The sequence below is a fragment of the uncultured Tateyamaria sp. genome (genome assembly GCF_947497045.1).
In the GTDB taxonomy this organism is placed as follows: Bacteria; Pseudomonadota; Alphaproteobacteria; order Rhodobacterales; family Rhodobacteraceae; genus Tateyamaria.
The window spans coordinates 1-56,171 of record NZ_CANMEU010000001.1; the positions used below are offsets into that span (position 1 = coordinate 1).

61 protein-coding genes and 1 tRNA gene (1 of these 62 running past the window's edge) are annotated in these 56,171 nt (G+C 57.8%); 16 read left to right on the plus strand and 46 right to left on the minus strand.

Annotated elements, in window-relative coordinates; genetic code table 11:
• The coding region (locus tag Q0859_RS00005; protein WP_299146760.1) for a hypothetical protein at nt 1-240 on the plus strand (240 nt) is incomplete at its 5' end.
• Here Q0859_RS00005 and Q0859_RS00010 read toward each other — a convergent pair.
• From Q0859_RS00010 to Q0859_RS00035, 6 genes are all read right to left on the minus strand, one after another.
• The gene (locus Q0859_RS00010; RefSeq protein ID WP_299146761.1) at nt 241-798 is read right to left on the minus strand and encodes a hypothetical protein; all 558 of its coding nucleotides are present in this window, start codon (nt 796-798) and stop codon (nt 241-243) included. It abuts the gene before it with no gap.
• Nucleotides 799-1,137: 339 nt separating this feature from the next.
• Nucleotides 1,138-1,518, minus strand: a complete 381-nt coding sequence (locus Q0859_RS00015) for a hypothetical protein (protein ID WP_299146762.1) — start codon at nt 1,516-1,518, stop codon at nt 1,138-1,140.
• Entirely contained in the window at nt 1,515-2,063 is a 549-nt protein-coding gene (locus tag Q0859_RS00020) for a hypothetical protein (protein ID WP_299146763.1), read from the minus strand. Before Q0859_RS00020 ends, Q0859_RS00015 begins: the two co-directional genes overlap by 4 nt.
• A 31-nt stretch (nt 2,064-2,094) precedes the next feature.
• Nucleotides 2,095-3,117 carry a site-specific tyrosine recombinase XerC gene (xerC, locus tag Q0859_RS00025; protein ID WP_299147502.1) on the minus strand — a complete coding sequence of 341 codons (1,023 nt, stop codon included), beginning with the start codon at nt 3,115-3,117 and terminating at the stop codon, nt 2,095-2,097.
• Complete coding sequence (locus Q0859_RS00030) at nt 3,117-3,386, minus strand: hypothetical protein (RefSeq protein ID WP_299146764.1); 270 nt, start codon at nt 3,384-3,386, stop codon at nt 3,117-3,119. The genes xerC and Q0859_RS00030 overlap by 1 nt, the downstream gene beginning before the upstream one ends.
• A complete protein-coding gene (locus Q0859_RS00035; RefSeq protein ID WP_299146765.1) occupies nt 3,387-6,164 on the minus strand; it encodes a CHC2 zinc finger domain-containing protein in 2,778 nt (925 codons plus the stop codon).
• Between the two features lie 97 nt (nt 6,165-6,261).
• Here Q0859_RS00035 and Q0859_RS00040 point away from each other — a divergent pair, with 97 nt between their 5' ends.
• On the plus strand, nt 6,262-6,642 hold the full coding sequence (locus tag Q0859_RS00040; RefSeq protein WP_299146767.1) for a helix-turn-helix transcriptional regulator: 381 nt from the start codon (nt 6,262-6,264) through the stop codon (nt 6,640-6,642).
• Between the two features lie 7 nt (nt 6,643-6,649).
• Here Q0859_RS00040 and Q0859_RS00045 read toward each other — a convergent pair whose 3' ends face one another.
• The 4 genes from Q0859_RS00045 to Q0859_RS00060 form a co-directional block, all read right to left on the minus strand.
• Nucleotides 6,650-7,063 carry a hypothetical protein gene (locus tag Q0859_RS00045; protein ID WP_299146779.1) on the minus strand — a complete coding sequence of 138 codons (414 nt, stop codon included), beginning with the start codon at nt 7,061-7,063 and terminating at the stop codon, nt 6,650-6,652.
• A complete protein-coding gene (locus Q0859_RS00050) occupies nt 7,060-7,317 on the minus strand; it encodes a conotoxin (RefSeq protein WP_299146780.1) in 258 nt (85 codons plus the stop codon). Before Q0859_RS00050 ends, Q0859_RS00045 begins: the two co-directional genes overlap by 4 nt.
• Nucleotides 7,318-7,440: 123 nt before the next feature.
• Entirely contained in the window at nt 7,441-8,016 is a 576-nt protein-coding gene (locus Q0859_RS00055) for a site-specific integrase (protein WP_299146781.1), read from the minus strand.
• A gap of 655 nt (nt 8,017-8,671) precedes the next feature.
• Nucleotides 8,672-9,163: a hypothetical protein gene (locus Q0859_RS00060; RefSeq protein ID WP_299146782.1), complete on the minus strand. Its 492-nt coding sequence runs from the start codon at nt 9,161-9,163 to the stop codon at nt 8,672-8,674.
• A 138-nt stretch (nt 9,164-9,301) separates the two neighbouring features.
• On the opposite strand from Q0859_RS00060, the gene Q0859_RS00065 reads away from it, so the two are divergent.
• The gene (locus Q0859_RS00065) at nt 9,302-9,664 is read left to right on the plus strand and encodes a hypothetical protein (RefSeq protein WP_299146783.1); all 363 of its coding nucleotides are present in this window, start codon (nt 9,302-9,304) and stop codon (nt 9,662-9,664) included.
• Here the strand turns inward: Q0859_RS00065 and Q0859_RS00070 are convergent.
• The 10 genes from Q0859_RS00070 to Q0859_RS00115 all read right to left on the minus strand — a co-directional run bounded on the left by Q0859_RS00070 (nt 9,639) and on the right by Q0859_RS00115 (nt 24,735).
• Nucleotides 9,639-9,857 (minus strand): hypothetical protein, encoded by a 219-nt coding sequence (locus Q0859_RS00070; protein ID WP_299146784.1) that lies wholly within the window; start codon nt 9,855-9,857, stop codon nt 9,639-9,641. The genes Q0859_RS00065 and Q0859_RS00070 overlap by 26 nt on opposite strands.
• A 2-nt stretch (nt 9,858-9,859) precedes the next feature.
• Nucleotides 9,860-16,405 (minus strand): filamentous hemagglutinin N-terminal domain-containing protein, encoded by a 6,546-nt coding sequence (locus Q0859_RS00075; RefSeq protein ID WP_299146785.1) that lies wholly within the window; start codon nt 16,403-16,405, stop codon nt 9,860-9,862.
• Nucleotides 16,406-16,524: 119 nt separating this feature from the next.
• Entirely contained in the window at nt 16,525-18,216 is a 1,692-nt protein-coding gene (locus Q0859_RS00080; RefSeq protein ID WP_299146786.1) for a ShlB/FhaC/HecB family hemolysin secretion/activation protein, read from the minus strand.
• A complete protein-coding gene (locus tag Q0859_RS00085) occupies nt 18,213-18,740 on the minus strand; it encodes an invasion associated locus B family protein (protein ID WP_299146787.1) in 528 nt (175 codons plus the stop codon). Before Q0859_RS00085 ends, Q0859_RS00080 begins: the two co-directional genes overlap by 4 nt.
• Nucleotides 18,740-19,549: a tetratricopeptide repeat protein gene (locus Q0859_RS00090; RefSeq protein ID WP_299146788.1), complete on the minus strand. Its 810-nt coding sequence runs from the start codon at nt 19,547-19,549 to the stop codon at nt 18,740-18,742. The genes Q0859_RS00085 and Q0859_RS00090 overlap by 1 nt, the downstream gene beginning before the upstream one ends.
• A gap of 392 nt (nt 19,550-19,941) precedes the next feature.
• A complete protein-coding gene (locus tag Q0859_RS00095; RefSeq protein ID WP_299146789.1) occupies nt 19,942-20,871 on the minus strand; it encodes a DUF6538 domain-containing protein in 930 nt (309 codons plus the stop codon).
• 140 nt (nt 20,872-21,011) lie between these two features.
• Nucleotides 21,012-21,088, minus strand: a tRNA-Arg gene (locus Q0859_RS00100).
• A gap of 69 nt (nt 21,089-21,157) precedes the next feature.
• Nucleotides 21,158-22,540 (minus strand): HAMP domain-containing sensor histidine kinase, encoded by a 1,383-nt coding sequence (locus tag Q0859_RS00105; RefSeq protein WP_299146790.1) that lies wholly within the window; start codon nt 22,538-22,540, stop codon nt 21,158-21,160.
• Nucleotides 22,541-22,552: 12 nt separating this feature from the next.
• A complete protein-coding gene (locus Q0859_RS00110) occupies nt 22,553-23,971 on the minus strand; it encodes an FAD-dependent oxidoreductase (RefSeq protein ID WP_299146791.1) in 1,419 nt (472 codons plus the stop codon).
• A 5-nt stretch (nt 23,972-23,976) separates the two neighbouring features.
• Nucleotides 23,977-24,735, minus strand: coding sequence for a TVP38/TMEM64 family protein (locus Q0859_RS00115; protein ID WP_299146792.1), 759 nt, complete (start codon nt 24,733-24,735; stop codon nt 23,977-23,979).
• Nucleotides 24,736-25,030: 295 nt separating this feature from the next.
• On the opposite strand from Q0859_RS00115, the gene rpmH reads away from it, so the two are divergent.
• Genes rpmH through yidD form a run of 3 tightly spaced genes read left to right on the plus strand, consistent with a single transcriptional unit; the run spans nt 25,031 to nt 25,825 of the window.
• Nucleotides 25,031-25,165, plus strand: coding sequence for a 50S ribosomal protein L34 (gene rpmH, locus Q0859_RS00120; protein ID WP_005980833.1), 135 nt, complete (start codon nt 25,031-25,033; stop codon nt 25,163-25,165).
• Nucleotides 25,166-25,190: 25 nt separating this feature from the next.
• Entirely contained in the window at nt 25,191-25,586 is a 396-nt protein-coding gene (gene rnpA / locus Q0859_RS00125) for a ribonuclease P protein component (protein ID WP_299146793.1), read from the plus strand.
• Nucleotides 25,583-25,825, plus strand: coding sequence for a membrane protein insertion efficiency factor YidD (gene yidD, locus Q0859_RS00130; protein WP_299146795.1), 243 nt, complete (start codon nt 25,583-25,585; stop codon nt 25,823-25,825). The genes rnpA and yidD overlap by 4 nt, the downstream gene beginning before the upstream one ends.
• Here yidD and Q0859_RS00135 read toward each other — a convergent pair whose 3' ends face one another.
• Nucleotides 25,826-26,347, minus strand: coding sequence for a DUF3833 domain-containing protein (locus tag Q0859_RS00135; protein WP_299146796.1), 522 nt, complete (start codon nt 26,345-26,347; stop codon nt 25,826-25,828).
• Nucleotides 26,348-26,454: 107 nt separating this feature from the next.
• On the opposite strand from Q0859_RS00135, the gene ttcA reads away from it, so the two are divergent.
• The 8 genes from ttcA to Q0859_RS00175 all read left to right on the plus strand — a co-directional run bounded on the left by ttcA (nt 26,455) and on the right by Q0859_RS00175 (nt 34,736).
• Entirely contained in the window at nt 26,455-27,342 is an 888-nt protein-coding gene (ttcA, locus tag Q0859_RS00140; protein WP_299146797.1) for a tRNA 2-thiocytidine(32) synthetase TtcA, read from the plus strand.
• A gap of 75 nt (nt 27,343-27,417) precedes the next feature.
• Complete coding sequence (locus tag Q0859_RS00145) at nt 27,418-28,965, plus strand: EAL domain-containing protein (protein WP_299146798.1); 1,548 nt, start codon at nt 27,418-27,420, stop codon at nt 28,963-28,965.
• A 164-nt stretch (nt 28,966-29,129) separates the two neighbouring features.
• A complete protein-coding gene (gene yidC, locus Q0859_RS00150) occupies nt 29,130-30,944 on the plus strand; it encodes a membrane protein insertase YidC (RefSeq protein ID WP_299146799.1) in 1,815 nt (604 codons plus the stop codon).
• Complete coding sequence (locus Q0859_RS00155; RefSeq protein ID WP_299146800.1) at nt 30,944-31,681, plus strand: MOSC N-terminal beta barrel domain-containing protein; 738 nt, start codon at nt 30,944-30,946, stop codon at nt 31,679-31,681. The genes yidC and Q0859_RS00155 overlap by 1 nt, the downstream gene beginning before the upstream one ends.
• Nucleotides 31,678-32,331, plus strand: a complete 654-nt coding sequence (yihA, locus tag Q0859_RS00160) for a ribosome biogenesis GTP-binding protein YihA/YsxC (RefSeq protein WP_299146801.1) — start codon at nt 31,678-31,680, stop codon at nt 32,329-32,331. The genes Q0859_RS00155 and yihA overlap by 4 nt, the downstream gene beginning before the upstream one ends.
• Nucleotides 32,332-32,407: 76 nt before the next feature.
• Nucleotides 32,408-33,271 (plus strand): acetylglutamate kinase, encoded by an 864-nt coding sequence (gene argB, locus Q0859_RS00165; protein ID WP_299146802.1) that lies wholly within the window; start codon nt 32,408-32,410, stop codon nt 33,269-33,271.
• A 59-nt stretch (nt 33,272-33,330) separates the two neighbouring features.
• Nucleotides 33,331-34,125 (plus strand): sterol desaturase family protein, encoded by a 795-nt coding sequence (locus Q0859_RS00170; RefSeq protein ID WP_299146803.1) that lies wholly within the window; start codon nt 33,331-33,333, stop codon nt 34,123-34,125.
• Nucleotides 34,125-34,736 (plus strand): ferredoxin, encoded by a 612-nt coding sequence (locus tag Q0859_RS00175; RefSeq protein WP_299146804.1) that lies wholly within the window; start codon nt 34,125-34,127, stop codon nt 34,734-34,736. Before Q0859_RS00170 ends, Q0859_RS00175 begins: the two co-directional genes overlap by 1 nt.
• On the opposite strand, the gene Q0859_RS00180 is transcribed toward Q0859_RS00175, so the two are convergent.
• The 18 genes from Q0859_RS00180 to rplO all read right to left on the minus strand — a co-directional run bounded on the left by Q0859_RS00180 (nt 34,737) and on the right by rplO (nt 51,262).
• A complete protein-coding gene (locus Q0859_RS00180; protein ID WP_299146805.1) occupies nt 34,737-35,519 on the minus strand; it encodes an FkbM family methyltransferase in 783 nt (260 codons plus the stop codon). It abuts the gene before it with no gap.
• 159 nt (nt 35,520-35,678) lie between these two features.
• Nucleotides 35,679-36,446: an amino acid ABC transporter ATP-binding protein gene (locus tag Q0859_RS00185; protein ID WP_299146807.1), complete on the minus strand. Its 768-nt coding sequence runs from the start codon at nt 36,444-36,446 to the stop codon at nt 35,679-35,681.
• Nucleotides 36,447-36,461: 15 nt separating this feature from the next.
• Complete coding sequence (locus tag Q0859_RS00190) at nt 36,462-37,760, minus strand: amino acid ABC transporter permease (RefSeq protein ID WP_299146808.1); 1,299 nt, start codon at nt 37,758-37,760, stop codon at nt 36,462-36,464.
• Between the two features lies 1 nt (nt 37,761).
• The gene (locus Q0859_RS00195) at nt 37,762-38,973 is read right to left on the minus strand and encodes an ABC transporter permease subunit (protein WP_299146810.1); all 1,212 of its coding nucleotides are present in this window, start codon (nt 38,971-38,973) and stop codon (nt 37,762-37,764) included.
• Nucleotides 38,974-39,138: 165 nt separating this feature from the next.
• Entirely contained in the window at nt 39,139-40,158 is a 1,020-nt protein-coding gene (locus tag Q0859_RS00200; RefSeq protein WP_299146812.1) for an amino acid ABC transporter substrate-binding protein, read from the minus strand.
• 207 nt (nt 40,159-40,365) lie between these two features.
• Entirely contained in the window at nt 40,366-41,079 is a 714-nt protein-coding gene (locus Q0859_RS00205) for an ATP12 family protein (RefSeq protein WP_299146813.1), read from the minus strand.
• Nucleotides 41,076-41,735: an HAD-IA family hydrolase gene (locus Q0859_RS00210; RefSeq protein ID WP_299146814.1), complete on the minus strand. Its 660-nt coding sequence runs from the start codon at nt 41,733-41,735 to the stop codon at nt 41,076-41,078. Before Q0859_RS00210 ends, Q0859_RS00205 begins: the two co-directional genes overlap by 4 nt.
• Entirely contained in the window at nt 41,735-42,772 is a 1,038-nt protein-coding gene (locus tag Q0859_RS00215) for an RluA family pseudouridine synthase (RefSeq protein WP_299146816.1), read from the minus strand. The genes Q0859_RS00210 and Q0859_RS00215 overlap by 1 nt, the downstream gene beginning before the upstream one ends.
• Nucleotides 42,769-43,149 carry a fluoride efflux transporter CrcB gene (gene crcB / locus Q0859_RS00220; protein WP_299146817.1) on the minus strand — a complete coding sequence of 127 codons (381 nt, stop codon included), beginning with the start codon at nt 43,147-43,149 and terminating at the stop codon, nt 42,769-42,771. Before crcB ends, Q0859_RS00215 begins: the two co-directional genes overlap by 4 nt.
• 31 nt (nt 43,150-43,180) lie before the next feature.
• Entirely contained in the window at nt 43,181-44,485 is a 1,305-nt protein-coding gene (locus Q0859_RS00225; RefSeq protein WP_299146818.1) for a replication-associated recombination protein A, read from the minus strand.
• Nucleotides 44,486-45,850, minus strand: a complete 1,365-nt coding sequence (locus Q0859_RS00230) for a trypsin-like peptidase domain-containing protein (RefSeq protein WP_299146820.1) — start codon at nt 45,848-45,850, stop codon at nt 44,486-44,488.
• 110 nt (nt 45,851-45,960) lie between these two features.
• The gene (gene rplQ, locus Q0859_RS00235) at nt 45,961-46,380 is read right to left on the minus strand and encodes a 50S ribosomal protein L17 (protein ID WP_299146821.1); all 420 of its coding nucleotides are present in this window, start codon (nt 46,378-46,380) and stop codon (nt 45,961-45,963) included.
• 155 nt (nt 46,381-46,535) lie between these two features.
• Nucleotides 46,536-47,552, minus strand: coding sequence for a DNA-directed RNA polymerase subunit alpha (locus tag Q0859_RS00240; RefSeq protein WP_299146823.1), 1,017 nt, complete (start codon nt 47,550-47,552; stop codon nt 46,536-46,538).
• Nucleotides 47,553-47,669: 117 nt separating this feature from the next.
• Entirely contained in the window at nt 47,670-48,062 is a 393-nt protein-coding gene (gene rpsK, locus Q0859_RS00245) for a 30S ribosomal protein S11 (protein ID WP_299146824.1), read from the minus strand.
• A 12-nt stretch (nt 48,063-48,074) separates the two neighbouring features.
• Nucleotides 48,075-48,443, minus strand: a complete 369-nt coding sequence (gene rpsM, locus Q0859_RS00250) for a 30S ribosomal protein S13 (RefSeq protein ID WP_299146825.1) — start codon at nt 48,441-48,443, stop codon at nt 48,075-48,077.
• A 197-nt stretch (nt 48,444-48,640) separates the two neighbouring features.
• Complete coding sequence (locus Q0859_RS00255; protein ID WP_299146826.1) at nt 48,641-49,288, minus strand: adenylate kinase; 648 nt, start codon at nt 49,286-49,288, stop codon at nt 48,641-48,643.
• Nucleotides 49,289-49,311: 23 nt separating this feature from the next.
• On the minus strand, nt 49,312-50,676 hold the full coding sequence (secY, locus tag Q0859_RS00260) for a preprotein translocase subunit SecY (protein ID WP_299146827.1): 1,365 nt from the start codon (nt 50,674-50,676) through the stop codon (nt 49,312-49,314).
• Nucleotides 50,677-50,791: 115 nt separating this feature from the next.
• On the minus strand, nt 50,792-51,262 hold the full coding sequence (gene rplO / locus Q0859_RS00265) for a 50S ribosomal protein L15 (RefSeq protein ID WP_299146828.1): 471 nt from the start codon (nt 51,260-51,262) through the stop codon (nt 50,792-50,794).
• Between the two features lie 364 nt (nt 51,263-51,626).
• Between rplO and Q0859_RS00270 the strand changes: the two genes are divergently transcribed.
• On the plus strand, nt 51,627-52,337 hold the full coding sequence (locus Q0859_RS00270; protein WP_299146829.1) for a hypothetical protein: 711 nt from the start codon (nt 51,627-51,629) through the stop codon (nt 52,335-52,337).
• On the opposite strand, the gene Q0859_RS00275 is transcribed toward Q0859_RS00270, so the two are convergent.
• Nucleotides 52,276-52,926, minus strand: coding sequence for a 2-hydroxychromene-2-carboxylate isomerase (locus Q0859_RS00275; RefSeq protein WP_299146830.1), 651 nt, complete (start codon nt 52,924-52,926; stop codon nt 52,276-52,278). The genes Q0859_RS00270 and Q0859_RS00275 overlap by 62 nt on opposite strands.
• Before the next feature lie 180 nt (nt 52,927-53,106).
• Here Q0859_RS00275 and Q0859_RS00280 point away from each other — a divergent pair, with 180 nt between their 5' ends.
• Nucleotides 53,107-53,754, plus strand: a complete 648-nt coding sequence (locus tag Q0859_RS00280; RefSeq protein WP_299146831.1) for a hypothetical protein — start codon at nt 53,107-53,109, stop codon at nt 53,752-53,754.
• A 60-nt stretch (nt 53,755-53,814) separates the two neighbouring features.
• Here Q0859_RS00280 and rpmD read toward each other — a convergent pair whose 3' ends face one another.
• The 6 genes from rpmD to rpsN all read right to left on the minus strand — a co-directional run.
• Nucleotides 53,815-54,003: a 50S ribosomal protein L30 gene (gene rpmD, locus Q0859_RS00285; RefSeq protein WP_299146832.1), complete on the minus strand. Its 189-nt coding sequence runs from the start codon at nt 54,001-54,003 to the stop codon at nt 53,815-53,817.
• Nucleotides 54,004-54,008: 5 nt separating this feature from the next.
• Nucleotides 54,009-54,587 (minus strand): 30S ribosomal protein S5, encoded by a 579-nt coding sequence (gene rpsE, locus Q0859_RS00290; RefSeq protein WP_299146833.1) that lies wholly within the window; start codon nt 54,585-54,587, stop codon nt 54,009-54,011.
• 157 nt (nt 54,588-54,744) lie between these two features.
• Nucleotides 54,745-55,104: a 50S ribosomal protein L18 gene (rplR, locus tag Q0859_RS00295; protein WP_299146834.1), complete on the minus strand. Its 360-nt coding sequence runs from the start codon at nt 55,102-55,104 to the stop codon at nt 54,745-54,747.
• 11 nt (nt 55,105-55,115) lie between these two features.
• Nucleotides 55,116-55,649 (minus strand): 50S ribosomal protein L6, encoded by a 534-nt coding sequence (gene rplF / locus Q0859_RS00300; RefSeq protein WP_299147503.1) that lies wholly within the window; start codon nt 55,647-55,649, stop codon nt 55,116-55,118.
• Between the two features lie 10 nt (nt 55,650-55,659).
• Nucleotides 55,660-56,052 carry a 30S ribosomal protein S8 gene (gene rpsH / locus Q0859_RS00305; protein ID WP_108838842.1) on the minus strand — a complete coding sequence of 131 codons (393 nt, stop codon included), beginning with the start codon at nt 56,050-56,052 and terminating at the stop codon, nt 55,660-55,662.
• 13 nt (nt 56,053-56,065) lie between these two features.
• On the minus strand, nt 56,066-56,171 hold the 3' portion of the coding sequence (rpsN, locus tag Q0859_RS00310; protein ID WP_299146835.1) for a 30S ribosomal protein S14. It continues 200 nt past the right edge of the window; the window shows 106 of its 306 coding nt (coding positions 201-306); the start codon falls outside the window, past its right edge; it ends in the stop codon at nt 56,066-56,068.

The following is a 56,171-nucleotide window of genomic DNA, read 5'->3' on the forward strand; positions in this document are numbered from 1 at the left end:
GGCAAACCACCATCCTACTACTCCAGCATGATCGCCCGTAATCGCAAACCATCACGCCACGTCCTGCAAACGCTGCTGAACGTAACAAAGACGATACTCGCCACGTTCATCGGCAATCCGCATTTTGGCAAGCCTTACGCGGTGAACCTTAACCACGCTTACGAAGAGCTAGAAGGTATCGTTGAACAGATCAGCGTGCAGCTGGATATCGGGTGCGTTGTGGAGAATTTGGAGCGGTGATTAGGTTTCACCGCTTTCGGCCATCTTCTCTGCGCGCTCGATATAATCTGGTGTCACGTAGTTCACAAAGTCCAGCCTATCTCCCGCTGCAAAGCTAGATCGATATGACCGCAGTTTCGACACATCGCCAAGTATAACCAATGCAGCTAAATGCCAAATTGGTCGTGCACCCGGTGCATTTGTTGGCAAACCAGCATGTTCCAGCAATGCAGCAGGCAAATCCTGTTTCTTAGCCCAATCGATGGCTTCATCGGATAAACGAACAACGTGCTCGATCTGAACCTCTGGCACTTTGAACTTAATGCCCTTCCAAGCCCTTACCAGTGGTGTGTAACCTGTACCTCTGCCCCGTATCTTTGCGCAAACATCGCTAAATTTATCAGTTGAGAGAGTTGGAGAAGCTGCAAGTTGTTGTTCTCCACGTATGCGCCGAATGTCAGGTATAATTCTGACCTGACGGTCCGGCAGATCAAAAACTGCGTATTTATCGCCGACTTCGTCCGTTGCGATTCTCCAGCCGATTTGCTCCAGCTCTTTACAAGCGTCTTTCATATTCATTACCCCGCACCCGGAAATGTTTGAATTTCGATAGGAATTCCATTTGGATAACCTTGTTCACGCAAGGGAACACCTGGCTCTAAGCCAAAATCATCAGCAACTTGTCCACGCGGAATGGCGTCACCACTGTTGATCTATGGGTAAATTTCAGTTTGACGAATGCTAAGATCGGAATTTCCTGTTTTGATCTCAATAATGCGAACCTGGCCATCCGGCGTTTCATAGATGATATCGGACCGACAGCGTCCAGTCCCACAAGAACTACCGAATGAAACTTCTCTTTCTGAAACCCTAAATCCTTGTAAGTCCCCATTTTATGCATTGTAAAAAGGCTCGGAATTAATAGTCTCCGCCTTCCAAACTTCGAATAAAGTCGCTCCAAAAACCCAAAATATTGATGCTTCCGTCTAAGTCAATTGGATCGCAAGAAAAGAACAAAACCCCACTATCGCTGTTTTTGAAGCCAAAATATGTTCCCCCACCATCACTGGCAAACAGCTTGTTTTCTTTGCTAAACATGTCGCTGCTAATGGAACCATACTCGTCGATTTCACTTGCCGTCCAAAGTTGGATATAACTTTCTCCTATTTCGCCTTCTGCGGCTTCATACTTTCGGTAGAACGCGTTCAATTCGAAAGTTTCCCCAAATTCCGGCCATAAATCCTCACCCTCAACAATCGAAGATCGAGCAATTTTATTTGGTAGCATTTCAATTGTCATTCAAGTGAACCCTTAAGCTTTGCCCACCATGGTGAAACCACTTTTCGATGATAGTCCGCAGACAGAACATACTTGTTTGCTGGATCAGTAGGAGACCCGCCATATTTCACAGGCACGATCTCATGCACCTCATAACCATTTGGGATGTTATTTTCTCTTCTGTACTTTCTGTTTGCAGCGTTTTTTGCCTTAAGCGCAGCTGCGTACTCATCGCCTTCAATCAATCTAAAGGTCGTGTTTTTAGGCGGCTGTGGAATTGCTTCACCTTTAGGATAGCCCTTCCAATCAGATACACTAAAAGTCCCATTTGGAAATTTCTTAACTGCTGTATTTGTAGCATTACAACACTCGGACGCGTGTTTTTGGAAGAAGCCAAAACTTTCCAATGAAGCCAATTGGTTAGCTTCTGGATTTTGCCCAACGTACTGTTGAGTGCTGCCAAAATCGCCCAAAGCGTGTTTTTCGGATACGGACGCAAATGCGCCAACGCACATGGCGATGAGCAGCAAAAACGACGTCAGCAATGTTTTAAGTTGGGCCTTCATTTGTCTTTGATACGGCAAAGTCTGCGGTTTTTCAAAGACTTGTGTGATCACCATCATCGATTAGATCACCGTCCTCCTGCCCATGCAGTTTTGCGGGATGTGTCAACGTATGCACGGCCTTCAGCTTTTGGATGCTCACATGTGTGTAAATCTGCGTCGTGTTCATTGATGCATGACCAAGCAGCTGCTGAATGAAGCGTATGTCGGCGCCGTTCTCCAACATCAATGTTGCACAGCTGTGGCGCAGCATATGGCATGAGCCACTTTTGCCGATGTCAGCGGCATCAATGGCATTGCGCACCAGTTGCGTCATCCTGTTTGGTGTGAACGCCTCGCCCAAACTGGTCAAAAAGAAGCTGGTATCACCGATAAGGTCCAAACTGGGCCGCACATCGTAAAGGTACTTCTCGCAATATTTGAGCGCACGGGCACCAATCGGCACCATCCTGTCCTTGCTGCCTTTGCCCATACGTATGAACACGGTGCCACGTTCAAGATCAAAATCATCCCATCTGAGTGCGATGATCTCCATCCTTCGCATTCCAGTGCTGTACAAGACCTCCAAAATAGCCCTGTCACGCACACCAAGTGCTGTTTGGGTGTCCATGCTGCTAAGAATGAGTTCGACCTCTCGTTGGCTTAAAACAGCGCGTGGCAATCGATGATCCAAACGCGGCAGTTCCAAGTCCGAAGCTGGATTGCTGAGCAAGTGATTGTTCTTCACCAACCAGCTAAAAAAAGCGCGGATCGGTATCACACGCCCATGTTGGGACCTAACCGACAACGGCTCACCATTCTGTTTGCGATGATGGAACAGATGCCGCTGATACGCCTCCAACACGGGCCGTGTAATCTCATTGGGATATTTTAGCCCACGTTCATCTGCCCAAAGGATAAAATATCGCAGATACGTTTCTCTGTTTTGAACCGTGCGCGGTGAGTAATGCTTTTCCAGCTGATAAGCCAAAAACCTGCGCATCCAGTGATACAGCGTGTTGGGATCAGTTGCGTCACCAATCACTGGCAACGGTGTATGTTGACCTTTTTTCGGCATCAGCAGCAACCAACATGGATTGGAGCGGATAACGATGCGGTTCCTGCGCAAAGCAACTGTTTAGCAGCTAAAAAATAATAAACGCGCGTGTTACGAGTACCGGCACTTTTGTCTTTGATCCCCATAAGTGCTTGCAAACACACCGACCACTTCGGTTCAAACGTCACTTTGTTCAAAGATAACAATGACAAAACCGGTCGGATTGCAAAGCCGACCACTTCCCGACCACTTTGCAAAAAAGCCGACCACTTCACCAAAAATCCGACCACTTAAACAGTGTTCGCAAGTTTGGGACCCTGCGCATCCTTTGGTTTCGGCGGACCTGTTGCTGGTTTTGCAGCTGGATCAATCAGCTCAACATTGGGTTCTGTACTGCCCACACCCTGCACCAATTGATACTCATAAGCGATACCGCCTTGCATGGTTTTACGGGTCACATGTAAATATTCCATCTCCACCAACCGATTCAAATGCAGCTTTAACTGCGTATCCGACCAACCAAGTTGTTGACGCAACTCCTTGCGCTTAAACCCAACACTGCTTGGCTTTACCCCCTGTTCTTTTGCCTCCTGCGTGACCCAATCCGTTATGCCAATCAGCAGTTTGCGCGTTTGCGGCGGCAATTCATCTAATGTGCGGCTCAACACCTGCTTGGCTAACCTATTCGCAAGTATAATATCCGCTGGCATCACCTCCACATAAGAGATCTCCTTGCCCTCATGTGTCACCGTTTTGATATCCCGCTGGTACTGGTGCAGCAGCGCAATCGACGCAATCAAACTGAGATATTTCATATGATCGCGCCGTGTTCGCGTTTGCCCATTGGCAAAACCCAGCTGATCCGCAAACGGATTAACCACATGCAAAGGTTTCAGCAGATATTGCGCGGCCCTGTGCTTTTGTTGAACCGCATCCTTGCTAAGATTGGCCAACAACCCATCCAGCGTTTGGGCATGACGCTGCGCTTTATGGATCGCATCGGTTTGGGCACGGGTTTCATTCACGCTTAGAACCAAACAGCGGTTCATCAACTCCTCATCAATATCGATCGCCGTTGTCGTCAGCATCAACATTACAGGGCCTTCAACCTTGTATTCTTTGGTTACAAGCTGCCCAGTGCTGTCGTCCTTACCTGTTGACGCAATCGTAATTTGACCCTCCGATTGCAGCAGCTTTAACGCATAGGACGCATTACTTGCGCCTTCCTCCTCCGCAATCGCCAGTATCTTGTTCTTCAAGTTGGTCTCGCCCATGTAAAACAAGCTTTGACCCGTCAATGCTGAGTATTGCACCCGTTCATCCACTGGCATCATACCCAGCACGGTTTCCATCACAGACGATTTACCCGCAGCCGAACTGGACTGGATCATCACCGCCAAAGGTTTTGACAACTTCCTGCTGGTTGCCGCCAAATACGCAGTGAGCAAATTGCTGTCCTCACCCACAACACCAAGCTTGGCAAAATCAGTTGTGATCGCATCCACCAGTTTGGGATCATGCAACAACGCCTGTGCTTGCTTTAGCGTAGCTTGCGCAAATTCTGGCGTCTCAGCGTCCAGCTGTGTTTCTTTGGCCTGTGCCTCAGCTTGCAACGCCTCCAAACGCAACAACAACTGACCTAAATCCCGCTTGATCCGATCCTCTGCTATCCCTGTTTCCACCGCCGCCTGCGTGACAAACTGTGCGCGTTGCCGTGCATGATACAAATCCAACATATCGATGAAGAAGAACTCACCCACCCGTAGCATCAAATTGATCCGCAATGCGCCATAGCCACTGTTTTTGGCAAACCCACGTATCCGATAAGACCTTGGGCCAATCTCAGCTGTGATTTGATCCGCGCCCACATCCAGTGTGATCTCAGTTTGCGGGATACGGGTTTGATCCGCTGCCAGTTGCACCACTTTTGACGATGACGACGACACAGCTGCGTCACCTGCATCTTTGCCAGCATGAACCAATTCTGCATTGCGCAGAAGCAAATCCAGCGCCTTTACCGCTGGTTGCACCTTCAACGCATAGGCATTGGCATCCATGCCTTTTGGGAAGTGAACACGGCGCACCTCAATCCCATGCTGTGCAAACCAAGTGCCATGTTTCTCAGCTGCACGACCACCTGCCTCATCCGCATCAAACGCAATAAACACACGTTTAATCCCATGCGTGACAAACGCTTGCTTGATATCTTCGCTAAACCCACTGGTGCCATAGATAGCAGTGACGTTTCTAAACCCATGCCGCCAAAACGACATCGCATCCAACAGCGCCTCACACAGGATAATTTCATCAGCGGCTTCAAACGCAGCTGCATTCCACACACCTTTATGCGCGCCTGGCAAATATCCATGTTTCAGCTCCTTCTTACCGATCTTGTGATCCGGCCGGATTTTGCGCCCATACACCTCAGTAACAGAGCCATCATCGCCAAAAATCGGCACCACCAAACAACCGCCAAAATGCTCAAACCGCGTTTGGCGATAAATCCCAACATCCAGCAACGTGTTACGGATCGTCTTGCCAGCCTTCGTATGTTTGCTCGGCAACCGATAGCCCAATGTGCGATTGCAGTACCCAAGCTGGAACGTCTCAATCAAAGCGGGATCATCCAACCCACGCTTGGCCAAAAACGCCAATGCATCCGCATCCTCGTTCAAACAGCTATGATAATACGTGATCACCTCGCCCAATGCGCGTTTTGCATCCACATCCATTGGCATGATCGGTTCAATCGGGTTCTTCTTCGCACCCTGCCCAACACCCATACCACTGGACCCAGACCTTAAAATCTCAACCGCATGCGGGAAGCTCACCTTTTGACGCTGCATCACCCAATCCAAAATCGAGCCAGCAGCACCACAGCCAAAGCAATGATACAGGTTCTTAGCTGGTGTAATCACACAGCTTGGGGTTTTTTCCTCATGGAACGGACACAATATCACCCAGTCCTTACCTTGCTTGTGCGTTTCAAACCCTTCCGCCTTCACCCACTCCAGCAAAGACACGTCTTGTTTTAAGCGCAAAACTTCATCGTCACTGATACGCGGCAAGCTTATCTCCCGTAAAATGCGTCAAGCAGGTGATTCTGCATTATTTACGTGCATACTAAGCTACTATCGGCAAATCACGCAAGAACGGGGTGCTATCATGCAAATCAACCAGATTCCTTTAAAGGCCAACTTCATGAGCTTTGACAAAAACCTGCTGCGCTTGCGTAAATCCCGCAATCTCACACAAGACCAAATGGCCGAACTTGTCGGTATGCATGTGACCTCCATCAAAACTTACGAGACCGGCAAAACCCAACCCTCCCTTGATGGTCTCAAAAAAATCATCACAGCCTTCGGCATCACAGCCGATGAACTGTTGTTCGATGAACATGAACGCGATCCAAGCATGGACCTTAAACTGGCATTCGAAGCCGTCACCCAAATGAACGAAGACGACAAGCAAACCGTGCTGTCCCTAATCGAAGCGATGATGCTCAAACACCAAGCCCGTACATTGCTGACACGCGAAGCTAGCTAGGCCAGTATCAACGCTTATACCGATGAAGATGCACTTGCAGCTGCTGGTCCAACTCACCTGCCTTTATGGCCTGTTTCAGCAGCTCCAGCGTATTTGGGATATCCTCGCAGTGACCAACTTCAATGCTGGGTTTCTTCGCTGATACCCACAGCACATGACCATTCAGCTGCAAAGTAATGATCCATGCGCCACTGCTGTGTTCCCAGTAAAATCGATCCGATCCTATTGGGATTTCTTGATCTTCACATCTCAGCCATGCACGCACCATATCGATGAACACACCATCGTTCAGCGCGGTTTCAACTTGGTTGATTTGATGATCCAGCGATTGCACCAACTGGGACCGTGCAGCTGCAAGGTCATCCACCACATCCGTTTGCAGCCATGTGCTAAGAGTAAGTTGATCCAAATAGCTGGTCATCGACCATCACAATCACCAAATGCGGGATCACCCGTATATGCGGCACCATCGTCGGTTTCTGTGCCAGAGTTGGTTTCACCGCGCTCACCAACAATCTGTCCATAGCCGTCAACATTTTGAGCTGGGTCTGGTGATCGCGTTTCTTCTTGTTCAACGTGTTCGCCATGTTGATCCGTACATGGGCCAGCATCATCGCTTTGCGCCAGTGTCTGCGTTCCAGTGAACAAAAGCACAGCTATAACAGTAAGTTTCATATCGACATCCTTTGATTAGAGATGCCTTGCGTTAGTTTCATCTACCCATTGGAACGACCGTTTTCCTTGCCATGCCAACCAAGTTCAGAGATTTTGGGATTTCCTACTTGGTTGATGTGCCGCCTATAACAGCTGCACAGCCTGCGCCTTCATTTGATCCGTCACCTCAATATACCGCTGTGTTGTTGTCAGCTGTTTGTGGCCCGCAAGTTCCATAATCGTTTTGCTGGTGACACCCTTCTTGGCCAGTTCCGTTATAAACCAACGACGACCAGAATGTGATGATGCATCCGTAAACCCAACACCAGCGTAGAGCCGTGCAAAAACTTGGGCCAAAGAATTAGCTGAGAAGTGACCACCGCGCTGAGATGCAATTATTGGGCCTGTAACATCACTGCGGTTTCTTGATTTGATCAAGTTTTGAGCCGTGACCAGTTCCGCCATCAGCTTCGCATTCACATGCACCAGCCGTGCCTCTTTACCCTTCGTATCAGCGGCATTCAGATAAAACTGACTTCGGATCGAACCATTCACATCCAGCAACTGCTCCCAAGTTAATGTTGCGATTTCACCAACACGAAGACCTGCATAATGTGAGAGCATCACAGCTAAGCGGTTTCGGATTGGGTGTTTGGTCCCGCTGCAATAGGTCAAAACCCGTTTGATCTCCGCATCCGTTAATACCCGTGCCTGCTTCATCGCCATCTCCCAAAAAAGTATCATTAAAACAACGCTCTAATTGCTTTATGTGATAACGCCATCCAGCAACCGCTGCGACCGCTTTCTAAAACCCAATGAACTCAACGCACTGCGCCCAAGTATCATGTTCTGTGTAATATGTGATAAGTCAGAACCTGTGACGCAAATGCGCGATCCATTGGCCAAGTCCGATATCGGACAAACACGCAAGAACATGTTTTTTCCACTGGAAAGTCGCCGCTAAAAGTTTCGCGAAGAAAGTTTTTCCGAGTTCTTACAAGCAAACACAGCCAGTGATCACCCACAAAAAAAGCAGAACCGTGAAGTCCTGCTTGATATCGATCCATGCTACAAAACGCTGAGTGCCACAGCGTGTAAAGCATCCATGTTGTTGATGTGCTGTCATGTCCAAGCTGCTGTAAATGCTTGATTATCATGTTCAGCGGTTCTTGAGTTCTTTGAATGTGAACATGCTGACTTTATGATCTGTGAACTTTGCATGAGTAACAATTGCGTCGGTCTCAAACCGCGCAATCCCACCGTTCCTGCAATGTTACTTTGTTGGTCAAACACCTGCGTGTAACGCTCAATGTTTGAACCGTGCCAACTGATGTTGATGGCCAGTACTTCCAACCAAGTTGCGTTTCAAAAAACTTTAGGCCGCCGCCATAAATTCTCGCGCCGTAAAGCACTGACGCTCAAAGAACCGATCTTTGTAAAATTCTTTCGTGCAATATTCCGACAAACCGCCAGCATTATCGACGTCTTTGATAACAACCGACCCACTTGGACACAGCTTTCGCCAAATCCGATTTGCATGCATCTGCAATCCAAACCTGTTGCAATATGGCCTGTTGATCAACGCTTGCACATGTATGTTTGTGTGCTCGTGTTCGACGTAAAACAGACCGTCAATGCGCTGTTCAGCATCAACATGCATAAAACCACGCTTGCCGTGCTTCCATTGATCCATGCCACGCAAAAACCGACGTGTCAGATTTTGCACCCGCCCAATCGACATCTGCTGGTTCGTCGCCAGTGTTAAAAATAGCTCCGGTTCCAGCTGCTGTGCAAACTGCTTGTACGCAGCGCGTAGCCGTTCCTTGTCCATATAAATTCGTTTCTGCATGACCTCAGTATACGCCATCTTGCCCTCCGCATTCATTATTTAAATCGACGAGCATGACGCCGTAATCCACGTCATCCGACTGCCCGTCTTCGATAAATATATTTATGCAGAGCAGCTGTTTCGCAGCTGCCTATTACGCCAAAACGGAGCCACAGAATGCGATACAGCGAGATCAACCAAACCCAACTACTACAGGACGCCTTTCACTGCTATCGACGCAACAACTTGGTGATATCTCAACGCAGCTTTTCCCGCCGCATATTGGGCAAACCACCATCCTACTACTCCAGCATGATCGCCCGTAATCGCAAACCATCACGCCACGTCCTGCAAACGCTGCTGAACGTCACAAAGACCATACTGGCCACGTTCCTTGGCAATCCGCATTTCGGCAAACCATACGCGGTGAACCTAAATCACGCTTACGAAGAACTCGAAGCTATTGTTGAACAGGTTAGCGTTCAGCTGGATATCGGATGTGTGGTCGAGAATATCAAAGCAGGATCGGCTTGTAGCTAAACGCTTTCTCTACAATTTCTTCTGGCGTCATTTCCGGCATGTGATCAACCATGTAATCCCAATAGTTTGGGTCTGGCAAAATTCTATCGAGCTCCAAGACAATGCTTTGTTGCCTTTCGTCAGATGCAGAACCTGTGCGCATTTCAGCAATCAAACTCACCGCATAATCTCTTTCCCCAAGGTTTTCGTTCATAGTTATTTTCCTCTAATGTGATTTAGCGGTGTACGGATAACGATGTTATTCAAATCATATACGTTTCCGCCGTTTTGAAGCTCTTGATTGTGGTCAAGTTCGTATTTGATCCGCCCGCCTTGCTGTTGGGTACGTACAGCGTATGGTGCCCGGCCCGCTTGCATTTCACGTAAACTGTCAGCACCGAATTGACGGCGCAGGTTTGGATCATTTGCTGCCGTTCTCCAAAATTCCTGCCTGAACTCGTCGAAATTGTTGAACCGTTTACCCGCCATTTGTTCGGCAACTTGACTGGGCACTCGACCTGCATTGCCACTGGTCCCACGTAGCCAAGTATCGCCCTGCCCAATTGTTGGTAAGTTTCCACCATGTGAAGCGACACCAGGTTCTGCTCTTCTTGCTGATCCAACCGATGTTGGTTTTGGTAAAAGCAACACATCATCTGTTCTATTTGTAGCCCCCCCCGCCGCAGTTTCCACCACGGTATCGACAGCACGTTTGACATCATCGCCGCCGCGCCGACTGACCCAGCCCAGCACTGCCATCACGGTCTTGTCGCCCGGAATGGCGGCTCCGACGCCCCAGGCAACTCCAGCCTCGACGCCGTATTCCAGTGAGGCCGCCATAAACGCGTCGCAGTCGGCACGCCCCTTCGTTTGCTGGCACGTCAGCCCAAGCTCGGCAATCTGTTTGGCCTCTACCGCTGTGATGATCACATCGGCGGCTGTGGCTCCAAATATGGCCGCCGCGACGAGATACCCGCAATATATGGCAGCCGGTCCAAGGCAGTTATTGTCGTAGTCGAGCACAGCCGCATGCGCGGTGGCATAGACGTTGTCCGCCTCGCCGCCCGAAACAAAATAGCCAGCTAGGGCCCCAACCAGTTCAACGCGATTGCGGTGCTCTTCAAGGTTATCGGCTCCGAGGGACAGTTCACTGGTTGTTACGATCTCTGCAACCAGTGACCCAAGCGCGCCCGACCCGCAGCTTGCACCCTGCGCTTCGGCGGCGAGACAATTGATTGTGGCTTTGGCAACCAGCTTCTCGATCGAGAAGCGGTCGTGCCCGTAGATGTCGGACACGCCCTCAATGGCTGCTCCGGCGACGCCACTTGCAACATAGCTCACCACCGCGCCCAAAACGCCGTTGCCAAAATCGGTTCCGTAGGCCGCTGAGGCGACCCCGGACGAGATGGCCCCATCCAAGCCTGCGTTCAGCAGCCCGGACACTGTCAGCTGGCTCGACCCGAAGCCATCAATCAACGCGTCGTTGAACGGATGCCCATTTGGGAAGTTTATGTCGATTCCGGAGGTGAGCCCTGCACTCAGCCCCGCAAATGCGGCCCCTTCCACGATCTCGCCGATATCGAAGTTACCCGTCACGACCCCTTCGACCGATCCGACGATGGCGTGGCTGACAAAGGCGTCGACCCCCGTTGCCAGCCAGCCTGCGGGGACGTTCAGAAGGCTTTGTGCGATCCCAACAGTGCCGACCGCCCCGACCCAATTGCCCACCGCGATGCTCGCAAGCGCCTTGAAGGCGGGGCTGATGGCCACGGTCTCTTCGTAAAAATACGTGTGCTGCAGGTCTTGTTCGACAAGGCTCAGACCGTCGAGCGCCAGCAGCTCTTCGGGGTAGAGGGCGCTGATATCGTCCGCGCCGAAGATCTGCGGCAGCGTGTAGCCTTGCGCCGTTGTCGCCCCCCGCTCGGCAGGGCTGTCGATCCCGTCGGTGGCGTCCGAATAGACCACCAGCGTTGTCGTCCCGGCCACGTCAAATGCGATTGTGTTCCCGGCAAAGGACGTATGCGTGACCGTCTCGTCAAACGAGCGCTCCACTTCGGTGGCGATGGTCACAAGCCCGGTATTGTTTTCGGAGAACCGGGTCTCAAGCGTGCTGACAGCACCCTCGATCACCAGATCGGCCCCGCTGGAGATGGTCAGCGTGCCCTCGGCCCCAAGGCGCGCGCCGATCAGTGCCGTGTTGTCCGCCGAGACGACGCTCAGGTCCAGTCCAGCCAGCACGTCGGTGCCGGTCGTGATCTCCTGACGCACGAAGGATGATCTGTCCGAGCTGAGCAACCCCCCGAACCGGGACCGGCTGCGCTGTTCGCGATCCTGCTGCACATCCGTGATCGTGCCGAGCCGGACCTGCCCCAGCTCGGAGGCCAGCGTGATGTTTCCGGCGCGGCTGTCAAAGCTGGAGCCTGCCGTGATCAGATCGCCCGCGCTGGTGGTGCCTGCCACGACGCTGATGTCGCCATCGGCCGTGATCTGCGTGCCAGCGTTGGTCACGCTCAGCCGGTCAATCGCGATCCGCTTTTCCGACAGCAGTCCGCTGAATTCGTAGTCGTAAGTGGAGGTTTCGATGTCCTGGGCTGCGGTCAGGACGATATCGCGGGCCGCTTGCACGCTGACATTGCCTGCGCTGTTGATCACCGTGCCGACAAATTCCGCGTCAACCCCGCTGGTAATTGCGACATCGCCGCCCGTTTGCAGGCTCGTGACGTTGGCAACGCTGGTAAACAGGGTTTCCGACCAGTTGCGCCCTGTTCGCGCTTGATCAAGCACGGCGCTTTGGGCTCCAAAAATGACGTTGCCAGCGGCATTGATGGTTGCGGACCCGGCGACGGCGACACGCGCGGCTGACAGGGTCGTATCGCCAAGAGAGGTCAGCGACAGCTCACCGCCGATCACGAGCTCCGGCAGGTCCAGACTGACGACCCGGCTGGTCTGGTTGGCCCAGTCATAGGTGCGGTCGGTCTCGGCCGCCGCGATGGAGATGTCTCGGACGGCAACAATTCGGGTCGATCCCCGTGAGGTGATATCCGTGCCGTGCAGGATGACGTTCTCGGCTGCATTCAAGGCCAGATCGCCACCCGATATCGCACCGCCCCGCAGCGCAAGGGAACCCGATGTGGCTTGCAGGATCAGATCGTCGGCAGCCGCAAAGACGCCGTTGTCGCCGATGATGTTGCCCGCAGTGATGGAAAGGTCTGCGCCAGCGCCCGCAGGGATGACCGGCAGGGCCACCGTTCGCAAGGTCCGTGGCGTGCGGGGCGCGAGGGGGATGGACAGGGCACCTTGGCCATTCAGCAGCAGATCGCTTGGGGCAACATAGTTGGTCGGCGTGGTGACGAGCGTGGTAAAGTCGGTCTCGAGCGACGCCGACAAGTCGGCGCGGGCCTGGTCGGACAGGACACCGACAGGGGGGGCGCGAGGCGCGTTGTTGGCGCTGGCCTCGTCGCCGCTGTTGCCATTCTGGACCAACTCATCTCGGTATTGCAGGCGATCCACGTCCATCAGGGCGTTCGACGTCAGGAACGCAGCCAATGAGGCGCTGTCGTCCCCTTGCGTCGTGCCTTCCTTCAGCATGTCGGCGATGGTGCTGGCGCTGTCCTCGGGCGCAATCAAGTCGGCGAGGTTGGCGGACACGGATGTTGGCCCGGCAAAGGTGCCATTGGGCAAGGCAGTGTCTGTGGGTGCCGCAATGGCTGCAAAGACCGGGGCTGCGATCACATCCGTCACTTGCAAGCCCGGTATAGCGGTTGATCCCGCCTCGATCCGCCCGTTGTTGACGACGCCACCTGCGTTGATGTCCACTGCACCGCCGCCGAGGATGTCACCGATCAGGCGCGATGGGCCAGACGGCGTGACAATATCAACCGCGCTGACGTTGTATGTAACACTCGAGACCTGTCGGTTTCCATCGTTCTGGCTCGTGACCGGAGCGGTTGTGCGGGTGATCCGGACTTCGAATGCGTTGGACGTGCCCACATACCCTGTTTGGTTCACTTTGGCGGCTGTGACGTCGACGGCACCCGATGCCGCGATCAGCCCGGCGTCATTTGACACCTGCCCCGCCAGCGTCAGGTTCAAACCGCCACCCGAGACAATCTCGGGGCGCGCGCCTTGCGAGATCACTTCGGTGCCTGATGCCCACCTTAAGCGCCCGCCTCCGAACCCGACCGGGTAGGAGCCGCAGGTCGCGTTGTCCAGGTCACTCTGAGATATGAAGTCAGAGCTTATGGACCGGGAACACCCTTCCGGCGGCAGCGATCCGGACCAGGACCGTGCCGCCCCGTTCACCGTTACTGTCGTCGGAACGCTTCGCGTACTCACGCTGACATATCTGTTTTCAAGGGCTTGCGCCGAAATCACCAGACCTGCATCCGCCTCGATCAGGGCCGAGATATTCCGCACAGTACCATTTTCAGCGAACAGCCCCATCAGACCGCTGGATTTCAACACGGACTGACTGTTGATGATGTCGCCATCTGTGATCAGGGTCAGCGCGCCACGGCTTTGCAGATGGCCGTAGTTGGTGATGGAGTCCGCCAGCTCGAGGTAAAGGTCCGTGCCCACTTCGACCCGCTGGTTGCTGGCAATGCTCAGGCCCCCGGATGCCAGAATAATCGCAAGCCGGTTCCCGGCCTCGATCCGGGTGAACTGTGCCGCATTCAGCCCGCCGGTAATGGATTGAGCGTCAATGATCAGCCCATCCCGCGCGCTCAGATCAAGCCCGCTACCCAAGGCGAGCGCGTTGGCCGCCAGAATGTCGACGTTTTCAGCCTGAACGGCACCGTTCAATATGCTTGCACCGCCCAAGGTAAATTGCGCAAGACCCGCGCTTTTGAAGGTCCCTTGGGTCGACAACGCGCCCCCTGTCTCGACAAGCAATTGGCCACCCGCATGCACAATGGCGCTTGCGATGTCGGTGTATCCGCCTGCGCGCAGGCTGATGTCTTGTGCCGAAACAAGCCCCGTGTTTGTCAGCGTACCGCCTGCGGTCAGCGTGGCAGTGTCCGTGGCCGACAGGATGCCGGAGTTCGCAAATGCCCCCCCTGCGCTGGCAACGATCTGCGCGCCGCGCACTGCAGCGGCATTGGACAGGCTTGTTGTTGCACTCAGCGTCAGGCCCGCGTCGGATGTCACTTTGCCAGACAGATCAAGGTCGGTGCCCGTCAGCGCCACCTGACCACCATAGAGCAGCGCAGTCGGGCCGACCGTCAGAGCAGCCGCATTGACGTCCAATCGGGTGCGCCCGGCCATGCCGCCGGTGATCAGGGCCGTGCCTGTCACGTCCGCATCAACCACCCCGCCCTCGACCGTGCCCGACACCGTCAGATCGTCCGCAGTAACGGCAAGCGCCTCTTCGATATCCAGAACGCCCGCTGCGACGACACTGTCCGCCGTTGCGCTGAAGGTTTTGCCTTGAACCGCCGAAGTACCCGTCAATGTGACCGACGGACCGGCCATCATATCGACCGCCCCATCAACATCTGCCTGACCTGCAAACTGGACCGTGTCCGCAGCCCCAAGCGATGCAGACCCCGCAAACAGTTTTGCACCCGCCGCCACCTCCACCGCGCCAAGGCTGGATCTGATCGACAAGGCGTCCTGCGCGATCAACGCGCCTTCGATCCGGGCGAGGCCCGAGCTTTCCAGTGTGATCGCACCGCCTCTGGCCTCACCGGTGAAGGTCAGGTTGTCGTTTGTTGCCGTGATATCAATCAGATCACCGGTTTCAGAGGTGATCGACCCCTCAAGCACCAGCGGGCCTTGATTGCGGATGCTGACGCGATTGCGGCTACGGATCTGCGGGGTGTAGCTGCCGGATGGGGCACCCAATGTCAGACGTCCATCGGCCCGGATGGCAATATCCGAAGACGAGGCCATCTCGCCATTCAGACGCACGCCCACGCCATTCTCGGTGGCAACCAGCCGGATCGCGTTGGCATACATTCCGCCAAGGGCGGCAACATCAACGGCCAAGGCAGGCGCCGGGCCTGCGCCCGCCTGCTCGGTTATGCCCGATGTCTCTCCAGTATCGGGATTGTAGGACCAGTCGTAATCGACCTGATTGGCCCCGGCCACGATGTTCAGGCGATCACCACGCATCGCGCCATAGACCTGTGCGGCGCGTGCGATCACATCCACGCGCGAGGCGTCGGACAAGGCCACGCGGTTTTCCGGGTTCAACCCACCGGCACCAATCGTGACCGTCCCCTGGTGTACATCAAACCCCGAAAGACTGCCGTTTGCACCAAATTGCGGGGAGCCGGTGGTCAAGGTCGCCCGGCCCGTGTTGATGAACCCGCAGCCGTTGCAGGTGATCCCGAACTCATTGGCCAGAACCATGTCCATGCTCGGCCCGGCCACTTCCAGAATACCGGTCAGTTGCGTCGCGTTTCCGCCCACAACCTCCCCGATCCACAGGTCCGCCTCGCGACCGGGGCTCAGGTTTGCGTTGCCTTCGACAAATCCGCCCAATGTGGTGCCGGTTATGGTGGCTGAGTTGTTGACGATCAGATCGCCTGCCTGAAAATCTGAATACCGGTCATGGGAGACGCCAGCGGCGTTGGGCGTGCTGATGTTCAGCACCGTTGTGCCGTTTTGCGACATATCCACATGCGGCCGGGGCCCGCCGCCTGGGCTGACCAACGTGATGGACTGGGCCTGCGCCAACACAGGTTGTACAGCCAGCACAACGCTCAGCACACATGAGACGATCCGACCGAATTTCCGACGCACTTGCACGTACATCATCCCCACCCCTTTGAACTGAGCCTAGGGGCACGGCCCCGCCAAGGCAACGGACCAGCAGGGAGGCCCAAGACCGAGGGCATCGCCTTGATGTCGAGAGGGGAATTGCGGGTACGCATCCGTCAGAAGCTCACTTTCAAACCGATATAGCCGATGGTCTCGCTTGCCTCGAATGCGGGCAAGGCACCTGGCGGATTGTCGTCGGGTCGGCTCAGTGCTTGCGCGACCTGTACGGTCAGGGTTGCGCGGTCGCGGATCGTGATGTCGGCCCCAAGGCTCGCGCCAATCAGAAAATCCTGAGACCAACTGCGCAGCTCGGAGGGCTCAACATAGCCGAAATCGAGCCCGGCATTCATGCGCACGGCAATGGTCGGGTTCTCGAACGCGTCCCATTCCAGCGTGTTGCGCAGATAGAGCCCGGTATCCCCATAGATGCTGTCATCGTGAAACCCGCGCACATTGGACCAGCTGCCGATGCTCACCTGCTCCGTTCCCGGCAGGACATCGCCGGAATGCTGCGCCGAGAAAACACCCTTGTAGACCAGACCGCCTGGCCCTACCGCGCGCTGATAGTCCAGGCGGGCCTGAACCAGACGGAAAGTCGGATCAACGATGCTGGCATCCAGCACACCCGCCCCAAACGCGTCCAGCCCGAACCTGCCGCCCACGGCCCATCCGAAGTATCCGTCAGGCAGGTTGCGGTCGCCTCGCAATCCAAGGCTCAGCACGCTCAACCGGCGGCGCTGGCTTTCAATCTCGAACCGGTCAATGAAACTGCGTGAGCTGGACAGTTTGAGGTCTGCATAAGCCGCCAGCTTGGACACCTGACCACGCGCCAGCACCCGCTCGGCTGACAGTTGAACGCTGTTGCCGCGCCCCTCGACCTCAAAGCTTTGATTGATCCCTTCCAGCGTGAACAGATATTGGCTGTAGCTGAGATCGAGACCAAAGCGCCAATAGCCAAACGGCGCTGTCCAATTCAGTGCCACCGCGTCAGAGAAGCGATCATCGCGCTGCTCAAACGGGGTCGTGACAAGGCTGAAGCGTAACTGGTCGTTGATGCCAAACGCATTGTCATAGCCAAAATCAAGCGTCGCCTTTTCCTGACCTGTGCTGTCAAAGCCAAGGGTGTTGAGCGAGAATGACAGATGCCAGGGACGCGTATCCTCAACCGCCACCTGGACAAGCGAGCCGCCAGCGGCAGCCCCGGGGATAAGTTGGAAGCGCCCTCTGGCGGACTTGGGTGCGTTGATTGCCTCAAGGCCCTGCTCAAGATTGCGCAGGTTCAGCAGGCTCCCGCCGGGGTTGGGAAAGGCCGTGCTCAGACGTGCATCGGCGGGCCTGCCGTCGCCATAGACATAGCGTTCAACACGGCCAGGGACGATCGTGATGGCCAACGACCCATCCGCCACATCTTGCTCGGGGACATAAGCGCGGGTCGTGATATATCCCAAGTCCTGATAATGCTGATTGATCCGATTGAGCGCAGCCCCGATATCCGCGGCGGTCGCACAGGTCCCCACGAGGGCCTGATATCCGGGCGGTGGCGTCTCAAACGGTTCAAACCCGCTCAACTCGACCGTTTCGATTTGAAAACAGGGGCCACCGGCGGCGGGCGCAAACGGATCAGGTCCGGGTGGCGCCTGTTGCGGTGATACGTCCGTGGGCCGCTGCTCTGCCGCGCGCTGATCGAGCCTCTCGCTTTGTTCGGCTTGCTGACGTTGAATTTCCTGCACGGCACCCGCTGGCACATTTTGCGCCTGCGCACCCACGGCACTGCACGTCACAGCAAGGATCAGGGCGAGTGGTCTCATGGCGCGGTCTGTGCCTCGTAATGGGTCATGGCCGCACTGAACCCGCGCAACGAGACCGGAAACTCGACCGCTTTTTCCCGCCCTGTCCAAACGCGGACTTTCGCATCAAGCCCCTGGCGAAAGGCAGCAAAGACCGGCCCGGCAAGCCGGAACCCGGCATAGCAGGCCCGTTGGTCGCAAATCTCGAACAGCACCTTGAAGGGCCTGCGTTCATCGACCTGAATTTCTATTCCGGGCGCAAGATAGACGCCGAGAGGCACGGTGATGACCGCAAAGTCATTGGCCGCCGCGTCCGGTGTTATCGTCAGCAGGAATACATCTGAAGCCCCTGGTGCCGCTTGGGCGGCCTGCAAAAGCTGGCAGGTTTTCGGGGCGTCATCGGTCGAACAGACCACACGCCAATCCGAAAATTGCTGCTCGTCAACAGGGGCGCTGATCGGAGTTGCCTGCGCCCAACCGTTGCCCGCACTCCCGCAGACCAGTGCCAGGGACAGGCACCACACCAAACCCTTTGAACGTTGCATTACTCTGGCTGCGCGATCTCAACCGCTGCCCAATCGCGCGCAAATCCTTGCGCTTGAGACAGGTCAGCTTCGTCCATTTGTTGTGTGAGAGCGTCGCGCAAAACGCGTGCCTCCTGCATGCCACGTGACGCGGCGAGATTTGCGTACCCATGGGCGCGCACAAGATCACGCGCCACACCGACACCGCCAGCATAGGCCTTGGCCACTTCAAACAATCCCATCGGGTTGCCCGCCGCCGCCGTGGCCGAGAATTGTTCGAAAGCTGCAACGGGGTCTTGCTCAAGACCATCGCCCGCCTGATAGGCCAGCCCAAGATAGTTGATCGCGGCGACATGCCTGGCCTCGGCGGCCTCTTTCCAATAGCTCACGGCACGGGGTTTTTCCTGGGTCACACCTCGGCCTTCGGCATACATCAGACCGCAATTGAACTGACCATTCGGATCACCCTGATCCGCCGCCGCGCAAATGAGTTCCGCTGCGCGTTCGTAATCCTGCAATACGGTTTCGCCATTCAGGTACATCAGCCCAAGACGATTTTGCGCCAATGCGCTGTCTTTGGACACAGCCGCCGCATAAAGTTCGGTTGCGCGCCCCAAATCCTTTTCGGTGCCAAGGCCCATTTCGAAAAGACGCCCGATATAGAATGCGCCATCCGCATCGCCTGCCGCATATGCCGCCTGAAACTCAGCCACAGCGCCAGCGACATCACCCGCTTCGAGTGTATCGATACCCTTCGCGACATCTGCCGCGGCAATACCATGAAAACACAGGTAAATACCTGCAGCAAAAACACCCCTGAAAACGCGCACACTCACCTCCCGAATAAGCAGTTCGCGAATACCGAGAACATTAACAACTGTAAATATATGTATTTGCAATTCGGGGTTGTGCCGTAAATGTGTGACACATCCACCACCCTGGTGCGACATGGTGTGTCAGCTTTGTCTTCAACTTGAGTCCGAAGCGGAAACGGCGACAGCCGGAAAAGAAAAATGCCACAACGCTCTATCGTTCTCCCGTCCATCCGATGAAGTAGCGCTTGCGAAACACGTCTTCCAAGAATGCGTAGCCAAAGGACAACGTGACCGTGACAGACAAACCGCTGTTTGCCTGGCACAAAGTCCCACCAGCTCAGAAAGCTCTCCATGTCGAAAAACGTCGGCAAGTCCTGCCTGCTCAAAGGGAGGTCGTTCCAGCCCGTTCAGCGCGCAACCGGAAAGCGTTCACAAAGATCGGTGATGGCAATCTGATGCCCGCCAATGGCCACGGATGTATTGGTCATTTGGTATCGAAACCCATCGGCCAGCTTGCGCGCCACCAGGGCCACGACCGCACCAGACCGCAAGTGAATGACCTGCGCGGCCCCAGCCACTTCACGCGCTGTCATCACGTCTTCGGTCAGTGCAAGTTCACCCTTTTTGAATGAAAGACCAGACAGCGGCAGTGTAATTCCCAGCCGCTTCAACTTGTTCACGGTTTTCAGCACATCGCCCAGATGAATGAAGTCTTTGTTGGCAGATGTGTTGGCAAGGCCTTCACGCTCGATCTTGTCCATCCACCATGCGCGATAGTCCAGCATGTCGTCTGCGGTTACATTTGCGATTGCCTTGTCACCGCAAACCTCAATGAAATTTTTCACTGCTTTGATGCGAGGATTTTTCCAGCGCCTTAGCTGATCATCACTTTTCCCCTGCGTCTTGTCGCGGGCCAACTCCCAATAGAGTTCCAGACACTCTGAAATTTTCAAAGCCGGAGGCTCTACTCGACCAAGAAGCGCTACAGCCTCAAAATGATCTGGCGTGTCCAGCGGACCACTGATCGACTCGACACGATCAACTATCTGCTCCGTATCCTCGATAATCTTTTCCGCAGGCATGTATCGAAAGCCACGTGCCGATGCTAATTCTCTGGCCGCTTCAAAACGCTGTTTGGCGTCTTGTGTGTCGCCTTTCAGTTTCGCCTCCCAGCCGTCCAACATCTGCGACCAGACAAGCGGCGCTTTCTCAGCCGCTTCCCGCTCACTGTCGGTTCCAAGTGAACACCACACAAAGGTTCGAGGCTCAATGGACGCATAACGCTTAGGGACTCGCTTGTAGAGCGAGAACTTTTTGCCGCGCTTCTTGATGGTCATTTGATCATCCCCGGATGCTAAAGACCGAGCATGTATAGCAATTTGTATAGCAAAACTGACGGATCAGATGCGCTACATAATGCAGCTTATCGTTAAGATATTGGTTTTTAAAGGAACTTTTTTCTTGTCAGAAAAATTATTGGCGGACCGAGGAGGATTCGAACCCCCGACCCCCTGATTCGTAGTCAGGTACTCTATCCAGCTGAGCTATCGGTCCGCGTTCGGGCGGTTTAGTCCTGTGCCCGCGCCAATGCAAGGGGGTATCTGGCCAAAACAGTGCCAGCCCTCAAATACCGTCACCCTTGGGCAGGCGGATCGAAAACACCGTTCCGGACGACCCGGTCCTGTCCAGTTCAAGCGCGCCGCCGTGGCCGCGGATCAACTCGGATGCGATGGCAAGGCCAAGGCCCGTACCGCCCTTGCTTACTCCGCCCTGAAACGGGGTAAACAGATGCTCTTGCGCCTTTGGGGGCAGGCCGGGGCCGGTGTCGGCAATCTCGATCCACCAATTGTCCGCATCCTCATAGGCTGAAACGTTGATCTCGCCTGCCTTGTTGGTCGCAATGATCGCTTGTCGTGCATTGCGCACGAGGTTCGATATCACGCGGAACAGTTGCTCGGGATCGGCGCGCAGAGTGAACAGGGGCGGAATGTTCTCGCTGAGTGACAGGTCATGTTCACCCACCGCAAGCCGCTCACTGTCAAGCACATCCGCCACCACATCATCCAGCGTGACGACCATCAACGAGGGGCTGGGTTCTTCGGCCTTACCAAAAGCGAGCGTGCTTTCGCACAGGTTCACTGCCCGTGTGATCGAGCCAACCAGCTTGGGGGCCATGCGCGCCACAAGCGGGTCCTCTGACATCTCGATCCGGTCCGTGAACAATTGAGCCGAGGTCAGGATATTGCGCAGATCATGGCTGATTTTTGAGACCGCCCCACCCAGTTGGGCCAGCCGATCCTTTTGACGCAGGGCCGAGATCAACTCTGTCTGCATTGAGCGCAACGCCTCTTCGGCCTCACGCAACTCGGTCACACCTGCAGTGGGGATGATGATGCGCCGCGCATCCTCGGGCGAGGCCGCATAGCGCTGCATATGGCCGACAACACCACGGATCGGTTTGACCAGAATGGCGCGGACCGCAATGAACAACAGAAATGCGGTAAAGATCGAAATAACTGCTGACAGCACCAGAATGCGCGTGCCGTAGTCGAGCATGGCCATACGCAGCGGTGCGGTCTCCATCGTGATCTCAATGAGCAAGCCTGCCTCCCGGGTCGGTGCCCCTATGACCCGGATGACCTTGCTCTCGCTTTCGAGCAGACGCAGCATCGCATCGCGGATCAACACGGGCGCAGTCCCGTCGCGCAGATCAAACGTCGCATCAATCGCCTGGGGCATCGGGGTCGACAGCATCAACTGGCGTACCTCGTCCCGGCGCAGCACCACGTTGAACACGCCCGCATTCTCCAGCAGCTCTTCTTCCAGTTCACTGTCGATCATGTCGTCAGCAAGCAGCGCAAGCGAGGCTATCTGCGCCCTTTCCAACCGGTTTTGCAGGAACTCTTCGCGGAACCGCGCAATCGACGGCACGAAGATCATAATTTCGGCCAGCATTACGAAAATTGTCGTGAGGATCAGAAAACGGCCAGAGAGTGAATTCAACATGGGCATATGTGGTCAGGGAATGAAGCGTTGCACAAGCCCTACCACCCGCTTGACCAGATCACTTTCAAACAGGCGCGGGCTGAAATAGGCCCCCGCCGCGCGTTTGTTGACCTCACCGATGGTTGGGTAGGGGGCGACCATGGCGGCGACCTGGCTCATCTTCATGTTATTGGCCAGCACAAGCGCCCAGAGATTGATCAATTCGCCCGCCTGATGCCCCGCAATCGAGGCCCCGACGGGACGCCCCTTGACCACCATCACCTTGATCAGCCCCGTGGTTTTGCGCTCGGCGATGGCCCGGTCATTGTGTTCATAGTGGAACCGCACGACTTCAAGTCGATCACCATGCAAGGTGCGCGCCTGTGCTTCGGTCAGTCCGACCTGCGCCAGTTCGGGGTCGGTGTAAGTCGCCCAAGGGATGTGGCTGGTCTTGGCTTTGGAGGGCAAGCCAAACAGCATGGAGCGGATGATGACGCCCGCATGATACCCTGCCACATGGGTGAATTGCAGCCCACCGGCCGCATCCCCGATCGCATAGACGCGTCGGTTGGTCGTCTTCATGGCATCATCGACCTTGACGCCGGTTTTCGTCGTCTCGATCCCGGCGGCCTCCAGGTTCAGCGTGTCGGTATTGGTCTTGCGCCCCACCGCCACCAGCAGGTGCGAGCCGGAAAAGCCGCGCCCGTCCTTGGTGTGTACCGTGACGGCCCCCTCCCCCCCTTCGATCTTGGAGGCCAGGGCATCTTCGGCGATTTCGATCCCTTCGGCGCGCAGGTTTTTCAACACGACCTCGGCCATTTCCCGGTCGTCCTTGCCAAGCGCCTTGTCCCCCTCGATCACCGTCACCCTTGAGCCGAGGCGGACATGGGCCTGCGCCATTTCCATTCCGATGGGTCCGCCACCGATGATCAACAGGTGGTCGGGCCGCTCACGCAGCTCCCACAGGGATTCGTTGGTAAGGCAAGGCACCGTATCGATGCCGTCGATGGGCGGGACAAGCGGGCTGGATCCGGTCGCGATCACGATGCGCCGGGCGGTGATCACTGTATCACCGGCCTGCACTTCGGTGTCCGAAATGAAGTGTCCGAATTCACGGATCACCTCTACACCGAAACTCTCGAACCGTTCCTGACTGTCGACAGGTTCAATCTGGGCAATGACGTCCTGAACGTGGTCCTTGGCAGCCGCATAGTCGACTTGCGGGGCCACTTCGGCCACGCCATAGGCCGCACTGCGGGATTGGGCGTGGGCCGCTTTACCGCTGGCAATCAACGCTTTGGACGGCACACATCCGTAGTTCAGGCAATCTCCACCCATCTTGTGCCCTTCAAGCAGGACAACCTTGGCCCCCATCTGACTGGCACCCGCGGCCACGGACAAGCCGCCCGATCCGGCCCCGATGATCAGGATATCCGTCTTGATACGTTTCATGGCTGTTACAGGCCCTTTTTGCCGCGCACGGTCTTGAGAACGATGGGAAGGGCCGCGAGTGCGCATAGCCCGAGGATTGGCAGCAAGATCGCAGGTTCAAAGATGATGCCCAGATCGGGCGTATCGCCCCGGTCAAATACCTCCCCCAAGCCTGCGCCCACGGACGTGAACACGACCGCACCCGGAATGATGCCCAGAAACGTGGTCACTGCAAAGCGAAACAAGGGCACACCCAGCAGGGCCGGGATCAGGTTGGCCGCAAAGAACGGGACAGCAGGCACAAGCCGGATCAGAAACAGCATGGACCATTGGTTTTCGTCGATGCCATCCTTGATCTTTTTCTGCATGCCGCTGCCTGAGTCCATCTTTTTGACCAGTTTGTCCCCAAGGCCCAGACGGGCGGCAGAAAAGATGGCGATGGCCCCCAACGTGGCCGCCACCACATTGAACAGCGCACCGGGGAAGGTGGCGAACAGGAAACCGCCCGTGAGTGTCATCACCGATGCCCCCGGCAGTGAAAACGCGACGACAAGGAAATAGGCGGCCACAAAGGCCAGCACGGTCAGCCCAAAATTTTCATCCCGAAAGGCCAACAGCGCCTCACGATTGTCCGCCAGAGTCTGAAAGTTGAGGTAATCGCGCAGTGTAAACGCCCCAACCGCCGCAACAAGCGCGATCACGATCAAGGGTAAGCGGCGGGCGAATCCACCTGTTGCTGGTTGGCTGGTATCGGACACATCCGTCCCCTTTTCGTCATTGTCCATTGCTGAGATGCCCCTTTGTCGGCCCTCTTCTGACCTGAATGTGCGGGCGCGGCACCCCTGAAAACAGGGAAGTCACGGGTGCTTGATCGCAACGTGTGCGAAAGCCCGCGAAATGACGCCTTGAAGGGCGTGGTTGAAACATATGTTCGGTGCGTGCGTGAATTTGTTGCAGTATCGCCATTTTTCGCCCCGCCGGGGTTTGACTTGCCCCCTCGCCCCCTTTAGAGGACGGGCTTCGAATACTGCCACAGCCCCGAATCCGCGTGGCTTGGCCAACTGACCCGGAGTGATTGCGATGAAACGCACATACCAACCCTCAAACCTCGTGCGCAAACGGCGTCATGGTTTCCGCGCGCGCATGGCGACCAAAGCAGGCCGCAAAATCCTGAACGCCCGCCGCGCCCGTGGCCGGAAGTCGTTGAGCGCGTAAACGCGCCCTCAGGCATGTTTATCACATGACCCCGCCGAAGGTCTCTTTGTCCGACACACCCGTCGGAGAAGATGCGCCATCGGCGGGGCCATTTCGTTTGTGCACCCTCAAAGCCCGCTCGGAGTTTCTGCGCGCCGCCCGCGCCCGCCGTGTGGCCATGCCGGGATTTATCCTGCAAGTGCGCACGCGGCAGGCAGGCGATCATATCGGCATCGGCTACACCTGCTCAAAAAAGGTCGGCAATGCAGTGGCCCGCAACCGGGCCAAGCGGCGCTTGCGCGAAATTGCCCGCCTCGTGCTGCCCCGTCATGGCACCCCCGGCACCGACTATGTCCTGATCGGGCGCGCCGAGGTCACCGCCGCCCGCCCCTTTGACGACATGCTCGCCGATCTGCGCATCGCACTTGAGCGTGCGCCATGACCCCGCTCGCTTTTGCCGCCTCCGTGCCGGTGCGCGCCTACAGGCTGATATTTTCGCCATGGGTCGGGTTCAATTGCCGCTATCAACCCACATGCAGTGCTTATGCGCTCGACGCGCTGGAAAAGCATGGCGGGATCAAAGGGTCATGGATGGCCGTCCGGCGGATCGGGCGGTGTCATCCATGGGGTGGAGACGGGTATGACCCCGTGCCCGACCACCCCGAACGGGACGATCCCTGATCACTGCCTTTCGAAGGTGATAATCACGTCGCCAATGTCGACCCCGGCCCGCTTCATATAGGCCCGGTTCAGCACCCTTGTGTCCGAGAGCATCCACATCCAGTCATCAAATGTAACCCGCAGCGTGCCCTCAGGCACAGGCAAATCGATAGTGTAGCGCCAATTGAACGTATCGCCCCGCTCTTCGCCCGTCGCCGTCCCGATCACCCCCGGCGCGGTCCCTTCCCAGGTGTCCTCGCCCGTCTTATCGAGCGTCCAGATGCGCTGTTCAATGCTGTCGTCCTCATAGACGAAATTCTCGACCAGCGTCAGGGTCTGCCCGTCCCACGTCCCATTGATCTCGACCTCAAACCGGCGGCGCACTGTCCCGAACACATCCTGAAACTGCCCATAGGCGACCACACGCCCGTCAAAGAATTCCTCGAGGTTCAGTTTCCGCTCGGACAAGGCAGGATCATCCAGTGTCGGCTTGCCCGTGCAGGCGGCGACATATGCCAGCGCCAAAACCATCAATATGCGCATCGTGTCACTGTTCCCTTGCGTTTCACTGGATACGCGCCGCGCCCCCTTTTGGTTCACCAGGGCCGTGGTATAGGCTGACTGAAACCTATCGCCCAAGGACGCGCCCCATGCTTGATGACAGCGACGACATTCACCCGCTTTTCGCCGGGGCTCCGCACACGACCGAGTTCAAGAAGCTGCGCAAACGTATCGTACGTCAGACCCGCGAAGCGATTGAGCAATACGGGATGATCGAAGCCACGGACCCCGACGCGCCGCGCCCCAAATGGCTGGTCTGTCTGTCAGGGGGCAAAGACAGTTATACCTTGCTCGCCGTGCTTTATGAACTGCGGTGGCGCGGGTTGCTGCCCGTCGATCTGCTGGCCTGCAACCTCGATCAGGGCCAGCCCGGTTTTCCTGCGACCATCCTGCCTGCGTTTCTTGAACGGATGCAGGTGCCCCACCGGATCGAATATCAGGACACCTATTCCATCGTTGTCGACAAAGTGCCCGAGGGACGCACGTTTTGCGCACTGTGTTCGCGGCTGCGGCGCGGTAACCTTTACCGGGTGGCGCGCGAGGAAGGATGCTCGACCGTGGTTCTTGGGCATCACCGCGATGATATTCTCGAGACGTTCTTTATGAATCTGTTTCACGGCGGGCGTCTGGCGACCATGCCCCCAAAGCTGGTGAACGAAGAGGGGGATCTGTTTGTCTATCGCCCGCTGGCACATGTGGCGGAAGCCGATTGCGACCGATTTGCGCGCGCCATGGACTATCCGATTATCCCATGTGACCTGTGCGGCAGCCAGGACGGGCTGCAACGCCAACAGGTGAAACAGATCCTCGATGGGTGGGAGGCTAACAGCCCCGGTCGCCGCCAGGTGATGTTTCGCGCGCTGATGAATACGCGGCCTTCGCATCTTCTGGACCCAAAGCTGTTTGATTTCCAAGGGCTTATGCGAAAGTCTGATCAATTTGAGGAAAGTTCTGGGGATATTCCGGTTCTACGTTAAGACCGGGCTTACCAAGCGTGATTAGACCCTAGGGGACCTGCTGTGGGATGGCAGGCCTGCGTGAAGGGATCTAAAATGCGTTTTCGGCTGCCGACCTCTTTTTCCGAGTTGCGCCAACGATGGGCTGCGGCACTGTCGGGGCCGCAAATGCTTGCATTCGTTCCCGCACTGACGCTGGCGGGGTTCTGGTTCGGGGGCGAAGCTGCCTTGGTCGTCATCGCCTGCGCGCTGCCTGCAATCTGGTTGATGCTGGGCGGTGTTGACGGTGTGGTTGCACGGCGCTTGGCACGCGTCACGTCGTCAGGTGTGATGTCCCCGGACGCGTTTGCGGCCAAGGTTCACAGCATGCGACAGGACGCACGCGGCGCAGACCGCAACAGCGCCATCTTTGCTATCGAACTGGACGAATACGCACTGCTGACGACCCGGTTTGAACCCGGCGCGCTCGACAGGATTCTGAAAACGATCAGCAGCCGGATTGCAGGGGCGTCACGCGATTCAGATATCATCAGCCGCATTGGCGATTGCCGGTTCGCCGTGTGTCTGGGGCCGGTTCAGCATCTTGATCTGGAAAGCTGCATTCAAATGAGTGGACGTCTACAGCAAGCCATCGAAGAGCCGATTTCGCTGGATGGAACATCAATTTATACATCTGCCTGCGTCGGCTTCTGCCTGCTCAGCCGCGCACCGGGGGCAGATGGTCAGGACTGGATCAACGGCGGGTTGGCCGCTCTGCAAGAAGCGCAGCGCCGTGGGCCTGCATCCGTTCGCGCCTATTCGGTCGAACTGCATTCGCGCCTGAAGCATCGCGCCGATTTACGCGACGAAGTGGCTGCCGCACTTGAGCGTGGTCATATTCAACCTTGGTTTCAGCCGCAAATCTCGACCGATACCGGCAAGGTGACGGGATTTGAGGCGCTGGCCCGCTGGATACACCCGGACCGGGGCGCGATTTCCCCTGCCGAGTTTTTGCCTGCAATCGAAGATGCCGGCCTGTTGGAGCGGCTTGCAGAGGTGATGATCTATCACACGTTTACCGCGATCAAGGCGTGGGATTCCGCCGGACTACACGTACCACATGTGGGTGTGAATTTCAGTGGATCAGAACTGGGAAATCCACGGCTTGTGGACAAGGTACAGTGGGAATTGGACCGGTTCGACCTGACACCTGATCGGTTGGCCGTTGAAATCCTGGAAACCGTTGTCACGGACACGTCAAACGACACGATTACCCGCAACATCAACGCGTTGACAGCCCTTGGCTGCCGGGTGGACCTGGATGACTTTGGGACCGGGCATGCCTCTATCGCATCTATCCGGCGGTTTGGCGTTGGACGGATCAAGATCGACCGCTCATTTGTGATGAAAGCGGACCGCGATCCGGAACAGCAGCGCATGATCAGCGCAGTCCTGACAATGGCCGAGCGGCTTGGGGTCGAAACCTTGGCTGAAGGGGTCGAAACCGTGGGCGAGCATGCGCTGTTGGCGCAATTGGGTTGTGACTATGTGCAGGGCTTTGGAATCGCGCGTCCGATGCCGTTTGAAAAGACGCTGGATTGGGTCCGCACACACGAGGCCAAGTTGCAAGACGCCCCAGCCATTCCACTGCGGCGCACGAATTAGTCCGACACCCCTTTGGCGTCACCGGTCAACTGCAAGTGGGGTTGATGGCACTTGGGTGTTACATGGGCCCCATCATCCCCTGAATAAGGGCGAATCCGCTTGACGTTTGTGTCCGCACTCTGTTGAACCCGACCAATCTTTCTTACAGCGGATGGCGGTCTTCCATGGACGATCAAAACAAGAACCTCATTCTTGCAACGGCGTTGAGTTTCATCGTGATCCTCGTCTGGTTTGTGCTGTTCCCTCCGCCAGAACCCGACACACCGCTGGATGCCGCAACCACGGTCGATGCCACAGCCGACACGGGCGATGTGGCCGTTCCCGCCCCCCAATCTGATACATCGGACGCCACCGCACCCGAAGCGACTGCATCTGAAACGGCTGACGCACCTCGGGTCGCCATCGAAACCGCGCGGTTGAGCGGCTCGATTTCCCTGCTTGGCGGGCGCATCGATGATCTGCGCCTGAAAGACTATCGCCAAAGCCTTGATGAAGAGGCCGACATCGTGACCATGTTGTCGCCCGTTGGGTCAGATGCCGCCTATTATGCACTGCATGGCTGGGCACCGGGCACAGGCCTTGATGCCGCCGGTGTACCCGACCCCAACACCCTGTGGCGCGTTGAAGGCAACGACACGCTGAGTGTCGGGAACGAGGTGACCTTGCAATGGTCAAACGCCACCGGACAAACATTCAAACGCGTGATCAGTGTCGATGAGAACTACATGTTCGATATCACCCAAAGTGTCACGAACACCGCCGACACGGCCGTGCGCGCCGCACCTTACGGCATGATCACGCGGCATGGCACGCCCACGGACCTGAAAAACTTCTTTATCCTGCATGAAGGTGCGATCGCCATGGCCAATGGGGAATTGGCCGAAACCGACTGGGACGACATTCCCGAGGCCGAGGTTGATCCGGCATGGGGTCGACCAGCCATCGTGACACGCGACGTCGCCGAAGGCTGGATCGGATTTTCTGACCACTATTGGCAGTCCATCCTGATCCCCGCAGGCGTCGCCAGCTTTGAACAGGCGCTGACATACGCGCCCCGCACGGATGTGTTTCGCGCCGTCACCCGCCTGCCCGCGCAAGATATCGCGCCGGGTGCAACCGTCAGCGTGACCACCCAGCTTTTTGCTGGTGCAAAGGAGTGGGAAACGATCCGTGCCTATCAGGACAACGGTGTCGAAGGGTTCATCGACAGCATCGACTGGGGCTGGTTCTTTTTCCTGACCAAACCGATCTTCTGGCTGCTGCACGAGATCAACGTGCTGATCGGCAACATGGGTTGGTCGATCATCGGCCTCACCCTGATCATCAAAGCGATCCTGTTCCCGCTGGCCTACAAATCCTATGTGTCCATGGCGAAGATGAAAGAACTTCAGCCGCAGATGGAAAAGCTGAAAGAGGCTGCGGGCGACGACAAGCAAAAGATGCAGCAAGGCATGATGGAGCTGTACAAGAAGGAAAAGGTGAATCCGGCTGCGGGCTGTTTGCCGATCCTCCTGCAAATCCCGATCTTCTTTTCGCTCTACAAGGTGATTTTTGTTACCATCGAACTGCGCCACGCCCCGTTCTTCGGCCCCTTCCAAGACCTCAGCGCACCCGATCCCACGACTATCCTGAACCTGTTTGGCCTCCTGCCCATCGAGGCACCCGATCCGAATTCGATCATGGCGCTGATCTTTATTGGGATCCTGCCGCTGCTATTGGGCATCTCGATGTGGTTGCAGCAAAAGCTGAACCCAGCCCCCACCGATCCGACACAGCAGATGATTTTCGCGTGGATGCCATGGGTGTTCATGTTCATGCTTGGAAGTTTTGCCAGCGGGCTGGTGGTTTACTGGATTGCCAACAACACCATCACGTTCACGCAGCAATACCTGATCATGCGCAGTCAGGGCTACAAACCTGACCTTTTGGGCAACATCAAATCCAGCTTCAAGAAGCGCACGCAGACGGACAGCAAGTGATGCATGTCACGACCCTGTGGCGTCATCCGATCAAAAGCCACGGGCGCGAACAGATTGACAGTGTGGCACTTGTCGCCGGTCAGTCCATGCCATGGGATCGGGTCTGGGCCGTCGCCCATGAGGCGGCCAAGGCCCAGCCCGGTGTCTGGGCGCAATGCGCCAATTTCAGCCGGGTGTCAAAAGCGCCCGGGCTGATGGCCATCACCGCAAAGTTGGATGAAGCAACGGGCACATTGATCCTGTCGCATCCTGATCGCCCAGATCTGACCTTTGACCCTGACGCCGAACCCGGTGCCCTGATCGGGTGGAGCGCGCCGCTTGTCCCGCAGGACCGCGCGCTGCCCAGTCATGTCATGCGGCTGGATAAGCGGGGCTATACCGACAGCGATTTCCCGTCCGTGACCCTGTGTAACCTTGCCTCGCACCGGGCTGTGGAACAACACATGGGCCAAGACCTTTCCATTCATCGCTGGCGCGGCAACCTCTGGTTTGACAGCGACGCCCCTTGGGTCGAATTTGACTGGATGGACCGCGATATTCAGGTGGGCGAGGCGATCCTGCGCCCGCGCGAACGCACCGACCGCTGCGTGGCAACCACCACAAATCCGGACACCGGGCGGCGGGATGCCGACACGCTCAAGGCACTCGACAGTTTTGGACATCAGGATTTTTCGGTCCGCTGCGAGGTGATCCGGGGTGGCACGGTGCGCCCAATCGACAAGGTGATGCCGCTATGACCTCCCTGCCCTTCCCCATCGCCGCGCCCCCCGATCCGCAGACCGAGGAACGGGGGCGGCTGTTGTTTGCGGGCGAAACCGAATTCGTCAAAGGTGTTGTCGCGATGTCCGGCCTGCCGCCTGCTGACCGGATGGAGGTCTGTTTCGCGGGCCGTTCAAATGTCGGCAAGTCCAGCCTGATCAATGCCTTGACCGGGCGCAAAGGGTTGGCCCGCGCCTCAAACACGCCCGGCCGCACGCAAGAGATCAACTATTTCACCGCCGCTGACAGCCACTATCTGGTCGACCTGCCTGGCTATGGTTTTGCGAACGCACCTCTGCCGGTGGTTGCGAAATGGCAAAAACTGCTCAAGCAATATCTGTCGGGGCGTCAAACGCTGCGCCGTGCCTTTGTGCTGATCGATGCCCGCCACGGGGTGAAGAAGGTGGACGAGGAAATTCTGAGCCTGCTGGACAGTGCTGCCGTAACGTTCCAATGCGTGCTGACCAAGGCGGACAAGGTCAAAGCCACAGACCGCGCCGCTGTGTTGGCCCAAACCCGCGCCGCCCTTGCCAAACACCCGGCAGCCTTCCCCGAAATCGTCCTGACCTCAAGCGAAAAGGGCGACGGCATTGCAACCTTGCGGGCCATCATCGCAACGCTCGAATAACACGGCGCATGATGACATGGCTTGCGTGCGGGCCACCAATTCCCGATAACCGCGCAAAGCCAAAGGCCCCCACAAGATGAAGACCCAACAGATGAACCGCGACTGGATCGCCACCGCCCGCACCCTGTCCCAAGCCCTGCCCTATATGCAGCGCTATGCCGGCGCGACCGTGGTGATCAAACTGGGCGGGCATGCGATGGGCAGCGACGAGGGCATGGCGAGCTTTGCCAATGACGTTGTGCTGATGCGTCAGGTGGGCGTGAACCCTGTGATCGTCCATGGCGGTGGGCCAATGATCAACGAGATGCTTGAGCGTCTCGATATCACCTCCGAGTTTGTGAATGGTAAACGTATCACGGATGCTGCGACCATGGATGTGGTCGAGATGGTCCTGTCTGGCCGTGTGAACAAGCGGATCGTGCAGGCGATCAACCGGGCCGGAGGGCGTGCGGTGGGGCTGTCCGGCAAGGACGCGAACCTGATGATCTGCGATCAGACAGACCCGCAATTGGGTCTGGTCGGCACACCCTCGCAGATGGACCCGTCGATCCTCAGGACCCTGTTTGAGACGTCCATGATCCCGGTGATTGCTCCTCTCGGGGCGGGTCGGAACGGCGAGACATTCAACATCAACGGCGACACGGCGGCCGGGGCCATTGCAAGCGCGCTGAAGGCAGATCGCCTGTTGCTGCTCACCGATGTGTCCGGCGTCAAGAATGCCAGCGGCGAGGTTGTGACCGAAATCACCGCCGACCAGATCCGCACCATGACCGAGGATGGCACCATTGCGGGCGGCATGATCCCCAAGACCGAAACCGCATTGGACGCCATTGCAAGCGGCGTGCGTGCAGTTGTGATCCTTGATGGGCGCGCGCCCAACGCCTGCCTGCTTGAACTGTTCACCGATCACGGTGCCGGGTCGATCATCCGCCCGCGCTGACACGCGAATGTGTCCCTGCGCCGCATTGCGGGGTGGGCTGCGTGCAGTAGATATGGCCCATGGAAAACGAAGCACTCATACGTCTTGTTATCTTTCTGGGCCTGTTTTCGCTCTTTGCGGCTGTTGAAACACTGGCCCCACGCCGGGTGCGGGCCCAACAGCGCAGCAAACGATGGGTGACCAACTGGGGCATCACCATCGCCAACACGCTGCTGCTGCGGTTGATGGCCCTTGGCCTGCCTTTGCTTGCCGTCGGAGCGGCGGCAGATGCGCAGATACAAGGTTGGGGCTTGTTCAATGCCATCGACCTGTCCCTGTGGGTCGAGGTGATTGCCGCGATCCTCATCCTCGATTTCGCAATCTGGGCGCAGCATTTGATCACCCACAAGGTCCCGCTGCTGTGGCGGTTGCACCGCGTGCATCATGCGGATGTCGATATGGACGTGACGACCGCCATTCGGTTCCATCCGGTCGAGATCGGGCTGTCGATGCTGGTCAAAATTGGCCTCGTCTACCTGCTGGGGCCCGCCGCTATCGCCGTGATCCTGTTCGAGATCATCCTGAACGGCACCGCCATGTTCAACCACGCCAACATCCGGCTGCCTCTGGCAGTGGACGCCATTATACGCCGGGTTCTTGTGACCCCGGATATGCACCGGGTCCATCATTCGGTACATCGCCATGAGCATGACAGTAACTATGGGTTCTCGCTGTCGATCTGGGATCAGATGTTTGGCACCTACATCGCGCAACCCGCTGCCGGACATGATGAGATGGAGGTGGGTCTTGAATGGCAAGACGACCGCCCCGCCCGGTTTGGTTGGTCGATGGGCCTGCCCTTCGCACGCAAATGATGCTGCGCACCATTGCAGACGAGGTGCGCGCCCATGGCATGTTTGTCATGGGCCATGACGAGGGCCGGGTCCTGATCGGGGCAGACGCGACGTTTTGGGCGGCGTTCACCGCTGCGTCGGAATACCATGACGGCATAGCGGATCCAATTGACCGCTATTCAAAGCGGGTGATCAAACCACTGGCCGCGCGCTTAAAGGCGCAGGCCGAGTTTCCATCCGACGGACCACCTTACGCGCCGTTCATCAGGTGGGCGCTCGACACGGGGCGGTTCTGGCAAAGCCCGACGGGAATGATGGTGCATGATACCGCAGGTCTGATGATTTCGATCCGGGGGGCGCTGATCTTTGACACGACGCTCACACCCTCTCCAGCGCAACCCTCCCCCTGTGAAACATGCACCGATCGCCCTTGTATTGACGCCTGCCCGGTCAACGCCCTCAGTGATACGCATCCCTACGATGTGCCGTCCTGTAAGGCGTATCTTGATACGCCACCGGGGGAGGGCTGCATGACATTTGGGTGCCATGTACGGCGGGCCTGCCCGATCAGTCAGACATTCGACCGGGCCGACGCGCAAAGTGCATTCCACATGCAGGCATTCCGCGACTGATCAGCTGATAATCAGCGTATCAGCCGGGTTCTTGCCCAACATCAGACCCTTCACGCCGTCCGCATCCAGCGCAATGCCGCTGTCTGTCATCATGTCACGATCCCATGGCAAGGCGTCGATCACCGCTTGCATTTTGGTGTCATAGGTCTGGCGCCAGTCCGGGTTTTCATCCGCACCCATCTTGTGCGAGCGAAAGAACATACGATGGTGAAATTCGATGGAAAACACAAAGTCAGCTTGCGCCATCAAATGCTTGAGCGATGGGATCAACTCATATTCACCACCCTCGATATCCATCTTCACGAACACCTTTTTGGCATCACCACGAAATTCGGCAACGACATCCTCAAGACGACGGGTCTTCACGGTCCATTGTGTGGGACGATTGGCAAACAGCGCGCTCGACATGGAATCGCCCCCTTCCCCGGCGGAGTTGATTGAAATGGGTTCACCCGAGGCATGGATGCCCTCATCAAATATCTTGATCCGGTCCGCCCAATCGGCTGCTTTGTTCAACTTGAGATTGGCCTGCAACTCCTTGAACGCGCTGCGATCAGGCTCGAACGCGAGGCAAAGCTTGGCCAACTGCGCCCCGTAAAACGCAGTGGACCCGATCCACGCCCCGAAATCGACCACAAGCGTGTCCTGATCAATGTACCGGTCGAAAGTCTGGTATGTCTCCGGTTCCCAGTTTCCGCGCAAAACACGTCGCCAAAAGCGATCATAACGCCCTTGGTGCACGTTGAATGTCCGGCCTTTGACCGAGATCTGATGGTGTTCCACGCATTGCTCCTGCTCAGATTATTTTCGAGAACGGTCGACCATAACACCTGACCTTACCAGACTTTCTTGGCCGATCACAAAAAAGGGCACCGCGCGTCTACGCGATGCCCGATGGCGTGTGCCCGTAAGGCAGACGTCTCGTCCGCCAAAGCCTCTCAATCAGTGTCCAAGGATCTGGCTGAGGAACAGTTGTGTCCGTGGGCTTTGCGGATTGTTAAAGAACTCTTCGGGTTCGTTCTGTTCGACGATCTGCCCTTCGTCCATGAAAATCACGCGGTTGGCGACCTGACGGGCAAAGCCCATCTCGTGGGTCACGCACAGCATGGTCATGCCCTCTTCGGCAAGCTCGACCATGGTGTCGAGCACCTCTTTGATCATCTCGGGGTCAAGGGCCGATGTCGGCTCGTCAAACAACATGATGCGCGGACGCATGCAAAGCGAGCGCGCGATGGCGACCCGCTGCTGCTGACCACCTGACAACTGGCCGGGATACTTGTCCGCCTGATCGGGGATCTTCACCTTTTCAAGGAAATGCATCGCGATTTCCTCAGCTTCCTTCTTGGGTGTTTTGCGCACCCAGATCGGGGCCAGCGTGCAGTTCTCAAGGATCGTCAGGTGCGGGAACAGGTTGAAGTGCTGAAAGCACATGCCCACTTCCGACCGGATCTTGTCGATATTCTTGAGATCCGAGGACAACAGGGTGCCGTCCACAGTGATCTTGCCCTGCTGGTGTTCTTCCAGCGCGTTGATGCACCGGATCAGCGTCGACTTGCCCGAGCCCGAAGGCCCTGCAATCACGATCCGCTCGCCCTGATAGACGGTCAGATCGATGTCACGCAGCACGTGGAATGACCCGTACCATTTATTCATGTTTTCGATGGACACAGCCACCTGATTTGAAACCTGCATTGCAGCTTGTTCAGTCATGTCAGCCACTCCTTATCAGCGGTGATCGGTCGCAAGCTGGCGTTCCAGCCACTGCGAATATTGAGAAATGCCGTAGCAAACGACGAAGAACAGAAGGATGGCAAAGGCCCAAAGCTCCCAATAGACCCCGTTCCAATCCGTCGAGGACAAGATTGGCCCACGGATCATCCCCACAAGGTCGAACATCGAAATGACCGACACGAGGGTGGTGTCCTTGAACAGGCCCACGGCCACGTTCACGATACCGGGGATCGAGATCTTGAGCGCCTGAGGCAGGATGATCAGCCGCATTGCCTGCGCATAATCAAGGCCCAGACTGTCTGCCGCCTCGTATTGCCCGCGTGGCAGGGCGGCCAGCCCCCCCCGGATCACCTCGGCGATATAGGCCGCCGAGAACATGGTGATCATAATGATCACCCGCAGGATCAGATCAAAGTTCGTGCCCGGTGGCAGGAAATAGGCCAGCACCACATTTGCCACGAACAGCAGCGTAATCAGCGGCACCCCGCGCACGAATTCAATGAAGATCACGCAGATCCACTTGATGATCGGCATGTCAGATTGCCGCCCAAGCGCCAGCGCAATCCCGATGGGCACCGACAGCGACACACAGACCACCCCGAGGATCATGTTGAGCATGAAGCCCCCCATATCCCGGCTGGGCACCGCGGACAGAAAGGTCTCTTGGGGCGCAATTGCGCTCACGACAAACCCACCGATCCACCAGGTGACAGCCGCCGCTGCGACACCCCCAAAAAAGCCCGCAGCAAAGGACCCGGTCACAAGGCGGCTATAGACGACATATCCGACAATAATTCCAACCAGCGCCAGGATGGGCGCAAAGATGGTGCCGCCCCAAATCAGGTAGAAGGCGAGGAATGGATACAACCCGGTAAAGACCAGCATCTGCTTGGGCAGCTTGTTGAACAGCACCGGTGCTGCGGCCACAAACAGCAGGATAAAGGCCACCGTCGGTCGCCAGTATTCGCTACGGTCATAGGCGATCCCAAAGATCAGCTGGTTCCAGCGCTCGCTTAAGACCGAGAAACAGCCCCCCGTTGTGCCTTCCAACACCTCGCGGCATTCGCGGATGTTGTTTGTATTCCACACACCATTCAGCGCCCAGGGCAGGACCCCTGCAAGGATCACATAGATGCAGTAGATCGCAGCCAGCGTCAGGATGGTGTAGGGGATGGAGGAAAACAGATTGTCGCGCGCCCATTTGACCGGCCCCGCCGCCGTTGAAGGGGGCGGTTGCTGGGACAGTTGGGTTTCACGGACGTACGCGACGGAGTGTGCATGTGTATCTGACATCTCAACGCTCCTTCAGGCTGACGGATCGGTTATAGACGTTCATCACCGCCGAAATCAGCAAGCTGATCGTGAGGTAGAAGAGCATCAACAGCAGGATACATTCAATCGCCCGGCCGGTCTGGTTCAGGGTGATCCCACCCAGTGTGGCCGTCACATCGGCATAGCCGACTGCGATGGCCAGCGACGAGTTCTTGGTAATGTTCAGGAACTGCGAAATCAGCGGCGGGATGATCACCCGCAACGCCTGCGGCAGCACCACAAGGTTCATCACCCGGTTGGGACGCAGACCAAGAGACGAGGCCGCCTCGGTCTGCCCCTTGCTGACAGCCTGAATGCCCGCGCGCACGTTTTCAGCGATGAAGGCCCCGGTATAGACCGACAGGGCCAGCCACAATGCGATCAACGGTCGCCCGATCTGGGTTCCGCCCTGAAAGTTGAAGCCCTGCAACGCAGGTACGTCGACCCCGATGGGACGGCCCATGATGAAATAGGCCAGCAACGTCGGAATGAAAAAGATCGCGAGCGACGGCAGAAACGTCTTGATGTCCCGCCCGTGGTCGAACAACTGCTTTATCGCATAGCGGCGGAGAAAGAAGATCGCCGCGACAGAGGCGAGAAACACCAGCGCCACGATGCCGGAGCCCGGCCCCCATGTCGGTGCGGGAATGTAGATGCCCCGATTGGTATAGGCGATCAGCCCCAAAAACATCTCGGCGTCCGGCGTCTCGCCACGATAGGCGCGCGGCGCAGGCATCGAAATCACGATGGTGTTGATCACGAGGATCCAGATCAGGACGGGTACGTTGCGGAATGCCTCGACATAGACCGACATCAGCTTGGACACGAGCCAGTTCTTGGACAGGCGCAACACGCCCGCGATGACCCCAAGGACAGTGGCCGTCAGACAGGCAAGGAAGGCCACCAACAGCGTGTTGATAATCCCCACCCATGCGGCGCGCATGTGACTGGATTGGCTGGTGTATTCAATCAGTGTCTGCTGAACATCATAGCCCGCCGGCTCGCCCAGGAACCCGTACGAGATGTTCAGGCCAGCAGCGGCAAGGTTCGCAAACAGGTTGCTCATCAGGAACGCCAGGGCTCCGATAAGCACGACCAGTGCGATAAATTGGAAAGTGTACGAACGGTAACGCGTGTCGTTCAGCAACATCGACAGGCGGAACGATCCCTGAGGGGGGTCGGTCATCGTAGTCATATGGTGGTCCCCGTGGTTCCGGCCTTGGTTTTTGTCGCACATATGTGCGGAGCCGGTGTTCAGTTATTGGCTGCATTTCGGGCATGGCTGCCGCTGTTTTCAGCGATCTTGTGCCCTGATGCGCAAGGGGCGCAGGTTTGACCCTGCGCCCCTCGTCTGTGGTTCTTAGCGGAAGGGCGGGCTGTAGAGCAGGCCGCCATCGGTCCACTGAGCGTTCAGGCCACGGGCCAGACCGATCGGGGTGGATTCACCGATGTTCTTCTCAAAGATCTCACCGTAATTGCCCGAGACCGCGATTGCGTTCTTGGCCCAGTCAGCGGACAGACCCAGCATTTCGCCCAGAGTACCTTCGGTACCCAGCAGACGGTTGATTTCCGGGTTGTCACCGGCAGCGGAGGACATGTCGGCGATGTTGGCCGATGTCACGCCCAGCTCTTCGGCTGTGATCAGTGCGTTCAACGTCCAGCGGACCACATCACCCCATTCGTTGTCGCCATGGCGAACGAGTGGGCCCAGTGGCTCTTTGGAGATGATTTCGGGCAGCAGGACGTGATCGCCTGGTGCTTCGAATGTAGCACGCGTCGAGGCCAGACCGGAGGCGTCTGTGGTGTAGACGTCACAGGCACCGGCAAGGTACTGCTGCTGCGCTTCGGCGTTGGTTTCAATTGGAACCGGCTCGTAGTTGATGTTGTTGGAGCGGAAGAAATCCGCCAGGTTCAACTCGGTTGTTGTGCCGGTCTGGATGCAGACGGTTGCGCCGTCCAGATCCTTGGCCGACGAAACGCCCAGCTCTTTTGGAACCATGAAGCCTTGGCCATCATAGTAGTTCACGCCTACGAACGTGAACTTGAGGTCCACATCGCGCGAGAATGTCCATGTGGTGTTGCGGGCCAGCATGTCGATTTCGCCCGAGGCCAGCGCGGTGAAACGCGTTTTGCCTGTTGTTGGCACGAATTCGACAGCAGACGCGTCACCCAGAACAGCCGCAGCAACAGCACGGCATACGGCGACGTCAAAGCCATTCCATTCACCGTTGGCATCTGGTGCGGCAAAGCCGACCAGACCGGTGGTCACGCCGCAGTTCAGTTTGCCGCGTGCTTTCACATCATCAAGGGTGCCAGCAGCCGCGACACCGGCTGCAAGGCCGGCGACGGTCAGCGCGCCAAAGAATACGGATTTTTTCATTAGTTACCTCTTCCTGATTTTTCCGCCATATTTTGACGGTTCGAACGGCGCAGGGGAGTGTTTACCCACGCCGAAGGAGATCCGGAGGGGTTTATCCCCTGCCAGTGGGCCGCACTTTGGCCGGATTCACCGCGAAACGTCAAGGGTCGCGTCACCAAAAGCGATATGAAATTGTGCAGGTTTCAAGGACCGCGTCGATGATTGCGCTCACATCTCTCGGGAGAGATCAAAGAAGGATTTTGCGTGTAAAAACGACTGTTTCTTGATTTCAGCAACCTCGTGGGCCTCGTCATCCTCGCCCCAGTGCTCTTGCTGCCATATCTCGTCCACCCGTGAGGCCGCCCAAACCGTAGGCATCAAGTGCAGATCTTGGGCAGCGGCAAACCCCAGCACCAAGGATCCTGACAGGCTGACAAGATCGTGAAAGCCCGCAAGCTGGAAATGCGACAGCGCATGGACCCGATCAGAGAGCCGCCTCAGCGCATCTGCGTCTTGTGATTCGTGCATGACCCCGGTGCGCGGACGCAGCCGCGCGCCGAATGTCTCGGCTGCCCAATCAAGATAAGGGTCCCACGTCTCGGCTTGCCGCGCGACCAAGCCTGCGGGCGCATCAGCGCGGTAGCACAGCAAATCCGCATCGCCATACGCCGCCAGCATGTCCGCCACTTCGCCATGCTGGATTGCCACCTTGTCGATGGCAGCGTTTGCACTGCGGGTGTAGGGCATGTTCAGCGGATTGATCTCTTCGTCTTGCGCGGCCCATTCGGCGGCGACCGCCTCAGCCATGCTTTGCGTCGGCAGGATCAGCCCCGCCTTGGCCGGCGTCTTGACCGCGCGCCCATCAAGATGAACGGTCCAGCCTTGCTCGGTTTCTACCGCCGCCGCATCCACCCAGAACCGTTTCTGTTTCCATTCGCTCATGGGATATCGCTCCAAAGAGTGTCGAGAACGCGGTGCAGGTCCTCGAACCGGTCAATGATAGTATGGGCGGCCCCAAGTCGGGTGGGAGGATGATACCCCCAGGCCACCCCAATCCCACGCACACCTGCGGCGGCTGCCATGTCCAGGTCATAACTGGTGTCGCCAATCATCACCGCATTTTCCGCATCCGTCCCCGTCTCGCTCAGCGCGGCATGGATCATTGAGGGGTGCGGTTTTGAGGGATGAAAATCCGCAACCTGCTGCGTTGCAAATACGCCTTGCAGCCCATGCGCCTCGATCAGGCCGTCAAGCCCGCGTTTGGATTTGCCCGTCGCCACCCCAAGCAGCATGTCGTCGCGTGTCGTCAGTGTATCGAGCACGGCGCGCGCACCGGGATATAGCGGCGAGGACGCAGCCCCATTGGCCCGCCGCAAGTCTGCATAGCTGTCCTTGTAGGCCTGCACCAAACGGTCATTGTCAGCCTCAGGCGCGAGCCTGCGCATCGCGACATCCAAAGACAGGCCCACAATCCCCAGAATATCAGCACGCATCGGGCGCATCAGATCCTGCGCATCGAACGCGGCGTGCATCGACGCGATGATATCGGCCTGACTGTCCACCAACGTCCCATCCACATCAAAAATGACGAGCCGCATCAAATGTCCTCGAACGGGTCTTCGGCGGCCAGGTCATCGGTCCACCCGAACGTGTCCCAACTGTGTGCCATGTGGTCGGGCAGCGGGGCGGTCACCGTAATCACCTTGCGGGTGCTGGGCTGTTCAAAGCGCATCATGCGCGCGTGCAGATGCAATTTCTTGCTGATGATCCCGCCCAGTTGCGCGCCCCAACCATCACCTAGGTTTTCCTGCCCTGACCCGCCATATTTGCCGTCACCAATAATCGGATGCCCGATCTCGGCCATGTGGGCGCGCAGTTGGTGGGTGCGGCCCGTTACGGGTTCCATCGCAACCCAGGAGGCGCGACTGGCCACACGATAAAGCGTTGCGTAAAGGGTGTGCGCGCGCTTGGCCCCCTTGGTGGTTTCAACGTCGCGGGGATGTACCGCGTACATCTTTTCGCCTTCACCGCCCGCACCCCGGCCCGACGCCTTGACCAGACCATACTTGATCTCGCCCAAATATGGGGTCGGCACACCGGCGACCAAAGCCCAGTAGATCTTGCGGGTTTCGCGGTGACGCATCGCCTCGGTCAGCCCCTTGGCGGCGGCCCGCGTGCGCGCCAGCAGCAGAACCCCCGACGTATCCTTGTCGAGCCGATGCACAAGGCGCGGCTTTTCCTCCAGCCCGAACTTCAACGCCTCGGCCAACCCGTCCACGTGCCTAGTCTGCCCCGATCCACCTTGGGTGGGCAGGCCAGCGGGCTTGTTGATCGCGATGATGTGGTCGTCGCGGTAAATCACACAGGATTGGATCATCTTGGCATCCGCATCCGACACGGTTGTGCGCGTCACCACAGGCGCGGGCCGATCGGGCAGCGGCGGAACGCGCACCTGCTGACCTTCCTCAACACGGGTGTTCGATTTCACGCGCCCGCCTTCGACGCGGACCTCGCCCTTGCGGCACATCTTTTCGATCATGCCCTGGCTAACCTGGGGAAAGCGGCGTTTCATCCAGCGATCAAAGCGTTGATCGCCCTCGCCTTCTTCAACTGTAACGATTTGAACGCCGCTCATGCGAATACTCCTCGGGCCAGGATCAGGCCCAGTGCCAACGCGCCCACCGACGCGCCCACAGAAATTGCAATGTAAAGGGCCGCGTGACCTATCTGACCCCGTTCGATCAGGGTCATCGTCTCAAGGCTGAAGGCCGAAAATGTGGTGAACCCACCAAGCAGACCCGTCATCACGAAGGGGCTGAGATGTGTCAGCCCACGTTGCGCAGCCGCAACCACAAACACCCCCATCAGGAACGAACCGATCACGTTGACGGTAATGATCGCCAACGGAAAATCAGACGGCCCAAGCGCGCGCAACATCGCCGCGCCCGCCAGCCACCGCAACAATGCACCAATCGCCCCGCCAAGGGCCACAAGAGAGAGGGTTGAAATCATGTGCGGTCTGTCGTCGCTTGGGCGCGAAGAGTCAAGTTTGCCGCTTTGTCCGAAGCCGCGCAAAGTACTCGAGCCGCTTTTTCAGGTCCCGCTCAAAGCCGCGCTCGACCGGTTGATAAAGGTCGGGGCGGTCCATACCATCGGGAAAGTAGTTTGCGCCCGAAAACCCATCCTCGGCATCATGGTCATAGGCATAGTTTTCGCCATATCCCTGCTCTTTCATCAATGACGTGGGCGCATTCAGGATATGTTTGGGGGGCAGGTGCGATCCGGTCTGTTTGGCCGCCCTGCGCGCACCTTTATAGGCATTGTAAACCGCGTTGGATTTGGGCGCGAGGGCGAGGTAGACAAGCGCCTGCGCCAGCGCCAATTCCCCCTCGGGGCTGCCAAGGCGTTCGTATGTTTCCCAGCTTTGCAGGCAGATCGCCTGCGCTTGGGGGTCGGCCAAGCCAATATCCTCGACCGCCATGCGCGTGATGCGACGCGCCAGATAGCGCGGGTCCTCGCCGCCCTCCAACATCCGCGCAAACCAGTAAAGCGACGCATCGGGGTCCGACCCACGCACCGATTTGTGCAGCGCCGAGATCAGATTGTAATGGGCATCCCCCGACTTGTCGTATTGGGCGGCACGGCGCATCAGGCGGGTCGCAAGCGTGGTCGGATCAAGCGGGGCATCCACGTTCCACGCCGCGATCTGTTCGATCAGGTTCAGCAATGCGCGCCCATCTCCATCGGCCATGTCCAGCAGGTTGGTGCGCGCCTGCGGGTCAAGTGGCAGCGGCTTGCCCAGATCCACCTCGGCCCGTTGGGCCAGCAATTCGAGATCGTCGGTGCCGAGCCGTTCCAGCACCAGAACCTGCGCACGGCTGAGCACAGCGGCATTCAACTCAAAGCTGGGATTTTCGGTCGTGGCCCCGACCAGCAGGATCGTCCCGTCCTCCATATGGGGCAGAAACCCGTCCTGTTGCGCCTTGTTGAAGCGGTGGATTTCGTCAACGAACAACAAGGTGCCGCGCCCGTTCTGACGGCGGATGCGGGCGGCTTCGAACACTTTCTTGAGGTCAGGCACGCCTGTGAAAATCGCGCTGATCTGCACGAAATGCAGGTCGGTCTCGTGCGCCAGCAGGCGCGCAATGGTCGTCTTTCCCACCCCCGGCGGCCCCCAAAAGATCAGCGACGACAGCGCACCCGACGCCAGCATCACCGTCAGCGGCGCGTCCGAGCCCAGCACCTGAGGTTGGCCGATGACCTCGGCCAATGCCTGCGGACGCAGCCGATCCGCAAGGGGGCGGTGCCCACCATCAGGCGCGGGATCTGTGGCGAATAGATCCCCCACTCAGAACCGCAACTGGACACGCGACGTGCCCCGCAGCGCCCGCACCGTCGTGCCGCGACGGGCGACGCCCAACGCAGCAGCAGCATCCACAGGGTCGGTGATGTCACGCCGATCAATGCGTTGCAAAATGTCGCCCACCCGCAAACCGACCCGACCGCCAAGCACGCCCACGTCTGTCACCACAACGCCGTCTGCGCCAAGGGGCAGGTTCATCTCGGCGATCACCGCTGGATTGATCCGCGCCACGCTGAGACCCGGCAAGGCTGCATCCTCGCCCAATGTGATTTCATCGCGTGGCGGATCCTCGGGGGGCTGGATCAGCGCCACGGCCACATCCGTGCTCTCGCCGCCCCGCAGGCGGGTCATGGTGGCGCTGTCCTTGTTGGAGGCCACACTCATGCGGAACAACATCTCGCCGGGCGAGTTGACGGGCGCACCGTCAACCGCCAGTACCACATCACCCACCTCGAACCCGGCACTGGCAAGCGGACTGGCCGGGTGCAGGCCCGCCAGAATGATGCCGCCGGGGCGATCGCGGCCCAGCATCTCGGCCAGATCGGCATCAACGGCCTGCCCTGTGGCTCCCGCCCATGGGCGCAGAAACCGGTCATTGCCATCGCGGGCCTGTTTCATAAACGCTGCCACAAGGTCGGCAGGGATCGCAAACCCGATCCCGTTCGATCCGCCCGAACGGCTGAGGATGCGGGTGTTCACGCCCAAAAGCCGCCCGCCCATGTCAATCAACGCCCCACCCGAATTGCCCGGATTGATCGGGGCGTCGGTCTGGATAAAATACCCCGCCCCGAGGCCGCCCGACCGCGCAAGGCCCGACACGATACCAGATGACACGGTCTGACCAACACCAAAGGGGTTGCCGATGGCAAGCGTCAACTCACCCACCTCGACTGTCTCACTCTCGCGCAGGGACAAAAACGGCAGACCCTCACCCCCTTCGATCCTGAGGATTGCCAGATCGCTGTCGCGGTCCCCCAACAGCACACGTGCCTCGTATTCGCGCCCGTCATTGAGGACAACACGGATATCCGTCGCTTGCCCGACCACGTGATAGTTGGACACCACAATCCCATCCGCAGACAAGATCACACCTGACCCAAGCGAGTTTTGAACACGCGGTTGGGTTTGACCAAACCCTTCGAACAGCCGCTCAAAAAACGGATCATCCATGAACGGCGAACGCCGGGCCTGGGTCTCGAACTTGACGTAGATGTTGACGACCGCAGGGGCCGTTTCACGCACCAAGGGCGCGAAGCTCAGGGTGATTTCAGCCGCCGACCCCGGCACGCGGGTTTCAGCAAGCACCCCAAACGGCAAGAGGCAGAACAGAAGTGTAAGCAGATGTTTCATCGATCCAAAAATACTCAATCTGGTGCCAGCTTTGCAAGCAACGCCCACGTTGAAACGAAAAAACCCCCGCCAAGGCGAGGGTCCCTTGCAGGCCAAATCCTGAACCCGCCTTATTCTTCGGCTGCGTCCTCGGCAGCGACGCGGGCCTTGTCGGCGGCACCCTTGGCGTCGCGGTCACGGTCCACAAATTCGATGATTGCCATAGGTGCCATGTCACCATAACGGAAACCCGCCTTGAGGACGCGCACATATCCACCCTGACGTTCGGCGTAACGGGGCCCAAGCACGTCGAACAGTTTGGAGACGTACTGATCTTCTTTCAGCTTCGATGCGGCCTGACGGCGCGCATGCAGATCGCCGCGCTTGGCCAGCGTGATCAGCTTTTCGATGATCGGGCGCAATTCCTTGGCTTTGGGCAGGGTTGTTTTGATCTGCTCATGTTCGATGAGCGAACCGGCCATGTTCGAGAACAACGCCTTGCGGTGTTCATGTGTCCGGTTCAGGCGGCGGTAACCACGTGCGTGACGCATTTTTCTATTCCTATCTCTGGTGCCCTCTACGGGCGGTTTTGCTTTGTCCGGCCTTCGATGCGTGTCTCAGGCTCTCCTTGGGGCTGATGCCCGGGCGCACGATACGTGCGCCTTACGGGGTCGTAAGGCGGGGGTGTCCCCCGCCCCACGTATTCTTAAAAGTTGTCTTCGAACTTTTTCGCCAGATCTTCGATGTTGTCCGGCGGCCAGTCCTCGACGTCCATGCCGAGGTGCAGACCCATGCCAGACAGCACTTCCTTGATCTCGTTCAAGGACTTGCGGCCAAAGTTCGGCGTGCGCAGCATTTCGGCTTCGGTTTTCTGGATCAGATCGCCGATGTAAACAATGTTGTCGTTCTTGAGGCAGTTGGCCGACCGGACCGACAATTCCAACTCGTCCACTTTCTTGAGAAGCAGCGGATTGAACTCGAGACCATCATCATCGTCCTGACGGGACGCCGATTCAGGCTCGTCAAAGTTGACGAAGATACCCAACTGGTCCTGCAGGATGCGCGCAGCAAAAGCCACGGCATCATCCGGCGTGATGGACCCATCGGTTTCGACCTTCATGGTCAGCTTGTCATAGTCCAGCACCTGGCCCTCGCGGGTGGGCTGAACGTCATAGCTGACCTTTTTGACGGGCGAGTAGATTGCATCGATCGGGATCAGACCGATGGGTGCGTCCTCTGGCTTGTTCTTGTCAGCCGAAACATAGCCCTTGCCGGTATTCACGGTCAGTTCCATGAACACGTCGGCCCCATCGTCAAGGTGACAGATCACCAGATCGCGGTTCAGGATTTCGATGCCCGCGGATTCCGAAATGTCACCCGCAGTCACGACACCAGGGCCTTTGGCGGAGATCGACAGGCGCTTGGGCCCTTCGACTTCCATGCGCAGGCTGACCTGCTTGAGGTTCAGGATGATGTCAGTGACGTCTTCACGCACACCGGCGACGGACGAAAACTCGTGCAGCACGTTGTCGATCTGCACGGACGAGATCGCCGCCCCTTGCAGGCTGCTCATCAGCACGCGGCGCAGCGCGTTGCCCATCGTCAGGCCAAAACCACGCTCAAGTGGTTCGGCAATGACGGTGGCCTGACGCGCAGGCTCGTTGCCCGGCTTCACTTCAAGCTGCTGTGGCTTGATCAGTTCGGCCCAATTTTTGTGGATCATACGTCCCTCCATTCCTGCCTGTTCCTTATGTCCAAAAGGAGCAGGCTCCCGAGGTTTCAAAAAAGCGTGTTGGGGCCACACGCAAAACACGCGGCCCCGGTCGAAATCAAATATCGCTTAGACGCGTCGGCGCTTGGGCGGACGGCAGCCATTGTGGGCCATCGGTGTCACGTCGCGGATAGATGTGATGTTGAACCCGACAGCGGCCAATGCGCGCAAGGCCGACTCACGACCCGAACCGGGGCCCTGCACTTCGACTTCGAGCGTCTTGACGCCATGATCCTGGGCCTTCTTGCCCGCATCCTCGGCAGCCATCTGGGCCGCATAAGGTGTGGATTTCCGCGAGCCCTTGAAGCCCATGGTGCCGGCAGACGACCATGCGATGGCGTTGCCCTGCACGTCCGAAATCAGGATCTTGGTGTTGTTGAACGACGAGTTCACATGCGCCACACCTGCGGCGATGTTCTTGGAGACCTTTTTCTTGGTCACACGGCGTGTATCACGTGCCATTGATGCGTCTCCTTATTTCTTCTTGCCGGCAATGGCCTTTGCGGGGCCTTTGCGGGTGCGAGCATTTGTGTGGGTACGCTGACCACGCACGGGCAGGTTACGACGGTGACGCAGGCCGCGGTAGCACCCAAGGTCCATCAGACGTTTGATGTTCATCTGGGTTTCACGACGCAGGTCACCTTCAACGGTGAAGTTCTCGTCGATATGCTCGCGCACTTTGAGGATTTCAGCATCGCTGAGTTCGTTCACACGACGGCTGGCGTCGATGCCAACAGCTTCGCAGATTTTCTGGGCGGATGCGTTGCCGATGCCTGTGATATAGGTCAGTGCAATCGGAACGCGTTTAGCGGTGGGGATGTTGACCCCTGCAATACGTGCCACGTGAGGCTTCCTTTTCGTTGCGAGCCCGTAGTTCCGGGCCCTTTTTTCACAACATAAAGCCCAAGGATTTTGCCCCCGGGCTTGCCGCTGATCAGGTGATCTGGCCGGACGCGTTCCGACCTTTGATTCTCGTTAGAGATGGGCTGACTTAGGCTTTGAACAAAGGAGCGTCAACCCCTCTGCCGTATGCCGCAAAGTCAATCGGCGAGCACGGCTGCGATTGCCGCCTTCACCTCGTTCATATCTCCAAGACCATCGATCGTGGAAAGCTGGCCTTTGGCGTAGTAATACCCGATCAACGGCGAGGTCTTTTTATAATATTCCATCAGGCGGGTCCGCAGCGCCTCTTCGTTGTCATCAGCACGCCGGGTAAACTTGTTTCCGGCACCGCATTTTGTACATTTGCCGTCTGCGGGGATCGGTTTGGTATTGTCGTTGTAAACCTCTCCACAGCCCGCACAGGTCGCACGCGCCGTGATGCGGGCCACCAGGGCCTCATCGTCCACTTCCATCGCGATCACTGCATCCAGGGTCTGGCCCTTTTCGGCCAGCAGATCGCTCAGCGCGTCGGCCTGGGCCAGCGTGCGGGGGAACCCATCAAAGATAAAGCCGGACGCTTTGACCGTCTCAAGCTGTTCGCGGATCAAACCGATCACGATCTCATCCGTGACCAAAGCACCGCGTGCCATGACATCCGCAACGATCTGGCCCATCTCGGTGCCCGAGTCCTTGGCTGCGCGCAGCATGTCACCGGTCGACAGTTGCACCATGCCACGTTCTTCAACAAGAAATCGCGCTTGCGTGCCTTTGCCCGCACCGGGTGGGCCCAACAGGATTAAGTTCATTGTCTTCCCCCAGACCGGATCGCTTAGCGGCGCACCGGGCTCCGTTTACGGCGCCCTTTTGAGCCTTTGCCGCGCAGTTGCGATTTCTCGATCAGGCCTTCGTATTGGTGGGCCAGAAGGTGGCTTTGAACCTGTTGGATCGTGTCCATTGTGACCGATACCACGATCAATACGGATGTGCCGCCAAAGTAGAACGGGATGGCGAACTGACCGCGCAGGATTTCAGGCAGGATACAGACGGCGGCCAGATAGGCCGAGCCGAGCACCAGCACCCGATTGACCACATATTCGAGATATTCCGCCGTCTTCTTGCCGGGACGGATGCCCGGCACAAAGCCGTTCTGGTTCTTGAGGTTGTCGGCCACGTCGTCGGGTTTGAAGCTGACGTTGAACGTGTAGAAATAGGCAAAGAACACGATCATCGCGACAAAGAACAGCAGGTAGAGCGGCTGACCGGGGCCGAAATTCGCCAGCAGCCACGACATGATCGGGCTGGTCGAGTTGCCCGAGAAGGTTGAGATCGTAACCGGCAACAACAGCAGCGACGAAGCAAAGATCGCCGGGATCACGCCTGCGGGGTTCACCTTGACCGGCAGGTGCGAGGACCCGCCATCATAGACCTTCATGCCCACCTGGCGGCGGGGGTACTGGATGTGGATCTTGCGCAGCGCACGCTCCATGAACACCACGAACATGATGGTGGCAATGACCATGACCAACACGCCGATGATGACCGCAGGGCTGATCGCACCGGACCGACCCGAGGCAAAGAATTGCGCGATGGCCGCAGGCACTTCGGCGATGATGCCGACGAAGATGATCAGCGAAATACCGTTGCCGATGCCGCGCGCGGTGATCTGCTCGCCCAGCCACATCAGGAACATGGTGCCGCCCACCAGCGTGATCAGGCAGGACATCCGGAAGAACATGCCCGGATCTGTGACCAGATCGCCGGATTCCAACGACACGGCCAGCCCATAGGCCTGTAACGTCGCCAGCGCGACGGTCCCGTAACGGGTGTATTGGTTGATCTTCTTGCGCCCCTGCTCGCCTTCTTTCTTGAGCTGTTCGAGCTTGGGGACCATCGAGGTCAGAAGCTGCACGATGATCGAGGCCGAGATGTAGGGCATGATCCCGAGGGCAAAGATGCCCATCCGACCAAGGGCCCCGCCAGTGAACATCGACACCATGCCGCCGATGCCCTGACCCGCCTGCTCCATGAACTCGCGCAGGGCCGCGCCATCGATGCCGGGCACAGGAATGAAAGTGCCCAGACGATAGACGATCAGCAGACCGAGGGTGAATAGGATGCGGTTGCGCAAGTCCGTGGCTTTGCCCAGAGCGCTCCAGCTCGTGTTGGCGGCCATATTCTCGACGGCTGATACCATTGGGGTGGTGTCCTTTGGCAAACCGCCGCCCTGCTGGTTTTCCAGCGGGCGGCGTGAGGAAAACTAAGCCCTATGTAAGCCGCAGTTGCGCGGCTCACAAGGCGTGTTTATCGGCTTACTCAGCGGCTGCCGCAGCGACGGCCAATGTACCGCCTGCTTTTTCCACAGCTTCCACCGCGGATTTGGACGCACCGGTCACGGTCAAATTAACTTTGCTGGTGATCTCACCCTTGGCCAAAACGCGGATACCGTCCAATTTGCGGCGTACCAGACCGGACGCGATCAGCGCATCTTCGGTGATGGCGGATTTCGCGTCCAGCTTGCCTGCGTCAATGAATTTCTGGATCAGGCCGAGGTTGATCACAGCGAATGCCTTTCGGTTGGGCTTGTTGAAGCCACGCTTGGGCAGACGTTGGTACAAAGGCATCTGGCCGCCTTCATAGCCATTGATGGCCACACCCGAGCGGGATTTCTGACCCTTGATACCACGGCCACCCATTTTACCGGTGCCGGAGCCGGGACCACGGCCCACGCGTTTGCGGGGTTTGGTGGCGCCTGGATTGTCGCTGAGTTCGTGCAGTTTCATGTCGCTTCTCCTAAGCCGGAAGCACCCCCGAAGCGGAATGGGTGAACGCGGCGTTTCTTGGTTTTGATTCTTGCGGACGTTACGCCCACCGACAGGCGTATAGACGCGGCGCGATACTGGATCAAGGGCGCGTTTGTGCATGATTTGGCCAGATGGCCTGCACGGATGTCCGCGCCACCATCGGGCATGGCCGGTGGGCCAGATATGCCCTGGCCGATAGGTCCAGCCCCTATATTTTCCAATGACCTCTACGCGAATAGTCATTTGCATGCTTCCCCAAGCGCCCTTTCGGTTGTAAGCAAATTTCAACGACGCCCTCAAACGGCGCATCAAGCAGACCCACAGGCCCCCGGAGACCACAGCCGTGTTCCAAGACGCCCTCGCAAACACCGCTGTTTTACAGCGCGCTGGCCTCGCGGCGGCGGTGCTGAGTGTCTATGCGTTCTGGCCCTATATCCGCGACATCCTTGCCGGGCGCACACGGCCTGAACGGTCGTCCTGGCTGATCTGGGCGCTGCTCAGTTCGGTCTCGCTGCTGTCCCAGACCTATGAGGGGGCGCAATCCTCGTTGGGGTTTGCCGCGATGCAGACCGCCGGCACGGTCCTCATTTGCGGATTAACCTTTTGGCGGGGCGAGCGGCGCAGCTTTGACACCGAGGACAGTCAGGTGCTTACGGCCACTGCAATCGGCATATGGCTGTGGGCCGAAATGGAGACTGCGGCCTATGCGATGATGGTGACCATCAGCATGTCGGCCATGGGCGGGGCGATGACGATGAAAAAAGCCTATGCCGATCCGGACTCCGAAACCATGGCGACATGGGCCGCGTTTTTTGTGGCATCCGCATTGGCGGCCGTGTCGGTCGGGCAACTCGATTGGTTACTGCTGGCCTATCCGCTTTACGTCATGGCCCTGTCAGGGGCGATCATGCTGGCGATGGTCTTGGGCCGCAGGCGCGCGCCACGAGTGGAGACCATAAACAGCAACATGCGCCGCACTCTGACGATGTCGATCAGGTCATTGGACCGTGCACCGGCGGGTTCGACCAGCGGGTCGGCGCAAAGGGGCGCGTGATCGCGCGTTCGAGCATCTCAAGCCTGTCCTGCCCGTAAAACATCTCGCCTTTCAGCACGTATGTCGGTGATCCCATGACGCCATTCGCGCGCGCATCGTTTGCGTTTTGCTCATATTGCATCGCGATATCGGGCTGACGCGCTGTGGTGATCAAAGCAGCCGCATCGTGCCCCAACGCAGTTGCAATTGCACACAGCGTCGCTTCATCCGACAAATCCGCATCATCCAGCCAATGGGCGCGCAACATCGCATGGGCCATGGCGTCCACTGCATCTCCCCGATCCCCGAGTGCCAGGATCATGGCACTGGCCAGCGTATTATCCGCATCGTGATAGGTCGGGCGCGCGGGCAAAACCGGGACGTCGCGCAACTCGGCCCATCGCTCGATCTCTCGACCAAAGAAGTAATCGACATGGGCCTGCGTGCGGTCCCCGAATGGCTGACTGCCCTGCGCCTCAACCACAGGCGACAGCGGAATGGGGCGATGCACGAGGGTCAGACCATGGGCGGCGCATATCTGCATGACCCGCGCCGAGCCGAGATAGGCAAAGGCGGAATGGGCGGAGTAGTAGTAAATCAATTCGGACATGGCCCGAGACTAGAGGTTGAACCCTGAAACCGAAACCCTCCCACGGTAAGGAAAACCAGACTCGCGCAGTTCGGTGCGTCGCCGTAGCTTCAAACCCATAGAGCCAAAGCCGAGCGATATTCTTCGGCCCCCCTTTTTCCCATCCGCGCGCATGCGGATCGCACTGCCCGGAGACTGACTTTGCTTGAAGCCCTGTTTCAAGACGCGCCCTTCCTGCGTCTGATCGGTATCGCCTCGGCCCTGCTGAGCATCTTTGCCTACCTGCCTTACATACGCCACACGCTCGCAGGGCGGACCCAACCCCAACGCACGTCGTGGCTGATCTGGTCTGTGCTGGGCACTATTGCCCTCGCCTCGCAAGCCTATGAGGGCGCACAAGCATCATTGTGGTTTGCGGCCATTCAGGTCAGTGGGACAATCACCATCTTTTTACTCTCGGTCCGATACGGTACGGGCAGTTTCGTGACAAAGGCGGATGCGGGCGCACTGTGGGTGGCGGCGGCGGGACTCGTGATTTGGGTCCTGACGGACACGGCCGTCTATGCACTGGCGATCACGATCACGATTTCGCTGATGGGTGGGTCGATGACGATCCTGAAGGCCTACCGCGCGCCCCAAAGCGAAACGCTGAGCACATGGGCCACATCGTGCGTGGCGGCGGGGCTCGCCATGGTCGCGGTCGGGCACGTGCACTGGGTGCTTCTGGCCTATCCGCTTTATCTGTTCGTGTTGAACGGGGGGATTGTGGCGGCGATCCTGCTCGGGCGGGCACGCGGTGCCCCTGCCCCGCTCTATATCCGGCGCTATACGAAAAACGCCGCGCATTGAGCTGCGCGGCGTCTTTGGCATGATGCTGTAAGGCGGAGGTGTCCTCCGCCCCGGCCAGTCTCAGCCTTTTTCTTCGATGATCTCGACCATATGCGAGATCGAACGCACCATGCCGCGCACGGAAGGTGTGTCTTCCAGCTCGCGGGTTTTGTGCATTTTGTTCAGGCCCAGGCCCACAAGTGTCGCGCGCTGTTTTGCGGGGCGACGGATGGGGGAGCCGATCTGTTTGACGACGATGGTTTTTGCCATGGATCTCAGGCCTCCTCGGTGGCCGCTTCGGCGGCAGGTGCTTCGTCACGCTTGGGCAGAATGTCAGCAACTTTCTTGCCACGGCGCTGTGCGACACCACGGGGCGACTGCTCTTTGCGCAGGCCGTCCATAGTGGCACGGATCATGTTGTAGGGGTTTTGCGACCCGATAGACTTGGACACAACGTCCTTGACGCCGAGCATTTCGAACACGGCACGCATCGGACCACCGGCGATGATACCAGTACCCTCAGGGGCGGTGCGCATCACCACCTTACCGGCACCGTGGCGACCTTCCATGTCGTGGTGCAGGGTGCGGCCTTCGCGCAGTTGCACGCGGATCATCTGGCGCTTGGCCTGCTCTGTGGCCTTGCGAATGGCCTCGGGGACCTCTTTCGCCTTACCTTTGCCGAAACCAACGCGGCCCTTCTGGTCGCCAACAACGACGAGCGCGGCAAAGCCAAAACGCTTACCACCCTTGACGGTCTTGGAGACGCGGTTGATCGCGACCAAGCGGTCGGCGAATTCTGGGGTTTCGTCGCGGTCGCGACGGTTGCCCCGGCGATTGTTGTCACGTTCTGCCATGAGAACATCCTTGTGTCAGGTGGCGCAGCCGCGCCGATAAACTCAATCCAGGTGAGCATCATGCCCCCGGATCATCGGAAGGGCGCGCACGCCCCTCACAGCGAAGATGGGCAGATTGCCCATCCTACGTAGGGTGGGCAATCTGCCCACCTTGGTCTTAGATCTTCAGACCACCTTCACGCGCGGCGTCGGCAACCGCCTTGACCTTGCCGTGAAAGAGGAAGCCGCCGCGGTCGAAATACGCCTCGGACACGCCTGCCTTTTTCGCACGCTCGGCGATTGCAGTGCCCACTTTGGTGGCGGCTTCGACGTTGTTCTTGCCCACAACGCCCAGATCCTTTTCGAGGGTCGAGGCGGCGGCCAAGGTCACACCGTTGACGTCGTCGATCAGCTGCACGCTGATGTTCTTGTTGGAGCGATGCACGCTCAGGCGGGGACGCCCGGCGTTGACGCGGCGCAGTTTGTTCCGGACGCGCAGGCGGCGCTTGAGGAACAGGGTCCGTTTGCTGTTTGCCATCTGTCTGGTCCTTACTTCTTCTTGCCTTCCTTGCGGAAGATAAATTCGCCTTTATAGCGGATGCCTTTGCCCTTGTAGGGCTCGGGCTTGCGCCACTCGCGGATGTTTGCAGCCACCTGGCCGACCAACTGCTCGTCGATACCTTCGACGATGATTTCGGTCTGCTTGGGGGCTGTGACAGTCACACCGGCTGGCGGCGTGTAGTCAACATCGTGGGACAGGCCGAGGTTCAGCTTCAGGGTGTTGCCCTGCATCTGAGCCCGGTAACCGACGCCCTGGATTTCCAGCTCTTTCTTGAAACCATCCGTCACACCGGTGACCAGGTTCGCGACCATCGTGCGGGACATGCCCCACTGCTGGCGCGCACGCTTGGACTTGCCGCGTGGCATGATGGAAACGGTGCCGTCTTCGACCGACAAGGTCACATCGTCGGTCGCCTTGAACGAACGCGTGCCTTTGGGGCCTTTAACTTCGATCATCTGCCCGGAGACGGATGCGGTCACACCCGAGGGCAGATCGACCGGTTTTTTACCAATACGAGACATCTGCTTCTCCTTAGAAGATCGTGCAAAGCACTTCGCCGCCAACATTCTGGCTGCGTGCATTTGCATCCGACATCACACCTTTGGAGGTGGAGACAATCGACACACCCAGGCCCTGACGGACCGACGGGATGTCATTGACGCCCATGTAAACGCGACGACCGGGTTTGGAGACCCGCTTCAGTTCGCGAATAACAGGTTCGCCTTCGTAGTACTTCAGGCTGATTTCGATGGCGGGGTGGCCATCTTCGCCCTTGGTTTCTTCAAAGCCACGAATGTAGCCTTCGTCCGCCAGCACTTCGAGCACGCGCACGCGCAGTTTCGACGCAGGGGTCGAAACCACGGATTTACCGCGCATCTGGCTGTTGCGGATGCGGGTGAGCATATCTGCGATAGGATCGGTCATAACTCTCTCTCCCTTACCAGCTTGACTTGACCATGCCGGGGATTTGCCCGGCAGAGCCGAGTTCCCGCAGCGCGATCCGGCTGATTTTCAGCTTGCGGTAATACGCATGCGGACGACCG

Excerpts from the sequence above, each read along its gene's own strand:
- Q0859_RS00010 (WP_299146761.1), bottom strand. The coding sequence starts at position 798 with ATGAATATGAAAGACGCTTGTAAAGAGCTGGAGCAAATCGGCTGGAGA.
- Q0859_RS00015 (WP_299146762.1), bottom strand. The coding sequence starts at position 1,518 with ATGACAATTGAAATGCTACCAAATAAAATTGCTCGATCTTCGATTGTT.
- Q0859_RS00020 (WP_299146763.1), bottom strand. The coding sequence starts at position 2,063 with ATGAAGGCCCAACTTAAAACATTGCTGACGTCGTTTTTGCTGCTCATC.
- xerC (WP_299147502.1), bottom strand. The coding sequence starts at position 3,117 with ATGCCGAAAAAAGGTCAACATACACCGTTGCCAGTGATTGGTGACGCA.
- Q0859_RS00040 (WP_299146767.1), top strand. The coding sequence starts at position 6,262 with ATGCAAATCAACCAGATTCCTTTAAAGGCCAACTTCATGAGCTTTGAC.
- Q0859_RS00045 (WP_299146779.1), bottom strand. The coding sequence starts at position 7,063 with ATGACCAGCTATTTGGATCAACTTACTCTTAGCACATGGCTGCAAACG.
- Q0859_RS00050 (WP_299146780.1), bottom strand. The coding sequence starts at position 7,317 with ATGAAACTTACTGTTATAGCTGTGCTTTTGTTCACTGGAACGCAGACA.
- Q0859_RS00055 (WP_299146781.1), bottom strand. The coding sequence starts at position 8,016 with ATGAAGCAGGCACGGGTATTAACGGATGCGGAGATCAAACGGGTTTTG.
- Q0859_RS00060 (WP_299146782.1), bottom strand. The coding sequence starts at position 9,163 with ATGGCGTATACTGAGGTCATGCAGAAACGAATTTATATGGACAAGGAA.
- Q0859_RS00065 (WP_299146783.1), top strand. The coding sequence starts at position 9,302 with ATGCGATACAGCGAGATCAACCAAACCCAACTACTACAGGACGCCTTT.
- Q0859_RS00070 (WP_299146784.1), bottom strand. The coding sequence starts at position 9,857 with ATGAACGAAAACCTTGGGGAAAGAGATTATGCGGTGAGTTTGATTGCT.
- Q0859_RS00075 (WP_299146785.1), bottom strand. The coding sequence starts at position 16,405 with ATGATGTACGTGCAAGTGCGTCGGAAATTCGGTCGGATCGTCTCATGT.
- Q0859_RS00080 (WP_299146786.1), bottom strand. The coding sequence starts at position 18,216 with ATGAGACCACTCGCCCTGATCCTTGCTGTGACGTGCAGTGCCGTGGGT.
- Q0859_RS00085 (WP_299146787.1), bottom strand. The coding sequence starts at position 18,740 with ATGCAACGTTCAAAGGGTTTGGTGTGGTGCCTGTCCCTGGCACTGGTC.
- Q0859_RS00095 (WP_299146789.1), bottom strand. The coding sequence starts at position 20,871 with ATGACCATCAAGAAGCGCGGCAAAAAGTTCTCGCTCTACAAGCGAGTC.
- Q0859_RS00105 (WP_299146790.1), bottom strand. The coding sequence starts at position 22,540 with ATGTTGAATTCACTCTCTGGCCGTTTTCTGATCCTCACGACAATTTTC.
- Q0859_RS00110 (WP_299146791.1), bottom strand. The coding sequence starts at position 23,971 with ATGAAACGTATCAAGACGGATATCCTGATCATCGGGGCCGGATCGGGC.
- Q0859_RS00115 (WP_299146792.1), bottom strand. The coding sequence starts at position 24,735 with ATGGACAATGACGAAAAGGGGACGGATGTGTCCGATACCAGCCAACCA.
- rpmH (WP_005980833.1), top strand. The coding sequence starts at position 25,031 with ATGAAACGCACATACCAACCCTCAAACCTCGTGCGCAAACGGCGTCAT.
- rnpA (WP_299146793.1), top strand. The coding sequence starts at position 25,191 with ATGACCCCGCCGAAGGTCTCTTTGTCCGACACACCCGTCGGAGAAGAT.
- yidD (WP_299146795.1), top strand. The coding sequence starts at position 25,583 with ATGACCCCGCTCGCTTTTGCCGCCTCCGTGCCGGTGCGCGCCTACAGG.
- Q0859_RS00135 (WP_299146796.1), bottom strand. The coding sequence starts at position 26,347 with ATGCGCATATTGATGGTTTTGGCGCTGGCATATGTCGCCGCCTGCACG.
- ttcA (WP_299146797.1), top strand. The coding sequence starts at position 26,455 with ATGCTTGATGACAGCGACGACATTCACCCGCTTTTCGCCGGGGCTCCG.
- Q0859_RS00145 (WP_299146798.1), top strand. The coding sequence starts at position 27,418 with ATGCGTTTTCGGCTGCCGACCTCTTTTTCCGAGTTGCGCCAACGATGG.
- yidC (WP_299146799.1), top strand. The coding sequence starts at position 29,130 with ATGGACGATCAAAACAAGAACCTCATTCTTGCAACGGCGTTGAGTTTC.
- Q0859_RS00155 (WP_299146800.1), top strand. The coding sequence starts at position 30,944 with ATGCATGTCACGACCCTGTGGCGTCATCCGATCAAAAGCCACGGGCGC.
- yihA (WP_299146801.1), top strand. The coding sequence starts at position 31,678 with ATGACCTCCCTGCCCTTCCCCATCGCCGCGCCCCCCGATCCGCAGACC.
- argB (WP_299146802.1), top strand. The coding sequence starts at position 32,408 with ATGAAGACCCAACAGATGAACCGCGACTGGATCGCCACCGCCCGCACC.
- Q0859_RS00170 (WP_299146803.1), top strand. The coding sequence starts at position 33,331 with ATGGAAAACGAAGCACTCATACGTCTTGTTATCTTTCTGGGCCTGTTT.
- Q0859_RS00175 (WP_299146804.1), top strand. The coding sequence starts at position 34,125 with ATGCTGCGCACCATTGCAGACGAGGTGCGCGCCCATGGCATGTTTGTC.
- Q0859_RS00185 (WP_299146807.1), bottom strand. The coding sequence starts at position 36,446 with ATGACTGAACAAGCTGCAATGCAGGTTTCAAATCAGGTGGCTGTGTCC.
- Q0859_RS00190 (WP_299146808.1), bottom strand. The coding sequence starts at position 37,760 with ATGTCAGATACACATGCACACTCCGTCGCGTACGTCCGTGAAACCCAA.
- Q0859_RS00195 (WP_299146810.1), bottom strand. The coding sequence starts at position 38,973 with ATGACTACGATGACCGACCCCCCTCAGGGATCGTTCCGCCTGTCGATG.
- Q0859_RS00200 (WP_299146812.1), bottom strand. The coding sequence starts at position 40,158 with ATGAAAAAATCCGTATTCTTTGGCGCGCTGACCGTCGCCGGCCTTGCA.
- Q0859_RS00205 (WP_299146813.1), bottom strand. The coding sequence starts at position 41,079 with ATGAGCGAATGGAAACAGAAACGGTTCTGGGTGGATGCGGCGGCGGTA.
- Q0859_RS00210 (WP_299146814.1), bottom strand. The coding sequence starts at position 41,735 with ATGCGGCTCGTCATTTTTGATGTGGATGGGACGTTGGTGGACAGTCAG.
- Q0859_RS00215 (WP_299146816.1), bottom strand. The coding sequence starts at position 42,772 with ATGAGCGGCGTTCAAATCGTTACAGTTGAAGAAGGCGAGGGCGATCAA.
- crcB (WP_299146817.1), bottom strand. The coding sequence starts at position 43,149 with ATGATTTCAACCCTCTCTCTTGTGGCCCTTGGCGGGGCGATTGGTGCA.
- Q0859_RS00230 (WP_299146820.1), bottom strand. The coding sequence starts at position 45,850 with ATGAAACATCTGCTTACACTTCTGTTCTGCCTCTTGCCGTTTGGGGTG.
- rplQ (WP_299146821.1), bottom strand. The coding sequence starts at position 46,380 with ATGCGTCACGCACGTGGTTACCGCCGCCTGAACCGGACACATGAACAC.
- Q0859_RS00240 (WP_299146823.1), bottom strand. The coding sequence starts at position 47,552 with ATGATCCACAAAAATTGGGCCGAACTGATCAAGCCACAGCAGCTTGAA.
- rpsK (WP_299146824.1), bottom strand. The coding sequence starts at position 48,062 with ATGGCACGTGATACACGCCGTGTGACCAAGAAAAAGGTCTCCAAGAAC.
- Q0859_RS00255 (WP_299146826.1), bottom strand. The coding sequence starts at position 49,288 with ATGAACTTAATCCTGTTGGGCCCACCCGGTGCGGGCAAAGGCACGCAA.
- secY (WP_299146827.1), bottom strand. The coding sequence starts at position 50,676 with ATGGTATCAGCCGTCGAGAATATGGCCGCCAACACGAGCTGGAGCGCT.
- rplO (WP_299146828.1), bottom strand. The coding sequence starts at position 51,262 with ATGAAACTGCACGAACTCAGCGACAATCCAGGCGCCACCAAACCCCGC.
- Q0859_RS00275 (WP_299146830.1), bottom strand. The coding sequence starts at position 52,926 with ATGTCCGAATTGATTTACTACTACTCCGCCCATTCCGCCTTTGCCTAT.
- rpmD (WP_299146832.1), bottom strand. The coding sequence starts at position 54,003 with ATGGCAAAAACCATCGTCGTCAAACAGATCGGCTCCCCCATCCGTCGC.
- rpsE (WP_299146833.1), bottom strand. The coding sequence starts at position 54,587 with ATGGCAGAACGTGACAACAATCGCCGGGGCAACCGTCGCGACCGCGAC.
- rplR (WP_299146834.1), bottom strand. The coding sequence starts at position 55,104 with ATGGCAAACAGCAAACGGACCCTGTTCCTCAAGCGCCGCCTGCGCGTC.
- rplF (WP_299147503.1), bottom strand. The coding sequence starts at position 55,649 with ATGTCTCGTATTGGTAAAAAACCGGTCGATCTGCCCTCGGGTGTGACC.
- rpsH (WP_108838842.1), bottom strand. The coding sequence starts at position 56,052 with ATGACCGATCCTATCGCAGATATGCTCACCCGCATCCGCAACAGCCAG.